The sequence below is a fragment of the Acetatifactor aquisgranensis genome, from assembly GCF_943193215.1.
Lineage (GTDB): Bacteria > Bacillota > Clostridia > Lachnospirales > Lachnospiraceae > Acetatifactor > Acetatifactor aquisgranensis.
The window spans coordinates 115,344-173,014 of sequence record NZ_CALPDH010000002.1; the positions used below are offsets into that span (position 1 = coordinate 115,344).

Here is a 57,671-nt window from a genome sequence, read left to right on the forward strand (position 1 = left end):
GCCGGGGGCCTTCGGGTTGGAAAGGTTTGTGTAATGAGAAAAAACAGTGTGAAGAATACCCGTATCAACGGGGAAGTGCAGCGGGTGCTGGCGGAGACGATTCGGGGGGAAATCAAGGATCCCCGGATCAGTCCGTGGACAAGCGTTGTTTCCGTGGAAGTGGCTCCGGATTTAAAGAGCTGCAAGGCATGGATCAGCGTGCTCGGTGACGAAGAGGTAAGGAAGGCTACCCTGGAGGGCTTGAGGAGCGCGGAGGGTTTCATGCGGGGCAGACTGGCCCGGGAGATTAATCTGCGCAATACGCCGGAGATTACCTTTATCATGGATCAGTCGATTGAATATGGGGTCAATATGTCGCGCAGGATTGACGAGGTCATCGCACAGGATGACGAAAGTGCAAAGAACCGCGCGGATGAGGAAATAGAGTCTGAGAGTGGTTCGGATTTTGGCGCTGACGCAGACCCGGATGAAAAGGAATGAGGGTATGAATTTGGATTTATTGGCAGAATGCAGGGAAGCGAAGCGGATCGGCATCGCCGGGCATATAAGACCGGACGGTGACTGTCTGGGCGCATGCCTGGGCTTATGGCAGTATCTGGTGAAATGTCTTCCTGCGGCTGAGGTATGGGTGTTCCTGGAGAAGCCCGCGGATATTTTTAAGGATATCAAGGGATTTGGGGAAATCAGATCGGATTTCCCTGAGGAATCCCCTTTTGACGTGTTTTTTGTACTTGACACCTCTACGGACAGGCTTGGGGGCGCAGAGAAATATTTTAAGGCAGCATCAAAGACAATCAATATAGACCACCACGTCAGCAATCAGGGCGGGGGACAGATAAACGTAATCAGGCCCAAGGCCGGGTCTACCTGTGAGATAATCTACGATTTGATAGACTTGGAACAGCTGGACAGGGAGATGGCGCAGGCCCTGTATGTGGGCATCATCCATGACACCGGCGTGTTCCAGTATTCCAATACCACTCCGGAGACGCTTGAGAAAGGGGCTAAGCTGATCGGATATGGCTTTGACTTCCCGAAGCTGATATTGGAGACCTTTTATCAGAAGTCTTATGTGCAGGCGCAGGTCATGGGCAGGGCGCTGATGGAGAGCATCCGCTTTCTGGGAGGCAGCTGCATTGTGAGCGCCATTGAGAAGAAGACCATGGACTTCTACAATGTTGGGCCGAAAGACCTGGATGGTATCGTGAACCAGCTGCGCAATATCGAGGGGATAGACTGCGCCATCTTTATGTACGAGACAGGTGTGCTGGAATACAAAGTGAGCATGCGCTCCAGCGAGAAAGTGGATGTGGCTGAGGTAGCGGCCTATTTCGGCGGCGGAGGCCATGCAAGGGCCGCGGGCTGCAATATGACAGGCACTTTCCACGACTGTGTGAACAATCTCTCCTTACATATTGAAAAAGCGCTGAAGAAGTGGGAAGCGGAACATGATGAACGGAATAATAATCATTGATAAGGAAACCGGGTTCACCTCCCATGATGTCGTCGCGAAAATGCGGGGCATCTGCGGGCAGAGGAAAATCGGTCATACGGGCACACTCGATCCACTGGCTACGGGTGTGCTCCCTGTCTGTCTGGGGAGCGCCACGAAGCTGTGCGACATGCTGGCAGACAAGGACAAGGAGTATGTGGCGGAGCTGCTGCTGGGCGTGGAGACGGATACCCAGGATGTGACGGGACAGGTTCTGGCCAGGCGTCCGGTGGAAGTTCCGGAGGATCGGATCCGGAGCGTTGCCGCTTCTTTCGTGGGGGAATATCTGCAGGTGCCGCCCATGTATTCGGCGCTGAAAGTGGACGGCAAGAAGCTGTATGAGCTGGCCCGGGCGGGAAAAGAAGTGGAGCGGAAAGCCCGCCCTGTGAACATATATGAACTGGAACTGCTGGAATGCAGCTTTCCGATAGTACGTATGCGCGTGGTCTGCTCCAAGGGGACTTACATCAGGACGCTCTGCGCGGATATGGGAGAGCGGCTTGGGTGCGGCGGCACCATGCAGAGCCTGCGGCGGACCAGGGCGGGGCGGTTTTCCCTGGAAGATGCCTGTACTTTAGGCAGGCTGCAGCAGTGGAAGGACCAGGGCAGGCTGAGTCAGGCGCTGAGCCCTGTGGACAGCGTGTTCCAGGATTGCCCCGCGCTGCATGTGCAGGGAGAAGGCTGCAGGCTGCTGGACAATGGCAACGGGATTCTGCCGGAACAGACCGCGGAGGGGGAAAGATATGCCGCGGGCAGCTGGGTGCGGATGTACAGACCCGATGACAGCTTTGCGGGCATCTATGCCTATGAACCGGCCAGGAAATGGTATAAGCCGGTAAAAATGTTTTTAGAGAAAGAGTGATTCTATTGGAAATCATTGCCGATACGACAGAGATTCAGCTGGCGCAGGAGACAGCGGCGGCCATCGGAAAATTTGACGGGATACACATCGGGCACAGACGGCTTCTGGAAGAGATACTGGCCCGGAAAAAAAGGGGGTTGACAGCCTGTGTCTTTACGTTCGACCCGCCCCCGGCGGTTCTTTTTGGCTGTTCTGACGGAAAAGAACTGACTTCAAAAAAGGAAAAGCGCCTGCTGTTTAGCAGGATGGGAGTGGATATTCTGGTAGAATTTCCCATGAACCGGGAGACAGCGGCGATGGCGCCGGAGGCCTTTGCCAGGGATGTGCTTGCCGGGCAGCTGCAGGTCCGTTTCCTGGCCGCGGGGACGGATCTGTCCTTTGGAGCGAAAGGGGCGGGGAATGCCGCGCTTTTGCAGGAAATGGGGCAGGAGCTGGGCTTTGAGGTGAAGACTATAGACAAGGTATGCGTGGAGGGAGAGGAAGTAAGCTCTACGCTGGTGCGGGCGAAAGTGGAGAAGGGAGACATGGAGGCGGCGGAGCGCCTGCTTGGCATGCCCTATATGATCGCGGGCGAGGTGGTCAGGGGCAATCAGGTGGGGCGTACTCTTGGCTTTCCCACGGTGAACGTGCTCCCCGGGGAGGATAAGCTCCTTCCGCCCAACGGAGTCTATTTCTCGCAGGTGCGCTGCGGTGACAGAATGTACCGTGCCATCAGCAATGTGGGATATAAACCTACGGTCACGGACCGGAAAGTCATGGGGGTGGAATCCTATCTGTACGACTTTGCCGGGGATATGTACGGAAAGCGTGTGGAGGTGTATCTCCGCAAATTCAGGCGGCCTGAGAGGCGCTTTGACAGCCTGGAAGCCCTGCGGGAACAGCTCCGGGAGGATATAGCCGCAGGCAGATGAAAGGCAGCCCGAAAAAATAGTTTATAAAAAATTAAAAAATGTATTGTAACTTCTTGTTTTTTCCCGTAGAATTATGTAATGTGTGTAATAGTGCAACTTATAAAACCATTCGGGAGAAAATCAGATGAACGCGAGTATTATTTTGTCAATGGCAGGCGGCCTGGGGCTTTTTTTGTTCGGCATGCGCGTGATGAGCGATTCCATAGAAAAAGTCGCCGGTGCAAAGCTGCGGCGTATTCTTGAAATCTTTACCACCAACCGGTTCTCGGGCATGGTGGTGGGTGTGGTATTCACGGCTATCATCCAGTCCTCTTCGGCCTGTACGGCCATGGTGGTCAGCTTCGTCAATGCCGGGCTGATGAACCTGTATCAGGCGGCTGGGGTCATCTTCGGTGCCAACATCGGTACCACGGTCACTTCACAGCTGGTATCTTTCAATCTGTCGGCGTATGCCCCCGTCTTTCTGCTGGCGGGCGTGCTGGCGGCCATGTTCTGCAAGCATGAGAAAGTGAAGAAATTCGCGGATATCATCATAGGTTTCGGCATATTGTTTTTAGGGCTCAGCACCATGTCCGGTTCCATGGCCGGCATGAAAGAGGTGCCGGAAGTGGTGGACATGATAGGCTCGCTGAAAAATCCCGTCATGGCTACGCTGATGGGCCTTGTTCTTACAACTGTCATTCAAAGTTCTTCAGTCACAGTCAGTATCGTACTGCTTTTGGCAAATCAAGACCTCCTGTCCCTCTCCATAGCGCTCTATATCATTTTGGGCTGCAATATCGGGGCGTGTACCACGGCGCTGCTGGCATCGCTTTCCGGTAAAAAGGACGCAAAGCGCGCCGCGCTGATTCACTTTTGGTTCAACGTAATCGGCACGTTCATCCTGTATGTCATCCTGTTCCTGGCGGAGGGGCCCGTGATGCGGCTGATCTGGGCTGTGTCCTCTGACAACGGCCGTTTCGTGGCAAATGCCCACACCATGATCAAGATTTTCCAGGTCATCATACTGTTCCCTTTTTCCAAATGGATTGTGAAGCTGTCCTGTCTGTGCGTGCCCGGCGAGGACAGAAAGGTCAATTACAGAGAGAGCTATCAGCTGAAGTACATAGGCGACAAGGTTGTCTTCAACCCGGCCACGGCCGTGGTGGAGGTGGTCAAGGAACTGGACCGCATGGCCTCCCTTGCCAGCGAGAATCTGACCCGCGCTATGAATGCTTTGATTACACTGGATGATGAAGACATCAATGAGGTCTATGAGGTGGAGAAGAATATCAATTTCCTGAACCACGCCATCACGGACTATCTGGTGAAAATCAACCAGACCACTTTGCCGATCGAGGACTTGAAGAGTCTTGGCGCGCTCTTCCATGTGGCGAACGATATCGAGAGGATAGGGGACCACGCGGAGAATGTGGCGGATGCCGCCAGACAGCGCAAAGAGACAGGTGTATCCATCAGCAGGGAGGCCCAGAAAGAGCTGGGAGAGCTGCTGGACATGGTAATAGAACTGATTCAGTATTCCATCGAAATATTCGCCAGAAGCGATGAGAGCCATATCCAGGAGGTCATTGCCCTGGAGGACAGTGTGGACAACAAGGAGAAGGAGATGCAGAGGGCCCATGTGCAGCGCCTGACCAAAGGGGAATGTACGCCGGAGGCCGGTATGATGTTCTCGGATATCGCCTCGGGGCTTGAGCGCGTGGCGGATCATGCGACGAACATCGCTTTTGCTGTCATCGCGGCGGAGCGTGATGCGGAGGAAGCGTAAGAAGTCTTAGAATATTTAAAAAAAATGTAAGGAAACGGTTGACAGATAAGGATGCTGCCTGTATAATCTTTTTAGATGTAACAAATTCGTAATAATTTTGTCAAATATTTAATATGGGAGTGATATACATGAGATATTTTAGAAACAGAAAGATTGCAGCAGCTTCCGCAGGACTGATGTTATGTATGGCATTGCAGCCCATTACGGCTTACGCCACGGAGAATAGCGGCAATGTGCTGCAGTCGGCCGGCGTGACCTCCGTCCTGGAGACCAGCCTGTCCACAGAGGAATATATAGAACTTGCCCAGCAGGCCCAGGGAGCATCATGGGGCTATACCAACATCGGTATCTCCAATATCTCGGATGAACTTCTGAACGTCCGTGCAGTGCCTTCCATGGATGGGAAGCTGGTGGGGAAGATGCCAAAGGGTGCTGCATGTGAAGTTCTCGACACAGCGGACGGCTGGGCCCATATCCAGTCCGGCGAGGTGGAGGGGTATGTGAGCCTGGATTACCTGCTCACCGGCCCGGACGCGAAGCTCATGGCAAACGACCTTGTGCGCACGGTGGCCGTGGCGAACACGGACGGCCTGAACGTCCGGGAGAACCCGGATACGAACAGCCCCGTGGTGATGCAGATCAGGCAGGGCGAAGAGCTGGATTACCTGGAGACCATAGACGGCTGGGTGAAGGTGGCCGTGGACAGCGATGAGGTGTATGTCTCCGCGGAATACGCGGACGTGGTGACGAAGCTCGACACTGCCATCACCATGACAGAGCTGCTCTACGGCGCGGGCGTTTCGGACGTGCGGGTGGATTTGACAGAGTACGCCAAGCAGTTCCTGGGGAACCCCTACGTATGGGGAGGCACCAGCCTGACCAACGGCGCGGACTGCTCCGGCTTCGTGCTGAGCATATTCGCGAAGTACGGCATTTCCATGCCCCGTGTGGCAGCTGCCCAGGCCACTGTGGGGACATCGATCACCGCCGACCAGTTGCTGCCCGGCGACCTGATTTTCTACGGGAAGGGCGGCTACATCAACCATGTGGCAATCTACATCGGAGGCGGCCAGGTGATACATGCCAGCACAGAGCGGACAGGTATCAAGATAAGCAATTACAATTACCGCACCCCGGTGAAATATGTGAGGGTCCTGCAGGATTAAAGCGTGAACGGAATGAAAATTGATTGAACCAAATTCCCAATTATTGCTTTACAATCCTTCGTGGATATGCTATGATAACGGATGTGAAAGACGAGACAGGAAATGTCCGTCTCAGCCGATGCTCGGATTAGGGACGCTCCGGCCCGGTCTTAGTGTCAGGCGGTTATATAACAGGAGGAGAGAAAAATGATTTCCAAGGAAAAAAAGACAAAAATCATGAATGAGTACGCGAGGACACCCGGTGATACCGGCTCGCCCGAGGTACAGGTAGCAGTTCTGACCGCGAGGATTCAGGAGCTTACAGAGCATCTGAAAGTGAACCCCAAGGATCATCATTCCCGCCGCGGCATGCTGAAGATGGTAGGCCAGAGACGCGGCCTGCTGGAATATCTGAAGAGGAAGGATATCGAGAGATATCGTGCTCTGATTGAGAGACTTGGCTTAAGAAAATAAGGCAATTGCAAAGAAAGCAGGCTTGAGGCGTTGGTGTCTCAGGTCTGCTTATTCTTGGAATGGAATCTTTGAAAACAAGGAACAGAAGAAAGTCCCGAGACCGCTGAAAAGGGTATGGGGTTCATATTTTTTTCAGTAGTTTCGGTATCTTCTGTTCCTTAATCATGCGGCAGGGAAAATCTCTGTTGCGTCAAACAGCCGCGACAGCGGCGGAATGGAGGAAAATTTATGTACAAGACCTATGAAATGGAATTAGGCGGCCGCACATTAAAGGTTGACATCGACCGTGTGGGCAAGCAGGCCAACGGATGCGCGTTCATGCATTATGGGGATACGGTGGTGCTGTCCACCGCTACCGCATCGGAGAAGCCCAGGGAGGGAATCGATTTCTTTCCCCTGAGCGTGGAGTTCGAGGAGAAGATGTACGCTGTGGGGAAGATTCCCGGCGGTTTCAACAAGAGAGAGGGAAAAGCCAGTGAGAACGCCGTTCTGACCAGCCGTGTCATCGACAGGCCCATGCGTCCCCTGTTCCCCAAGGATTACCGCAATGACGTGACCCTGAACAACATGGTCATGAGCGTGGATCCCGCGTGCCGCCCTGAAATCGTGGCCATGCTGGGGGCGGCCATCGCTACATGTATTTCGGATATCCCATTTGACGGCCCTTGCGCCATGACCCAGATGGGACTGGTGGACGGTGAATTCGTAGTCAATCCCTCCCAGGAGCAGTGGAAGAATGGCGATTTGAACCTGACCGTGGCATCTACCAGGGAGAAGGTCATCATGATTGAGGCTGGCGCAAATGAAGTGCCAGAGGACAGGATGATTGAGGCCATCTACAAGGCCCATGAAATCAACCAGACCATCATCGCGTTCATCGACAAGATTGTGGCCGAGTGCGGCAAACCGAAGCATGAATACACCAGCTGCGCCATCCCCCAGGAGATGTTCGAGGAAATCAAGAAGATTGTGCCTCCCCAGGAGATGGAGGTAGCGGTGTTCACCGATGACAAGCAGACCAGGGAGGGAAATATCAGGGACATCACCGGGAAGCTGGAGGAGGCTTTCGCGGAGAATGAGGAATGGCTGGCCATTTTGGACGAGGCGGTATACCAGTACGAGAAGAAGACCGTGCGCAAGATGATCCTGAAAGACCATAAACGGCCTGACGGACGCGAGATTACGCAGATTCGTCCTCTTGCCGCGGAAGTGGACATCATCCCCCGGGTGCATGGCTCCGCCATGTTCACCAGAGGCCAGACCCAGATTTGCAACGTATGTACCCTGGCTCCCCTGTCCGAGGCCCAGAGAATCGACGGCCTGGATGAGAACGAAGTGAGCAAGAGATATATGCATCATTATAACTTCCCTTCCTATTCCGTAGGTGAGACAAAGCCCTCCCGCGGACCCGGAAGGCGTGAAATAGGCCATGGCGCGCTGGCAGAGAGGGCCCTGATTCCTGTGCTTCCCAGCGAGGAGGAGTTTCCCTATGCCATCCGTACCGTATCCGAGACTTTTGAGTCCAACGGATCTACTTCTATGGCATCCACCTGTGCCTCCTGTATGTCTCTGATGGCTGCAGGAGTGCCCATCAAGAAGATGGTGGCAGGTATTTCCTGTGGCCTGGTGACAGGAGAGACAGATGACGATTTCGTGCTGCTGACTGATATTCAGGGGCTGGAGGACTTCTTCGGCGATATGGACTTCAAGGTGACCGGCACCACAGAGGGCATCACGGCCATTCAGATGGATATCAAGATTCATGGTCTGACCAGACCTATCGTGGAGGGCGCTATTGCAAGATGCCGTGAGGCAAGGCTCTTCATCATGGAGAATTGCATGAAGCCTGCCATCGCTGTTCCCAGAGCGGAGGTCGGCCCCTATGCGCCCAAGATTATTTCTATCCAGATCGATCCTGAGAAGATTGGGGATGTGGTGGGCCAGAGAGGAAAGACCATCAACGAGATTATCGCCCGCACAGGCGTGAAAATCGACATCACCGATGACGGCAATGTATCCGTATGCGGCACTGACAAGGAAATGATGGACAAGGCCGTGGAGATGGTCAAGATTATCGTGACCGATTTTGAGGAAGGCCAGATATTCAAGGGCAAAGTAGTCAGCATCAAGGAGTTCGGCGCGTTTATCGAGTTCGCACCCGGCAAGGAGGGGATGGTCCATATCTCCAAGATCGCCAGGGAGAGAATCAACCGTGTCGAGGATGTGCTCACGCTGGGCGATGTAGTCACGGTTGTCTGCCTTGGCAAGGATAAGATGGGCAGAATCAGCTTCTCCATGAAGGATGTTGCGCAGAAATAGAAATTGCAGATCCCCTGGCCGTTCCGATATGTCCGGCGGGGGATTTTTGTTTCTTCAGGCTTGGGGGACGGGATGAAGAGGAGCATAAAATACGACTTGCTGCGTATTACCGCCTGTTTTGCAATCGTATTGCTGCATGTCTCCAACAGCTACTGGTATGTTGTGGACGTGGACAGTCAGGAATTTGCGGTAATGACTGTGTACAACAGCTTTACCAGATTTGGGGTACCTGTTTTTGTCATGCTGAGCGGACTTTTTGTGTTAGATCCGGAGAAAGAATTTTATCGATTCCGATTAGGACAATAGGAATTTTTGCTGTTGCCGGCTTTTTGGGGTGGCTGGCAGGCAAGATTCCGGTAATCGGAAAAGCAGTTACGTTTTAAAATCGGAAAAGCGTATGCCGGCGATTGCTGTCATGCGCTTTTTTTAAATTTTCTTTATAGTTATTTAATTGTATTTCTCACAAAAGAGTTTAAAATGTAACATAGCGAGTGGAGGAGTATTTTGATTTGCCTATGAGGAGGAATCGAGAATGAGAGAAAAAATGCAGCGGTTTATGTGGGGGCGCTACGGTACGGATCGTTTCAATCAGTTTTTGATGTTCTGCGCCATTGTATGTCTCTTAATTTCTTTTTTCGGAGGAGGGGTGTTCTACCTGCTGGCCACGGCAGTGATGATATACGCGTATTTCAGGATGTTCTCCAGGAACGTGAGCAGGCGCTCCCTGGAGAATCAATGGTATCTAAAGAAAGAGATGAAAGTCAGGAGCTGTTTCCTGAAGTGGAAGAAAGGATTTCCCACAAAAAAAGAGCTGGAACAGCGAAAAAATTATCATATCTATAAATGTCCCAACTGCAGGCAGAAAATCCGGGTGCCCAGAGGAAAGGGCAGGATTGCCATCACCTGCAGAAAGTGCGGAAAAGAATTCATCAAAAAAAGCTGAGAATAGATTCCGGGATGTCCATGGAGGTTTGCGATGTTCGGATATATTAGTGTAAACAAAGCGGAAATGAAGTTCAGGGAATTTGATATATACCAGTCTTATTACTGCGGCATCTGCCGGGATCTGAAGAGAAAATACGGCGTCTGCGGACAGATTTCCCTGAGCTATGATATGACTTTTCTGGCCATCCTGCTGACAGGGCTTTATGAACCCGCAACGGTACAGGGCAGCTGCAAATGCATCGCGCATCCTTTTGAGAGGCATGCCACAAGAAACAATATCTTTACGGAATACGCGGCGGATATGAACGTGCTGTTCGCGTACTACAAATGCCAGGACGATTGGGAGGATGAGAAAAAGCTTCTGAAGTATGCCTACGGCAGGCTGCTGGAGGGCAAGGCCGGTAAGCTGAAAGCGATTTACGCGGATAAGATTCGGACGATAAATCTGCTGATGCAGGATTTCTCGGACGCGGAGAAAGAAAGCAATGCGGATATCGATGCTCTGGCGGGCCTGTTCGGCAGAGTCATGGCGGAGATGATAGTGGCGAAAGAGGATGAGTGGGCGGAGAATCTGAGGAGGCTGGGATTTTTCCTGGGGAAATTCATCTATCTCTGCGATGCCTATGAGGATGTGGAGGAGGATATCAGAAAGGGGACGCCGAATCCGCTGAAGCTCAGGTACGCAAGCCTTGATTTCGAGGAAGAGTGCAGGACTATTCTGATGATGATGATATCGGAATGCTGCAAGGAATTTGAGAAGCTCCCTATTTTGGAGAATGTGGAAATCCTCCGCAATATACTATATTCAGGTGTCTGGGGAAGATACGAGGCTGTCCGGGAGAAGAGACGGCAGAATCAGGCGCAGGCGACGTCCATGGGTTCTGAGGCGTGAGGACGCTGTGGCTCTGCAGGATTTTCGGGCGGCGGTATCTGTCCGGGAAACGAGGAAAATATGTACGATCCTTACGGTGTGTTAGGTGTAAGCAGAAATGCTTCTGAGGAAGAAATCAAAAAAGCATATAAGGCATTGAGCCGCAAATATCATCCCGATGCTAATGTGAACAATCCCAACAAGGCTCAGGCGGAGGAGAAGTTCAAGGAAATCCAGGCCGCTTATCAGCAGATTATGAAAGAGCGCACTTCCGGCTACGGAGGAAGCTATGGCGGGTCAGGCTATGGAGGAAACGGCGGCTACGGCAGGAGCGCTTCCGGCGGAACCGGCGGAGCAAATGGCTATGGCGGTCAGGGCGGCGCTTTCTGGGGATTTGGCGGGCCTTTCGGCGGCTTCGGCGGTTTCGGCCAGGGGATGGATACCGGCTATGAGGAGAATAATTATATCCGTTCTGCGGGCAATTATATCCGCAATGGCTATTACAGGGAGGCCAGGACTACTCTGGACGGCATGAACGAGAGGGACAAGAGCGCCAGATGGTATTACTATAGCGCCATCGCCCATTCGGGGCTGGGGAACAATGTTGCGGCGCTGGAGCACGCGAAGCGGGCATCGGCCATGGAGCCGGACAATGCGGACTACCGCAATCTGGTGCAGCAGTTCGAGAACGGCGGCAGCTGGTATGAGCAGAGACAGGCACAGTACGGCTATCCCACTGTGGGGGTAGGAAATCTCTGTGCCAGATGGGTCTGCACTTTTATGATGTGCAATATGTGCTGCTTTGGGGGAGGCTGCTGCGGAGGCCATGGTATGTATTATTACTGATGGTAGATTTTAAGAGAGTTTTATTGTACTTATAATTTTATATAATTTGCCTGTTTGAAGCTGTTGACGGATGAGGACAAGAGCGTATGTTCCAAAAGGAGGAGATTGCGATGAGGAGACGGACAGGCGGGGACAACCACAGGGCTGTGGCAGAAGAGCTTAAATCGTCTGCCGCAGTTTTTGTGCTGTGACGAGTTTGAGAGGCGTGCCCACGGGTGATGAAGTCTGCCGCTGAATCCACAGGATTCAGCGCTCGTGAGCCAGGTAGCAATGAAGAAGAGCATTCATATGAAGAAGGGCATTCATATGGCGGGCTTTATGAATTTTCAGTATAAATGACAGGAATCGCATGACATTTGGAAGAAATAGGGGTATACTTTCTATAGGGATAGGAACAGAATTCATATCCGGAAAGGAGCTTCCGAAATGTCATTTATTCCAAGACCACAGGAAATCTACAAGCATTTTAAAGGAAATCTGTATCAGGTGACGGCTGTAGCGGAGCATACCGAGACCCGCGAGCAGCTGGTAATATATCAGGCGCTTTATGGGGATTTCAAGATTTATGCCAGACCGTTGGACATGTTCGTGAGTAGAGTGGACAGAGAGAAATATCCCGATGTGGAGCAGGAATTCCGCTTTGAGCTCCAGGGGCCGGGGGCGGAGAGGCGGAAGCCTGAGTCTGAGCCGGAGGCAGGAACAGCGGCGGAGACGGCGGCAGGAATCAGAGGACGCTCCGCGGAAGCGGTTCAGGGGACGGCTCAGGAGACAGCCCAAATGATGGCTCAGGAGAGGATGCCTGAGGACGGGGCAGACGGGACAAAGGTGCAGCCGGCCGATGAGGAAGAGAAGCTGGATCCGTTCGTGCTGGAGTTCCTGGACGCCGACAGCTATGAGCAGCGTCTGAATATCCTGGCAGGGCTTCATCACAGGATTACGGACGAGATGATTACCACCATGGCGATTGCCTGTGATATAGAAATAGACGATGGGGACATCGAGGAGCGGTACGAGGCCTTGAAGACCTGCCTGCTTACATTGGAGAGATACGAGTGCAACCGGCTGCGGTGAGCCTGCGGCCCTCTTTTATATGCATGAGCGATGAAATCTGCCGCTATGTCCACAGAATCTTTGTGCCCATGAGCCAGGGTGTGTGGTATTTTTGTGACCACGGGTATAAAATGCGGAAACAGGATGAATCAGCACATGAAAGGAGCGGCATATGGCATATCAGCTTGATGGGAAAATGGTGATAGGGGTCTCTTCCAGGGCCCTGTTCGACTTGACGATAGAAAATGAAATCTTTGAAAAAGAGGGACTGGAGGCATACTGCAGTTATCAGGTGGAGCATGAGCAGGATATCCTGAAGCCGGGACCGGGATTTGGGCTGATTGAATCCCTGCTGAAGCTGAATGAGTACAACAGAGAAAAAGACCTGGTGGAGGTCATCATCATGTCCCGGAACAGCCCGGACACTTCCCTGAGGGTCTTTAACGCGATTGCCCACTACGGTCTGAACATAACGCGCTCCGTGCTGGTGAGCGGCGCGTCGCTGGCGCCCTATCTGGCTGCTTTCCATACGGATCTCTTCCTGTCCGCCTATGAGGATGATGTGCAGAGCGCCATAGACAGCGGCATAGCGGCGGGAATCATCTGCACGGAACAGGCGGATGTCATTTCCGGGCGGGCATGGGGACGGGCGGACGGCGTCAGCCGGAGTCAGATACGCATTGCCTTTGACGGGGACGCGGTGCTATTTACGGATGAATCGGAAATGATTTTTAAGGAGAAGGGGTTAAGCGCCTTTGAGGAGAATGAGAGGACCCACGCCAGGGAGCCTCTTGCCGAGGGGCCTTTCGCCCAGTTTTTGAAAAAGCTTTCCAATCTCCAGCGGGAACTGGGGACCGGGGACTGCCCTATCAGGACGGCGCTGGTGACCTCCCGGAGCGTCCCGGCCCACGAGCGGGTCATACGTACCATGCGGGCCTGGAATGTGAGGGTGGACGAGGCTTTTTTTCTGGGAGGCATTGAGAAAAGGGATGTTCTGAAAGCCTTTGGAGCACAGATATTTTTCGACGATCAGTCCGTACATACGGCCAGCGCGGCACAGGCCGTGCCGGCGGCGAGGGTGCCCTACTGCAGAAAGAACGGCGGATGCGGTGTGAAGACAGCAGCTGCGGCAGCGAAATAAGGAGAAGCATTTTAAATGGAATATGAACATATTGTCAAGGGACGTTTTCTGGAACGTCCCAACAGATTTATCGCCCGGGTGGAGGTAGAAGACGGGGAGGCCGGGCACAGAGTGGAGACCGTCCATGTGAAGAATACCGGCAGATGCCGTGAACTGCTGCAAAAGGGCGCTGTCGTCTATCTGGAGAAAAGCGGCAATCCCTCGCGGTCTACGGCTTATGACCTGGTGGCGGTGGAAAAGGGGGAACGCCTGGTGAACATGGACTCCCAGGCGCCCAACCGGGCGGTGGAGGAGTGGCTGCGGGGCGGCGGCTTTTCACCGGATGTGACGCTTGTGAAGCCGGAGGCCCGGTACGGAAATTCCCGCTTCGACTTTTACCTGGAGGCAGGCGGGGAGCGGATGTTTATGGAAGTCAAGGGCGTCACATTGGAAGAAGAGGGCGTGGTCCGTTTTCCGGACGCTCCCTCCGAGAGAGCGGTAAAGCATGTGGAGGAGCTGATTGCTGCGAAGCAGGAGGGTTACCGCGTTTTTGTGCTGTTTGTCATCCAGATGGAAAATGTCCTGCATTTTACCCCGAACCGGGATACCCATCCCGAATTCGCGGATGCCCTGTGCAGGGCGGCCCGGGCGGGAGTGGAAATCCTGGCCTATGACTGTCTGGTAAAGCCGGATTCCATGACGGTGAACCGTCCTGTTCCAATCGCGATTTCACATGCGGATACCAGGGCCTCTAAGGAGGCCCTGGGCAGTGAGACGGCCCGGGGCATTAATGAAACCTTAAGAAAAAACTTAGGAAAGTATAAGCTTGAAAATATATGCATTCCTTTATTAAAATGGTATGATAAGAACAGACGTATTCTGCCCTGGAGGGAGATGCCCACGCCTTACCGCGTGTGGGTATCGGAAATCATGCTGCAGCAGACCAGGGTGGAGGCCGTGAAGCCTTATTTTGAGCGATTCATGAAGGCGCTGCCGGATGTCAAAGCCCTTGCGGAAGCGGAGGAGGAGACTCTTTTAAAGCTGTGGGAGGGCCTGGGCTATTACAACAGGGTCCGAAACCTGCAAAAGGCCGCTATCCAGATACAGAAGCTCTATGGCGGACATATGCCGGATACCGTAGAGGCGCTGCTCACTTTAAGCGGAATCGGCAGCTACACGGCGGGAGCCATTGCATCCATCGCGTTCCAGCGCCCGGTACCGGCGGTGGACGGCAATGTGCTGCGGGTGGTGGCGAGGCTTGGACAGGACGGCCGGTATATTGACGATTCAAAGGTGAAGGCTTCGGTGGAGCAGGATTTAAAGGAAATCATGCCAAAAGACCGCCCCGGCGACTTCAATCAGGCTATGATGGAAATCGGTGCCTGCGTCTGCATTCCAAATGGCGCGCCTCTGTGCGGAGATTGTCCCCTGGCAGGGATGTGCGAAAGCCACAAAGCCGGCACGGAGCAGGAGTATCCCAGGAAACAGGCCAAAAAGGCAAGAAAGATAGAAGAAAAGACTATCCTGATAGTCCAAAAGGAAGATAAGACAGCCATCCGGAAAAGGCCGGGCAGAGGATTGCTGGCCGGCATGTATGAATTTCCTTCTATGGAGGGATTCTGTACCGCGGAGGAAGTGGCGGCTTATCTGGCGGACAACGGACTGGAGGCTCTGAGCATACAGTCCCTGGAGGACGCGAAGCACATTTTCACTCACAAAGAATGGCATATGAAAGGCTACATGGTCAGTGTAGACGGGCCGGAACCGGGAAAGCTCAAGAACTCTTTCAGAGACTGGATTTATATCGAGCCCTGGCAGACCGAAGACAGGTTTCCGATTCCCTCAGCTTTTGGCGCGTATACGAAATATTTAAGCGTCAAACTGGGCAAGAATAGGTACTAATGAATGGGCTTTCATAATGACGAAAGGCATTCGTAACGAAGAGGAGCATTCATAAGGAGGATTAAGAACTGTGAAACTATTATCCGTAGCAATTCCCTGCTATAATTCTGAAAACTATATGAGGAAATGCGTGGATTCTCTGTTGGTGGGCGGGGAGGACGTGGAGATCATCATTGTGGATGACGGTTCGCTGAAAGACAGGACTGCGGAAATCGCGGACGAGTACCAGAGCAGATTTCCGAATATTGTGAAAGCAGTCCATCAGGAGAACGGCGGGCACGGCGCTGCTGTAAATACGGGAATCCGAAATGCCACAGGCCTGTATTTCAAGGTGGTGGACAGCGACGACTGGGTGAAAAAGGAGGCCTATCTGCAAGTGCTGGATACCTTGCGGGAGATGGCAGGGGGGGCTTCTTCCCTGGATATGCTGGTATGCAATTTCGTTTATGAGAAAGAGGGGGAGAAGCGCAAGAAAGTAATGCGCTACCGCCACATTCTCCCGGAGGGACAGATGGTGTCCTGGGAGGACTGCCACCATTTCAAAAAAGGCCATTATATCCTGATGCACTCAGTGATTTTCCGCACTAAGCTTTTGAGAGAATGCTGCCTGCAGCTGCCGGAGCACACTTTTTATGTGGACAATCTCTATGTGTTCGAGCCCTTGCCCTATGTGAAGAACATCTATTATCTGGACGTGAACCTGTATCGGTACTATATCGGCCGGGAGGATCAGTCCGTGAATGAGGAAATCATGATATCCCGGATAGACCAGCAGCTGAAAGTGAATAAAATCATGATTGACTATTTTGTGGACAACAAACAGGAAATCATGAAGAACAAGCGCCTCTGTCAGTATATGTTCAATTATCTGGAGATTATTACGACTGTGTCTTCGGTCCTTTTGATTCGCTCCGGCACGGAGGAGGGGCTGGAGAAGAAGAAAGAACTCTGGAGATATATGAAGTCAAAGGATCGGAAACTGTTCTTTCGGATGCGCAACGGCCTGTTGGGCTACGCCATGAACCTGCCGGGCAGGGGAGGGCGGAAGATTTCCGTGGGCGGGTATAAGATTTGCCAGAAAATCTTTAAGTTCAACTGATATTCGACAGATATGGAAAACTCCTGAAGCCGTCATGGCCGCAGGAGTTTTTGCTTATTGTCGGATTGTTACGGATAATCGGTTTTGCACCTACATGGACATCCGCTTCTTCATCTTGCGCTCTGCCCTTGCCGCGAATACTGCATCTCTTCTGTATACCAGCATATACATGACGGCGCCCAGCCCAAGGCCGGTAGCCACGTCAAAGCAAGAATGCTGTTTGAGGAACACAGTGGACAAGATGATGGAAAAGGCCAGGATGCCGGAGGCAATCCGAATTCCCTTTTTCCCTTTCAGCTCAGCGCTGCGCATGACGGCAAAATGTGCGCCCATGGAATTGTACACATGGATGCTGGGCCATATGTTCGTAGGAGTGTCTATCTTCCACAATGCGGAAACTGCCTGAGTGAAGATATTGTCCCGAGGCATTTCGGCAAGCCTCAGATGATGGCCGTTGGGCCACAGCGTGGATATAATCAGGAAGAGCGTCATGCCTGTGAACAAAAAGGCGCATGAATGGTAGTAATCCTGCTTATTCTTGAAGAAAAGAAAAACCACCACGGCTGCCACATAGCCGAACCATAAAAGATATGGGACGATGAACACTTCACAGAACGGGATGTAGTCGTCCAGGCCCACATGAATGACTTCATAGTTTCTTTTGTTGCGGTCCTCCAGCCATGCGAACCATGTGAGATAGACAATCATGTAGAGCGCAAGCGGGATACCGTGCCTGTATTTCAGGTACAGGCTCTTTATTCTTTCCATTTTTACAAGACCAAACCTTTCTTTCCATATTCTCAGTGTCATACAATTCTCTTCACACTAGTATAGCTTGGAAAAATTAAAAATCAATGGTCTTTTTTGGTTTTTAAGTATTATTTAGAAATCCTTAAGGATTCTGTGAACATATAATCCGTATGGCCTCTTTCTCACAGGAAACGCTGATATGATTGCTCTTGCGGGTGACCTCGCCGTCTGTATGCACCCAGAGCGGCAGGGAAGTCTCAATCGTAAGATTGCCGGACTGATAGGGAATGATGCCCCTGAACATATAATGCTTTCCGTAAAAGGCAGTAGGCAGCGCGAACAGAATCAAAAGCTTTGGCAGATTGCCCACCGCGCACAGATTCAATAGTCCGTCACTGTCCGACGCATCCGGGGCGAACATGAAGCCGCCTCCCTCGAACCGATGGAGCATACAGGCGATAAAAAGCATATTTCCGATATCCACGGGATTTCCGTCCTCTAAAGTAAGCTTTCCCGAGACGGCTTTGGAGGCGAAAAGCTGCCGCAGCGCCACGCCCAGATAGGTGAGCTTACCCAGCCCCAGCTTATTCATGGTGTCCTTTATCCTGGAATGCATGGCCTCCTCACAGACGGCGGCGTCAAAGCCGATCCCGCAGCTGACGGCAAAGAGGCGTTTTTCCCCGTCACCATAGGAGAGGACGCCCAGATCCATGGGGCGTATCCTCTCAAAGCGCAGGATTAAATCCAGGGCCTCCAGGGGGTCTTTTGGTATCTTCAGATCCCTGGCCAGATCGTTGCTGGAGCCGGTGGGAATATAGCCGAGAATTACCCGCCTGGGATCGTCCATCCCCTGCAGGGCTTCGTTTACGGTTCCGTCGCCGCCCAGGATTATCAAAGAGACATCCCCCTGTTCCCGACGGAGCAGATCTGCCGTAATGGAGACAGTGTCCCCGGCTTTTTCAGAGAAATGAGGACAGTAGGAAACATGCTTTTCCCGCAGTGCCGGTTCTATCTGTTCCTTCCATATCCGAAGCCCTTTCCCGGAGCGGGACGCGGGATTTATGATGACATGATACATGCTGAATCCTCATCTTTCGCAATGCTTTTGTAAGTCTCCAAGTTCCATTTTATCAGTAAGGGGCTTTTTCGTAAACCCGTTTTGTAAATTTTTGTTTGCAAACCATATATTCTATGATATAATCGGGCTGTATGTCAATGTGAGGAAGAGGAGGATTGAGAATGTATTCATTAGATGAAGTGAGAGCTGTAGATTCTGAAATCGCTCAGGCCATAGTAGATGAGCAGGCCAGACAGAACAGCCATATTGAACTGATTGCTTCTGAGAACTGGGTGAGCAAGGCTGTCATGGCGGCCATGGGAAGCCCTTTGACCAATAAATATGCGGAAGGATACCCCGGAAAGAGATACTACGGCGGGTGTGAGTGCGTGGATGTGGTGGAGAGGCTTGCCATCGAGCGCGCAAAGGAACTGTTCGGCTGCGAGTACGCCAATGTGCAGCCCCATTCCGGCGCACAGGCCAATATGGCAGTGCAGTTCGCGGTCTGCAGGCCCGGAGATACCATCATGGGCATGAACTTAGATCACGGCGGGCATCTGACCCATGGAAGTCCGGTGAATATGTCAGGGAAATATTTCAACATTGTCCCTTATGGTGTGGACGACAATGGTTTCATTGATTATGATAGATTGCGCGAGATTGCGGTGGAGGCGAAACCCAAGATGATCATCGCCGGGGCGTCCGCTTATGCGCGCACCATCGATTTCCGGAAATTCCGTGAGGTTGCGGACGAGGTGGGAGCGTTCCTCATGGTGGATATGGCGCATATCGCGGGCCTTGTGGCGGCAGGGCTTCATCCCAGCCCCATCCCCTATGCCGATGTGACTACCACCACTACCCATAAGACTCTGCGCGGTCCCAGAGGCGGTATGATTCTGTCCAGCAATGCCGTGAATGAGAAATATAATTTCAACAAGGCCATCTTCCCCGGTATCCAGGGAGGGCCGTTGATGCATGTCATCGCTGCAAAGGCGGTCTGCTTCAAAGAGGCGCTCAGCGATGAATTCAAGACTTATCAGAAGAATATCATCGACAATGCCCAGGCTCTCTGCAAGGGTCTGACAGAGAGAGGGATTAAAATCGTATCCGGCGGTACGGATAATCATCTGATGCTGGTGGATCTGACGAACTTCGGCCTCACCGGCAAGGCAGTGGAGAAGCTTCTGGACAGGGCCCATATTACCTGCAACAAGAATACCATCCCGGGCGATCCCCAGTCTCCTTTCGTGACCAGCGGCGTGCGTCTGGGCACACCGGCTGTCACCTCCAGAGGAATGAACGGTTCGGACATGGACAGGATAGCGGAGGCCATCGCACTGGTGGTAAAGGGCGGCGAGGAGCAGATTCCGGCTGCACGGGAAATCGTGCAGACTTTGACGGATAAATATCCTTTGGATTAAGCTTTCGGGCGAAGGCTTTCTTCTGAGGGAGAGGGCTGGAAGAGGAGAAGAACGATGATAAAAATAGCAGTGCTGGGATACGGAACCGTAGGCAGCGGCGTCGTGGAGGTCATTGAGCGCCACAACAGTCTGCTCAGTGAGCGGCTCAGAGAGAAAATCGCCGTCAAGTATATTTTGGATCTCAGGGATTTCCCGGGAGATACCTATGAGGACAAGATAGTACATGATTACAGCACGATTTTGAATGACCCGGAGATAAGCATCCTGTGCGAGGTCATGGGAGGCGTCGGAGCCGCTTATCAGTTCACGAAGCAGGCGCTGGAGGCGGGAAAGAGCGTGTGCACCTCCAACAAGGAACTGGTTGCGAAGCATGGGGCCGAGCTTTTTGCAATTGCGGAGAGGATGCATTGCAACTATATGTTCGAGGCGAGCGTGGCGGGAGGCATTCCCATCATCCGCGCCATAGGCAGCGCGCTGTCCGCGGACAGAGTGGAGGCTGTCACAGGCATCCTGAACGGCACTACCAACTATATCCTGACCAAGATGGAAAAAGAGGGAGCGGATTACGCGGACGTCTTGAAGCAGGCCCAGGAGCTGGGTTATGCGGAGCGCAATCCCGAGGCTGACGTGGAGGGGCTTGACGCGGGCAGAAAGATTGCGATATTGGCGGATATGCTGACCGGAAAGAATGTAAATCCTGATAAAGTCACTACAGAGGGCATCACAAAAATCACCAGTGCCGATTTCGCCTATGCGAAATCGGCGGGCATGACGATTAAGCTGCTGGCCAGATGCAGCGTCTCTGAGGACGGAAGCGTACAGGCGCTGGTGGCTCCTTTCATGCTGCCTGCGGACCATGCTTTGGGAAGAGTGGACGATGTGTTCAACGGTGTACTGGTCACCTGCACTATGCTGGGCGATGCCATGTTCGGCGGACAGGGGGCAGGCAAGCTTCCCACGGCCAGTGCGGTGGCGGCGGATGTGATGGACTGTGCGATGCATCCGGGCAGGACCGTGATGCGGGGCTGGTCTGAGGAGGAAGCAGAGCTTGCCGATGTGACAGAGACAGAAAGACGGTTTTTCGTGAGGATAAAGGCTTCGGCACTGGCAGACGTGCAGGCGGCTTTTGCGGGGAGCAGTCTTGTGGAGGCAGGGGGCGGAGAGGACTCAGGCCTTTTTGTCCCGGCGATGAAAGAGAAAGAATTCGACGCAAAGTGCGCGGCGCTTGGAGATGCAATCCTGAACAGGATACGTGTCGCGTAAGACAGAATCCATACAATAATAGGGGCAGTGAGGAGTGGGAAGAATGTCTAAGGTAGTGAAATTTGGCGGGAGCTCTCTGGCAAGCGCCGAGCAGTTTCGGAAAGTGGGGGACATTATCCGCAGCGATGGGGACAGGAGATATGTGGTGCCCTCCGCGCCGGGGAAGCGTTTCGACAAGGACAGCAAAGTGACGGATATGCTGTACGCCTGCTATGATACGGCGGAGGCCGGCAGAGATTTCAGGGAGGAGCTGTCGGCCATCAGGGCGAGGTACCAGGAGATTATCGACGGACTGGGGCTTTCCCTTAGTCTGGACGGAGAGTTTGAGACCATTGAGAAGAATTTCAAGGCAAAGGCGGGCCGGGATTATGCGGCATCCCGCGGCGAGTATCTGAACAGCATCATCATGGCGGCCTATCTGGAGTTTGAGTTCGTGGACGCGGCTGAGGTCATCCGGTTCGACGAGGACGGCGTTTTCAATGCGGAGAAGACCAACGGCACGCTGGCGGAGAGGCTCGCGGTCAGCAAATATGCGGTCATCCCCGGTTTCTATGGCGCGAAGCCGAGCGGGGAGATCAAGACTTTCTCCAGGGGGGGATCGGATATCACCGGCTCTATCGTGGCCAAGGCTGTCCAGGCGGATGTGTACGAGAACTGGACGGACGTATCGGGTTTCCTTGTGGCGGATCCGAGAATCATCGAAAATCCCAAGGGAATCGATGTGATTACATACAGGGAGCTGAGGGAGCTTTCCTATATGGGAGCCGGCGTCCTGCATGAGGAATCCATCTTCCCCGTGCGGCAGGAGAATATCCCCATCAATATCCGCAACACCAATTCCCCTGACGACAACGGCACATGGATCGTGGGGAGCACCTGTCAGAAGTCGAAATATGTCATCACCGGCATCGCCGGGAAAAAGGGCTTCTGCTGCATCAATATTGAGAAAGACAAGATGAATTCCGAGGTGGGCTTTGGCAGAAAGGTGCTGCAGGCTTTTGAGGAGAGCGACATTTCCTTTGAGCATGTGCCATCCGGCATCGATACTATGACGGTCTTTGTGCATCAGGATGAGTTCATGCACAAGGAGCAGAAAGTGGTGGCCAGCCTTTACCGTCTGGCGAAACCGGATTCCATCGAGATAGAGTCGGATCTGGCGCTGATTGCGGTAGTAGGCCGGGGCATGAAAGCCACAAGGGGAACCGCAGGGCGGATTTTCTCCGCGCTTTCCCATGTCAATGTCAATGTGAAGATGATTGACCAGGGTTCTTCCGAATTGAATATCATCATCGGCGTGACCAATGATGATTTCGAGGCGGCAATCAAGGCAATTTATGATATTTTCGTGTTGACCAATTTGTGAGTTTTATAAGTTTTGTAGAAAAATTTGGAAAATTCGTACAATGTGTTGACAGATGGAGACGGAAACAATATAATGAATATGTTATCCTTCCATTGATGTACAGAAGAATTAAAATGCGGAAAGCTTTTTATGTGCGAAAGAAACGAAATACAGAGGATGAAGTGGGAGAAAGCGAAGGAAATGGACGAAAGTTCATTTCCTTTCCTAATATATACGCACAGTCGCTAAAATATGTTATTTTGCATGAGGATACAAATTTGTGGTAGGGCGCACAAATCGTGGTAGGGCGCACAAATCGTGAGAGGACGCACAAATGGATAATAAAGATCAGCAGGAGAGACGGGAAGCAAGGAGAAAAAGGAGGCTCAGGAACCAGATTATGGTATATGCCGTGTTCCTGATATTGATTCTGGCGCTGGGCACAGGAATCGGGTACGGCGTTTTTGCCCTGATGAAGAACAGGAAAGCTGCTGAAGAAAAGGAACAGAGCAACCAGGCATTGATTGATGAGATGCTGGCCACAGAGGATAGTATCCCCGCCATAGAGCCGATTCCGGAATCCACACCGGAGCCGACGCCGGAGGTGGTGGAGCCCACCTGGGAAGAAAGGCTCGATACATATGTGGATGAACGGATTTCGGAGATGACGCTGGAAGATAAGGTGGCGGGTCTGTTCGTAGTGAAGCCGGAGGCGATTACCGGGGTCGGCACTGTGATACAGGCCGGGGACGGCACCAGACAGGCGCTGGAGGAACATGCTGTAGGAGGGCTTGTCTATTTCAGTGAGAATATACAATCGGAAGAACAGCTCAGGGAGATGCTGTCCAATACGGCACAGTATGCCAGATATCCTCTTTTTATAGCCGTGGATGAAGAGGGAGGAGTTGTTTCCCGGATAGGCTCTTCCATCGGGCCCCAAATAGACAGCGCAGAGAATATCGGAGCTACCGGGGATCCGGAAAATGCCTATCAGACGGGAGTGACTATCGGGACTTCTCTGTCGGGTCTGGGCTTTAATGTGGATTTCGCGCCGGTGGCAGATCTGGCGAATGTGGAGGGCAGTATCATGGAGGGGCGCTGCTATGGCTCGGATGTGTCCGTGGTGTCCAGTTTCGTGACATCCATGGTGCGCGGGCTGCAGGAGCAGAATGTGTCCGCCTGTCTGAAGCATTTCCCGGGAATGGGCAGTGCCATCCAGGACCCCCACGATGGAATGGCATCTACGGACAGGACAGAGGAGCAGTTCTGGGCGGAAGAACTGGCGGTGTTCCAGGCAGGGATTGACGCAGGGGCGGATATGGTGATGGTGGGCCATATGGCGGCACCGGCGCTGACAGGCGACAACAGCCCCGGCATCTTTTCCAAGGTTCTCGTGACGGATATCCTGAGGGAGCAGATGGGCTTTCAGGGAGTCGTCATTACGGATGCGCTGGACATGTCTGCCATCTCAGAGTATTACGCTGCGGACGAGGCATCTATCATGGCGGTTCTGGCAGGCTGCGACATGCTTCTGATGCCGGAGGATTACGATAAAGCGTATCAGGGTGTACTGGAAGCCGTTCGGAATGGGAATATCGATGAGGAACGCATCAATGATTCCCTGAGACGGATTTACCGCATCAAATATGCGGATATGGTACCGTGACCTTATTCAGGGCATGAAACGGCCGGATGGCCATAAATGCCATGTGCGCCCTGTGCACATGGTATCATGACCTTATTCAGGGCATGAAGCGGCCGGATGGCCATAAATGCCATGTGCGCCCTGCGCACATGGTATCATGACCTTATTCAGGGCATGAAGCGGCCGGATGGCCATAAATGCCATGTGCGTCCTGTGCACATGGTGGAGCAGGACGAAACCGGAGAGCTGTTTGCTGTACAAGGCTGGAGGTAAGGAACTTGGACGAAAAGGAAATTTCACAGGCTGTCATCGGACGTCTGCCCAGATATTTCCGTTATCTGGGAGAACTGAAGGATGAGGGCGTGGAGAGGATATCATCTCAGGATTTAAGCGCGCTGATGAAGGTGACCGCTTCCCAGATCCGGCAGGATTTCAATAATTTCGGAGGGTTTGGCCAGCAGGGCTATGGCTACAATGTGGAGTATCTCTACGATGAAATCGGCAAAATCCTGGGGCTGGACAGACGGCATAAGTTCGTCATAATCGGTGCGGGAAATCTGGGACGGGCGTTGGGAAATTATACCAATTTCGAGAGGCGGGGATTCATTTTCCGCGGCATGTTCGATTCGAATCCTGAACTGGTGGGCAGCCAGGTCCGTGGCATCGGGGTCATGCCTATGGAGGAGCTGGAGCGGTTCATCCAGGAGAATGACATCGATATCGCGGTGCTGGCCATTCCGAAAGCCAGCGCAGTGCCTGTGGCGGAGAGGCTGGTGAAGACCGGAATCCGGGCTATCTGGAATTTCGCCCATGTGGATCTGAATGTGCCGGAGGGGATTCAGGTGGAGAATGTCCATCTGTCCGACAGCCTTATGAAATTGTCATATAATATCAGCAGGTACCAAATGGAAGATAGGCATTTGGGAGAACAAAAGAGGGATTAGAACCCAGGAGGTGCATGGAAGAATATGAAGCATGAGGAGGATGAGCACAGAAGGGAGCTTTTTGAACAGGCATTGAAAGGGAAGCATATACCCGTTCTGACTCTGGACAATAAGTGGTATCAGCTTTTGAATGGGGAGGCCAGGGAAGGTGTAGCCCGGCTGGAGGGAGAGCTGAATGCCCTTTTGAAGCAGCAGGGCAAGCTGAATAACGAGGTAAAGGAAATCAAACGGCTGAAGAAACGCCTGATGGGAGAGATCGTTTCCATGATGGGGGATGATGAGCAGCGCGATGACTCGGAGAATGCCCAGAAGACGGAGCAGAACAAGCGCCTTGTGGAGGAATGCAATGAAAAGCTGGAGAACTGTCAGGATGAACTTTTGGAGCTGCCCAGGGAAATCGAAAGGGTGAATTTCCAGCTGATGCTTGCTACCATGGATTGGTGCTATGATATCATGGCGGTGAATACCGAAAGTATCCAACAGACCGAAGAATGGATATCGGAAATCCGCGTAGAACTGAAGAAGAGACTGGTCAGGAAACAGGAGATGGAGCGGCATAATCATGCTATCTACAGTTATATGCATGATGTGTTCGGGGCTGAGGTAGTGGATATCTTTGACATGCACCATGATTTGGACGGACAGGATATGTGAGCACAGAAGAGAAAAGGGATTTTGGGATTGAAACGGACTGATTGCGGGACTGTGGCGGCAACAGTCTGTTTTGTTGTACAAACGGGATTTTGAGGCGGAACAGGAGGTGCTGTATGAAATATCTGGTGTCGGCGTCTGAGATGAGAGAATACGACAGTAATACGATAGAGAAGACAGGGATACCTGCATGCGTCCTGATGGAGCGGGCGGCCCTGGCGGCAGCGGAGATGATAGAGGAGCGCTGCGCGGGGCGGAGCGGCAGGCGGCATGTGCTGGTCATGGCCGGAATGGGCAATAACGGCGGCGACGGACTGGCCGTGGCGAGGCTTTTGAGCGAAAAGGACTATCAGGTGGAGGTCTGGCTGGTGGGAGATGAGGCAAAAGCTTCCGCCCGGTGGATACAGCAGAGAGAGATTCTGAGGAATTATCCTGTGGAATGTACAGACAGGCCGAAGCGGCAGGAATACGCGGTGCTGGTGGACGCCCTGTTCGGCGTAGGGCTGTCCAGAGCGGTGGAGGGCATATATGGGGAGGCTGTGGATGTCTTCCGGAATCTTGAGGGCTGGAGGCTCGCGCTCGACATGCCCAGCGGCATAGATACGGACACGGGCAGGATTCTGGGCCGTGCCGTGGAGGCGGACGCCACGGTGACGTTTGGCTTCTGCAAGCGGGGACTGGTGCTGTATCCGGGGTGCGGATATGCCGGGGAAGTGAGGATTGCCGACATCGGTATTTCGTCCAGGAGCTTTTATGGCGGGAAGCCCGGGATGTTCGCCTATGACGAGGACATTTCCGCACTTTTGCCAGAGCGGGACGGCGGCGGGAATAAGGGCACTTTCGGAAAGGTTCTGCTGGTTGCGGGAAGCGTGAACATGGCAGGCGCCGCAGTGCTGGCGGCAAAGGCTGCCTACCGGACAGGAGCGGGGATGGTAAAGGTCATCACGCCGCCGGAGAACAGGATTATCTTGCAGCAGGCTGTGCCCGAGGCGCTTCTGGGAACCTGTGGGGATCTGGAGGCGGGTATGGCGTGGGCGGATGTGATAGCCATCGGCCCGGGGCTTGGTAAGAACAGGGAGGCGCTTGCCTGTCTGGAACAGGTTATCCGGGAGGGCGGGAAACCTCTGCTGGTGGACGCGGACGGCCTGAACCTGCTCTCGGAACAGCCGGAATTATTTGAACGACTGGCAAGCCAGGGCAAAGCGGGCCGCACCATTCTGCTGACGCCCCATGTGGGGGAGATGGCAAGGCTCCTGGGATGTTCTGTCGCCGACTGCAAGGCAGACCTGCCTGCCGCAGGCGGCGCGTTGGCGGCAGGCCTGGGCGCCGTGGTGGCGGCAAAGGACGCGCGGACTTTCATCTGCGGGCAGGAACGGGAAACTTGCGTGAACCTGAGCGGAAACGACGGCATGGCCACGGCGGGGAGCGGCGATGTGCTGACCGGAATCGTGGCGGCTCTTCTGGCGCAGGGAATGGAGGGGTTTGAGGCGGCAGCCGTGGGAGCCTATGTCCACGGCAGGGCAGGGGATTATGTGGCGGCGAAGATTGGCCCCTATGCCTGCACCGCGGGAGACATTGCGGAGGCTGCGGCAGTCGTCTGCGGGCGTCCGTCTGTTCGACCGAACCCTCCCGGGGAAGATATCGTCAGAGATACGGAAATGAGCGCCTGTCGGATATGGGGGGTTCAGAATGGATTATGAGAGAACGCCTGCCTGCTGCCAGAGGGTGTGGGCAGAGGTGAATCTGGATGTAATAGAGGCGAATCTTTGGGGCGTGAAAGAGCGACTGGCCCCGGAGACGAAAGTGCTGGCTGTGGTCAAGGCTGACGCATATGGGCATGGCAGCGTACCTGTGGCAAAAAAGCTGGAGCCGCTGTCTTTCCTGACCGGATTCGCGGTGGCCACGGCTGAAGAGGCGCTGGCTTTGCGGCAGGGCGGGATACGAAAACCTATTCTTGTACTGGGTTATACTTTCCCTTATTCTTATGAGATGCTGGTAAAGGAGGAAATCCGTCCGGCGGTATTCCGCGCGGATACTGTAGAGGAGCTGGGGAGGACTGCCCGAAAGCTTGGAAAAACAGTAAAAGTCCATGTCAAGGTAGAGACGGGCATGAATCGGATAGGCATCCGTCCGGATGCGGATGGAATCTCCTTTATAAGGAGGCTCATGGACGAGGAGGGAATCGAAATAGAAGGGATTTTCACCCATTTTGCAAAGGCGGACGAAGCGGACAAGACAAATGCGGTAAGGCAGCTGGAAACTTTTCAGGAGTTTCTCCATATGATAAAGGGGGAGCTTTCTTTTGATATCCCGGTGAAGCACTGCGCCAACAGTGCGGCCGCCCTGGAGATGCCTCAGGCCCGGATGGACATGGTGCGGGCCGGAATCGCCATGTACGGGCTGTACCCTTCGGACGAGATGAGGCGGGACACGGTGAGGCTGCGCCCGGCTCTTTCCCTTTACAGCCATATCGTCTATGTGAAGACAGTGGAAGAGGGGGAGAGCGTCGGCTATGGGGGCACCTTTAACGCAACAAGGCGGATGCGTGTGGCCACGATTCCGGTGGGCTATGGGGACGGATACCCCAGGGGCCTGTCCGGCAGGGGATTCTGTCTGATACGGGGGAAAGAGGCGCCGATTTTGGGTAGAATCTGTATGGATCAGTTCATGGTGGACGTATCGGATATCCCGGAGGCGGCGGAGGGGGACAGAGTGGTTCTCCTGGGCCGTGACGGCGACAGGCAGATCGATGCATGGCAGATGGGAGAGCTGTCCGGACGGTTCCACTATGAGATCCTCTGCAATCTGGGAAAGCGGATTCCCAGGATTTATACTGACGATCGCCAAAGCTTGTCATGAATGCTCCTCTTCATTGGAATCCGTATCATGAGCGAAGGATTCCGGAGACATCGGGGAAATTTTCATTGCTTGTGAGTAGATATGAAAAATGGCAGAATCGTCTGAATAGTCCGCCAGAATATGGCAATACTATCCTACAAATACAAAAAGCGCTGATTTCTGCCAGGGCAGATTCTGCAGAGGCAGAAGTGGATTTGGAGGAAGAATGAGACGAGGAGATGTATATTACGCGGATCTCAGGCCGGTAATCGGTTCGGAGCAGGGAGGCATCAGGCCTGTGCTGATTGTCCAGAATGATGTGGGCAACAGACACAGCCCCACGGTCATCTGCGCCGCAATCACCTCTAAGATGAACAAGGCGAAGTTGCCTACGCATATCGAGCTGAACGCCTCGCTCTACGACATGGATAAGGATTCCGTGGTTCTGCTGGAGCAGCTCCGCACAATCGACAAGAAACGCCTGAAAGATAAGGTATGCCATCTTGACGGAGAAATCATGAGGAGAGTGGACAGGGCCCTGATGGTCAGCCTGGAACTGGATACATAAAGACGGGCTTTTCCAGGCGAATGAAAGCAGTTCTTGACGAACTGGCTGAGAGATGGTATATTGGAATATCAGAGAAAGCAAAGACGGCTTTCCGTGATCGAAAGGCCATTGCTGGAGACTCACAGCAACAAAACTTGTTTGGAGGAAAGGATTAAAATGGACGATGGTGGACCTACTGCCAGTATTATCTTTTACGTAGCATTGCTTTTGATTGATATGTTTTTCTACGGCTTCGGAGCGGCAGTGAATTCTTTGAATGAAAAGGAAATCGAAAGGAGGGCCGAGGAAGAGAACGATAAGAAATCAATCAGATTGCGGGCTATCATCGGCAATCCTAACGAGTATGTCAATACCGTACAGCTGATTACCACGCTGATTAATATCGTCGTCGGCGCGATTCATTTAAGGCTGTTGCTGGGCATTCTCTCCACAGGGCTGCATTTCCTGGCAGAAAGGCAGCTGCAGCTGGAGGGTATCCCGGCAGGTATCATTCTGGCGGTGTCGGCAGTGCTTTCTGCATTTCTGCTTCTGTACATAACGCTTACGCTGGGCGTGCTGCTTCCGAAGAAGATGGGGGCCAGAGCTCCGGAGAGATGGGCCTATGTCTGTATCACGCCGGTATTTTTCGTGACAAAACTGCTGTCTCCCTTTACCGGGCTGGTCAATGTGACCACTACCGGCATTCTGCGCCTGTTTGGTATAAACGGGAATGCGGATGGGGCGGATGTCACGGAAGAAGAAATCATCAGCATGGTCAATGAGGGTCATGAACAGGGACTGATTCAGGCCAGCGAGGCTGAGATGATTTCCAATATCTTTGAGTTCGGCGACAAGGAAGCACAGGACATCATGACCCACAGGAAAAATATAGTCGCCATCAGCTCGGACACGCTGCTGGAGGAGGCCATCACTTTCATGATGGAGGGAAAGAACAGCCGTTACCCGGTCTATGAGGAAAATATCGACCATATCATCGGAATCCTGCATCTGAAAGATGCCATGCGCTTCCACAAGGGAGCAGGGGGGCAGCCTCTGAAAGAACTGGAGGATTTGATGCGCGATCCCGTCTTCGTCCCCCGGACTAAGAATATAGACGAGCTTTTCAGGCAGATGCAGGCAGGAAAGCAGCAGATGGTCATCGTGGTAGATGAATACGGCCAGACGGACGGTCTGGTGGCCATGGAGGACATCCTGGAAGAAATCGTGGGCAATATCCTGGACGAGTACGATGAAATCAGCGAGCATATCGAGGAAAAGGGTGAGGACCGGTATGTCATCGAGGGAAAGACACCGCTTCGGGAACTGGAAGAGCGATTCGGCATTTCCTTTGAGGACGAGGAGTTCGAGACGCTGAACGGTTTCCTGATTTCCAGGCTGGATAAGATACCGGAGCCTGACGAGGAGTTCGACGTGGACTTTTGCGGCTTTAACTTCAAGATTCTCAAGGTAGAGAAAAAGATGATTCAGAGCGTCCTTGTGACGAAGCTGGCGGAAGATGATTCGGAACTTGTAGAAAAAGATGAAAAATGATATGATAAGAACGGCAGGCAATGGCCGGAAAGGAAGATAAAAGGAGAGGAAACATGTCAGGACATTCAAAATTCGCGAACATAAAGCACAAAAAGGAAAAGAATGATGCCGCAAAAGGCAAGATTTTCACTATCATCGGAAGAGAAATCGCTGTGGCGGTAAAAGAAGGCGGCCCGGATCCCAATAACAATTTCAAGCTTGCCACGGTAGTGGCCAAGGCAAAGGCCAACAACATGCCCAACGACACCATCGAGAGAGGCATCAAGAAAGCTGCCGGAGACGTGGGCAATGTCAACTATGAGTATGTCACCTATGAGGGATACGGACCTAACGGAATAGCGATTATCGTTGATGCGTTGACCGATAACAAGAACCGCACGGCGGCCAATGTGCGCAGCGCGTTCACCAAGGGACAGGGAAATATCGGCACTCCCGGCTGCGTCTCTTTCATGTTCGACAAGAAAGGCCAGATTATCATCGACAAGGAAGAGTGCGAGATGGAGGCAGATGACCTGATGATGATGGCTCTGGATGCCGGGGCGGAGGACTTTGGTGAGGAAGAGGACAGCTTCGAGGTGCTGACGGATCCGGATGGGTTCGAGGGTGTAAGGGGGGCTCTGGAGAAAGAGGGAATCCCCATGATGAGCGCCGAAGTCACCATGATTCCGCAGAACTATGTGTCTTTGACGGATGAGAATGCGGTCAAGAGTCTCCAGAAGATACTGGATCTGCTGGACGATGATGACGATGTACAGGCAGTGTACCACAACTGGGATGAGTGATTGAATCCTGGAAGAAAGGGATTTGTATGGACAGACTGGCGATTGTAGTTCCCTGTTATAATGAGGAGGAGGTCCTGAAGCTTGCCTCCAAGGCGCTGCGGGATGTTCTGGACGATTTGGTCGGGAAAGGAAAAATCGCGGATGACAGCTTCATTCTGTTTGTGAATGACGGCAGCAGGGACCGCACATGGGAACTGATTGAGGAGGAGCATGCCGCGTATCCTGCCAGAGTAAGAGGAGTGAAGCTTGCCGGCAATGTGGGCCATCAGTTCGCGCTGACCGCAGGACTGGTTACCGCAAAGGATATGAGCGATGTGACCATATCCATTGATGCCGACCTGCAGGACGACGTGGATGTCATCGAAGAGATGGTGGATAAGTTCCATGGGGGCTGCGATATTGTGTATGGCGTCAGGAGGGAGCGCAAGACAGATACTTTCTTTAAGCGCACCTCGGCACAGGCTTTTTACAAGCTGATGCATCTCATGGGCGTCAAGACTGTATATAACCATGCGGATTTCCGGCTGATGTCCAGGCGTGCGGTGGAGGAGTTCTCAAAGTACAAGGAGACAAATCTCTTCCTGAGGGGGATGATGCCCTTGATCGGCTATCAGACAGACAATGTCTATTATGACCGCAAGGAGCGCGCGGCAGGGGAATCCAAATATCCGCTGAAGAAAATGGTAGCGCTGGCGTTCAACGGTATCTCTTCTTTCAGCGTAAAGCCGATCAGTCTGATACTGGGGCTTGGCATGTTCATCATTCTCATTTCAGGCCTGATGCTGATTTACGCGCTGTTTTCCTACTTTTCCGGACATGTGGTGGCCGGATGGACTTCTCTTATCGTGTCTGTCTGGTTCCTGGGAGGGCTGCAGCTGCTGGCCATCGGCATGGTGGGGCTGTACATCGGAAAGATATACATGGAGGTAAAGCAGCGGCCCCGCTATAATATTGAAAAGATACTATCCGACTCGGATCCAGTGCAGGAGGCTGCAGGAACCATGGGAGAGGGGCATCCCACGGGAGAGGGGCATCCCACGGGAGAGGGGCATCCCACGGGAGAGGGGCATCCCGAGGAAGAAGACCGGTAGAATCGGGAAGGGAATGATGAACTGGAAAAAGACAGCTTTTAGTTATTTGATATGGTTCCTGTATACAATCCTGACCGGCGTGGGGCTGTTTATAGTCACAGAGGGAATCTGCGCGGCAGCTGGACTTGGAGACTATATGGGGATTGTGTCTGCCGTGGGGTACGTGGCTGTGGCGGGAGGGATGGCATTTGGACTGCACCGGTTCACGGTGAGCTGTGCCTCCTATACAGAGGAGAAAAGGGTACATTTCACAGTGTTGGGAGCGCTGCTGGCGGTGGCGCTTTTTGCAGTGGGATTTTTCCTCCGGCTGCAGGGAATCAGTGGCGCGGAGCATTCTTCTTCGGTGTATTATGAGGCGGCAAAGGTGACGGAGGGGCAGAGCATTCCCCAGACTGTGCATGGTGCCGTCTACTTTTATGTCCGGCTGCTGCATGTAGTATTTCGCCTGCTGGGCAATTACGCGTCTGCCGGAATCTGGGTGCAGATTGTGCTTCAGATGGCGGCTTCGCTGTTGCTGTTCCTGGTGGTAAAGCGTTCTGCGGGATTGGCGGCTTCGCTGGTGGTGCTGGGTTTTTGCATGTGCGCGCCCTTTATGGTGCAGAGTTCCCTGGCTCTGTCGCCTCAGATGCTGTACTTTTTCCTGCTGACAGTGGCTGTGTCCTTTATGGAAGCGGGGTACAGGGACAGGAAAGTGAAAGATGGGGAAGAAGAAAAGACATCTGGATTGAGCCTTAATGTGTGTTTTTTTACAGGTGTCCTGGCAGCGTTGTGCTGCTATGTGGACATTCTGGGGATATCATTGCTGTTAGCGGCCGTCGGCGGTGTTTTCTGTCATAGGGAGAATGCTGTCAGCGCCGGACGTAAGGCGGCAGGGGCTCTGCTGTGCGTGGCGGGAGCTGCCGCGGCGTTCGCCGTCTGTATTTTCCTGGATGCGGGCATGAGCGGGAAGACGGTTCAGGGAGTGGCCTTTGCCTGGCTTTCCCTGTATCAGCCTGATGGTTTTCAGCTGCCTGCCAGTGCAGGTGTTTCCGGTTCTGTAATAGAGAACTGCCTGCTGTTTGGAATCATGGCTTTTGGAATCTTCAGCTTCTGGTTCGAAAAAGGGAAAGAAAGGATTTCGGCAGGCGTGCTTGCGGTCTGCGGTATCATGGCGGCAGGCTGTTTCGGAATCTTTACGGAGGAGATGCCTGGCTTTTTCTTTCTGTATCTGGCATTTGTAGTATTGGCAGGCATCGGCTTCGGACAATGTTTCCATGCAAAGCCTGTAAAGCAGAGAGAAACACCTGTGGCGGAGGAAAAGCCGGACTGGGAGATTCTGATAGAGAGCAAAGAGGAAGAGCAGCGGAAAAAGGAGCAGCCGGAAGGAACGGAGAAAAAACAGGTGCAATTCTTAGAAAATCCTCTGCCGTTGCCGAAAAAGCATGTGAAACGCATTATGGACTATTCTTTGCCGCCTGAACAGAAGGAGAATGACGATTTTGATATTCCTGTGGCGGAGGATGATGATTTTGATATTTAGAGACCTGGTATCAGGCCGGGCCATAAAGCGTAATTGATTGTTTGCACTTCCGGCAGCGTTTGCCATAATGAAAACAGCAAATGCCACGCTGATGAAGCATATGAAAGGCAGATGGATATATGCCGTCAAACGCAGAAGTGATTGAAGGACTGGCACGAAAATCGGAAAGCGTCCACAATACGCGGAAGACAATATCAGACTCCGGTTTCAGGGTCTGGTATTTTTTTGCGCCAAAAGGGAATGCTATGGACATGTCGGTAATGAATACGAAGTGGAAAAGGAGAGAGACATGTCTGAGCAGAGAGATGATAAGAAAATAGAGAAAGAGGAGCACAGGGACGAGAGGATAGAGCAGACTGGCCAGGCTACGCTGGACGAGAGCGGCAAGCTGGGAGATATCCATCTGATATCCATCATCGGAGAGATTGAGGGACATGAGAATCTGTCCAACAATTCCAAGACCACGAAATATGAACATATCCTGCCCAGCCTTGCGGCCATTGAGGACAGCAAGGACATTCAGGGCGTGCTGGTGCTCTTGAACACTATGGGCGGGGATGTGGAGGCAGGGCTGGCCATCGCGGAGATGATTGCCTCCTTGAGCAAGCCCACGGTATCCCTGGTGCTGGGCGGAAGCCATTCCATCGGGGTGCCGATTGCGGTGAGCACGGATTATTCCTTTATTGTGCCCACCGGAACCATGGTGATACATCCCGTGCGCATGAACGGCATGATCATCGGGGTGCCGCAGACATTCGACTACTTCAAGCTGATACAGGACCGGATTACCGGGTTCGTCTGCAGCCACTGCCGGATTAATAAGAAGACCCTGGAGGAGCTGATGACGGAGACAGGAATCCTCACAAAGGATGTGGGGACGATTCTCGTGGGGGAAGAGGCTGTAAATCATGGCATTATCGACGAGGTGGGCGGCATCGACAAAGCCGTGGGGAAACTGCGGGCTATGATTGAGAGCGATACTTAAGCGGCGGTATCCCCATCTTTTTCCGGAAGATACGGCTGAAATAGTACTGGTCAGGATAACCCACATCGGCAGCAATGGCGCTTACGCTTTTGTCAGTCTGGGACAGCAGCTGGCAGGCCGCGCTTATCCGCTGGGCGATGACATACTCATTGGGCGAGACGCCGGTATGCTGTCTGAAAGCCGTGCGGAAAGCGGTACAGCTCATGTTCTCCATCTGGGCGAGGGAATCGATATCGATGGGATTCTGGAAAGAGCGGTGGATATATTCGATTGCCAGCAGAGGCGGATTGCCTTTGGCACCGCTGTCCAAATGTCTGCTGGTATAGAGGAGGATTTCCCGCAGGATGCAGACGCATAGTTGCTCCGCGTCGTCATCGTTTATGATGAATTCCCGGAAAAGCTGCCGGAAACAGGAGATGATTTCTTTATGGACGCCGATGTGCTGCCTTTGGTTCAGCTTAAGTCCCGCTGCTTTGGTGAGGGAACGCGCTTCGAAGCCGGTGTAATGTACCCAGAGGTAGGCGGTCTCTCCCTGGCTGATATACTGATAGTCATGTCCCGGCTCATAGACGATGATGTCCCCCTGGAACAGAGTACAGTCCGCCATGATCATCTTTCCTTTTAAGACATAAATGTAATAATAATCCCTCCTGACTGATTTTGAGGAAAAGGAACATGTCTCTGACACGGTGCCCACACAGTTGACCTGTAATGGAACTTTGTCATTTCTCCGATCGGCTTCGCCCTCCAGCCTGGTATGGAAATAAGTCTGTGTGTGCATGGCTTCACCCTCCCGTATTTGTTGAAAAGTCCATTTTTTAGGTTTGTTTATCCATTGCGGCGCCGTATAGTCTATTATAAACTATATTTCAGAAATAGCAACGAAATTGAATGGATTTGAGTTGAAAATCAGGAGGGATGAACATGAAATTTGAAATCGTGCAGCTGTCGTCCTTAGAGAAGGTAAGGGCAGAGGAGAGCCTGAAGCGTGACGAAATACACAAAAAGACCGTTCTGGCGGGCGAGCGCCTTTCCTATCAGATATGCATGAAATCCGATTTGCGGATGGATGTGGCAGTCTCTGTAGAGTCCGGGCTTGGGGAAGCGGTGCGGCTGTATCTGGTGAAAGATGCCTGTATCGATGTCCCCACAAGGGAAAACGATATGGAGGGAGAGGATTATATTACGCTGGAGCCGGGCTTCATGCCGGATATCCTTGTGCCCCTGGAGGAGCAGCATTTTCTGATGAAAGTTTCCCCGCAGACAGGCACCGTCTGGGTAAAAGTGGATATTCCGGAGGACACCCCGGCGGGGGATTATCAGGTCAAGGTGAAAATCATGCCGGTAGAGGGACAATTTCCGGAGGGGAATACGTTCTCTTTCTCAAAGACCATGGATATCCGCGTCATTCCTGCGGCTCTGCGGGAACAGCGGCTCATCTATACCAGATGGTTCTACGCGGACTGCATCGCGGTGCAGCACGGCGTGGAAATCTATTCCGAGAAGCATTGGGAGCTGATTGACAAATACATCGCCGCTGCAGCAGACGTAGGGGTAAATATGATTCTGGTGCCCATACATACACCGCCCCTGGATACCGCGGTGGGAACGGCGAGGCCCTGTGTGCAGCTTGTGGACATTGAGAAGAAAGGGGAGAAATACCTGTTCTCCTTTGAGAAATTCAGGCGTTTCATCGACATCTGCAAGAAGAACGGAATCCGTTATTATGAGATGGCCCATATGTTCTCCCAGTGGGGGGCGAAATGCGCGCCCAACATCATGGTGACGGAGAACGGCAGGACGGACTATATGTTCGGCTGGCATGTGGCGGCGGACTCGGAGAAATATGTATCATTCCTGAAACAGTATATCGAGGCCATTTCAAAGGAACTGGCGGCAGAGGGAATCAGCGAGCAGACCTACTTCCATATCTCCGATGAGCCTTCGCTGGAATCCATGGAGACCTACAAAATCGCTTCCGATATCATGAGGCCGCTGATTGGGGACAGCAAGACCTTTGACGCTCTGTCCAACTATGATTTTTATGAAAAGGGCCTCATCGCCTGCCCGGTCACAAGCGTGGGGCATATTCATGACTTCCTGGAGCATGAGATTCAGAATCAGTGGGCCTATTATTGCTGCAGCCCTGAGAAAGTGTTCACCAACAGCTTTCTGGCCATGCCCTCGCACAGGACCCGTATTTTGGGTTTTCTGCTGTATAAGTACAATATCAAGGGATTTCTGCACTGGGGCCTGAATTTCTATAATTCCTGCGTGTCCCGGTATCCCGTCAACCCCTATATCACCACATCCGGCGACAGGACATTTCCCTCCGGGGATCCCTTCATCCTCTACCCGGGCAGGAATTGCGTCTATTCCTCCATCAGAGGAGAGGTCACGTATGAGGCTGTCCAGGATATGGACATCTGCTTTGTGCTGGAAGAATATATCGGCCGGGATGCGGTGGTGGCCATGATTGACGGAGCGGCGGGACGAAATATCCGGTTTGACGATTACCCGAAAAATAAGGAATTCCTGGAAAATTTAAGGGAAGAAATGGTGGCAAAGATAATGGAATTTTCCGCTCAGGGGAATTGACGGAAGCTTTATTACGGAAGAGAAAAGCCCGCGTTTGTGGTCAGCCCACATAGCGCGGGCTTTTCCGCGCGGATTTTTCTCATGAAATAGCTAATGACAATTGGAAATAAAGATGATATAATGGAAAAATCGCTGATGTACTATTCTGAGTGTCAGTTTATGAAAGCAAGTGAGGTTGATTAAGATGGCAGCTTCCAACGGAAGAAAAACAGCGTCTTCAAATAAAAGAGCTACCCAGAGTAAGAAAAGGGCCCCGGCCCAGAAGAAAAAGACAAAGGCCCAGGCCGCCCAGGACAGCGCCCTGTTCCATGAGATAGGGCTGATAGTCCTGTTCGCTGCCATGGTGTTCTTATTTTGCTGCAATTTTGGCATCATCGGTCCTATAGGCGATAAAATCAGCGGCGTATTGTTCGGCTTGTTCGGACTGACCGCGTATGCGGTGCCGGTACTGTTGTTTTTGGCGGTGGCGTTCTATTTCGCGAATGAGGGAAATGTGAATGCGGCGCGGAAGCTGATAGCGGGTCTGGTGCTGTTCATGATGCTGGGAATCGTCTGCGACCTGTTCGCGAAGCAGGCAGGGGGCATGGAGAAGTATGATATCAAGCTGCTGTATGAGAGCTGCCGGGACGGGAAGTCCGGCGGTGGCATTGTGGCGGGGAGTTTGAGTTTCCTGCTGCAGCAGTATCTGGAAATTATCGGCACTGTTCTGGTGGTGCTGCTCTGTAGTGTCGTGAGCCTGATACTTTTGACGGAAAAGTCTCTCCTGAGCAGTGTGAAAAGAGGCGGCAGCCGGGTGCGGGAGCTGTCCAGGGAGGATGCGGCCTGGCGCAGGGAGCAGGCCGAGCTCCGCAGACAGGAGCAGGAAGAGAACGCTCAGAGACGCAGAGAGCAGGCCGAACTCCGCAGGCAGGAGCAGGAGGAGAATGCCCGGAGACGTAAAACACGGACTGAACTCCGCAGGCAGGAACAGGAGGAAGCAAAAGCCAGGAAAGCGAAGGAGCGCAGGCTGAAAGCGGAGGAGAAAGAGAACGAGAAGATTCTGCGGATGGAGCGGAAAGTATCCGGCGTCATATTGGATACGGCGCTGCCCAAGCCGGAGGAAAATATCTCCCGCCGGGATGATATTCATGAAATCATCCTCCCGGAGGAGGAGGCAGCCGTGGAGGCGCCTCTGCAGGAGACCTATAAGGCAGAGCCCGTGGAGACGGCTGAAAAGGAGCCGGAATTCGATTTTGAGAAGATACCCATCCGGGGCATCCACCAGGTGATTGTGAATGAGGAGCCGGAGGCGGAAGAGGAGTACATACAGAAAAGCCGGACAGATAGGAACTCCTGGGAGCAGAATATTGCAAAAGAGGAGAGTTCAGGGGATCAAGGCGCGGCCGTGGAGGAAGAACCCCGGGAGGCTATGGCGGAGACACAGCTTTCCGATGACTGGAACAGAGCGGAAATAGAAGATTCAGTGAATATGGAATCAGAAGAGGAAACACAGACATCCATGGAGCAGGAAGCCGGCAGCAGGGCATCTTCACCGGCAGAAGAGAGCTCTGCTGCCGAATCGGTCCGGGAGGCAGAGCCGTCGGCGGTTTCGCCTGCTGGTTCTGGAACCGGACAGACTCCGGCGGCAAGACCGACAGCGGTTCTGGCTTCCGGCGCCGAAAACGGTCAGAATGGTCAGACGATGCCGGCACAGCCCAATGCCCCTGCCGCTCCGAAAGCGGCACCGAAGAAGTATATGCTCCCGCCTTTGTCTTTATTGCAGAAAGGCGCGGCAGCCACAGGAGATTCCGCCAGGGAACTCCGTGAGACGGCCATGCTTCTGCAGCAGACCCTTGGCACTTTTGGCGTAAAGGTGACCATTACGGATATCAGCCAGGGACCCAGCGTGACCCGCTACGAGCTGCAGCCGGAGCAGGGCGTGAAAGTCTCTAAAATCGTAGGCCTGTCGGATGATATCAAGATGCATCTGGCGGCGACGGATATCAGAATCGAGGCGCCCATCCCCGGCAAAGCCGCAATCGGAATCGAGGTGCCTAACAAGGAGACTATGGCGGTTGCACTGCGCGATCTCCTGGAAAGCAAGGAATTCAAGGACTTTCCCTCTAAAATCGCTTTTGCCGTGGGAAAAGATATCGCAGGACAGACAGTGGTGTCCGACATTGCCAAGATGCCCCATATGCTCATAGCAGGCGCCACCGGCTCCGGCAAGTCGGTGTGCATCAATACCCTGATCATCAGTATTCTGTACAAAGCGCGCCCGGATGAGGTGAAGCTGATCATGGTGGATCCCAAGGTGGTGGAGCTGAGCATCTACAACGGCATTCCCCATCTGCTGGTTCCCGTGGTGACGGATCCGAAGAAAGCGTCCGCAGCTCTCAGATGGGGCGTGGCGGAGATGGAGGACAGATACCGGAAATTCGCGGAATATAATGTAAGGGATCTGAAAGGATATAACAAAAAGGTGGAGGCCATGCGGGAAAAGGGTGCTGACGGTGCCCCGGGTGATGTAAGCGCGCCTGCCGTATTGCCGCAGATTGTCATCATCGTGGACGAGCTGGCGGATCTGATGATGGTGTGCCCGGGGGAGGTGGAAGAGTCCATATGCCGCCTGGCACAGCTTGCCCGGGCCTGCGGCATCCATCTTATCATCGCCACCCAGCGTCCCAGCGTGGATGTCATCACGGGACTGATTAAGGCGAATATGCCCAGCCGTGCGGCTTTTTCCGTGTCCAGCGGCGTAGATTCCCGCACTATCTTAGATATGGTGGGAGCCGAGAAACTTCTGGGAAAGGGCGACATGTTGTTCTATCCTCAGGGCTATGCAAAGCCTGCCAGAGTACAGGGGGCTTTCGTGTCGGATCAGGAAGTCTCCGATGTAGTAGATTTCTGGAAGAACCAGGTATTGGGCAATACCTACGCGGAGGATATCGAGGAGAGAATCGCCAATATGGGAAGTTCTGCCGGAGGCGATAAGGGCTCAGGCGGAAGCGATGTGGACGAATTGTTCGAGCGGGCAGGGCGGCTGATTATAGATAAGGACAAGGCATCCATAGGCATGCTCCAGAGGGCGCTGCAGATTGGTTTCAACAGGGCGGCCAGAATCATGGATCAGCTGTGCCAGTACGGCGTGGTAGGAGAGGAAGAGGGCACGAAGCCCAGAAAGATATTGATGAGTCCCGAGCAGTTCGATCAGATGCTGGAAGAGATAGCGTAGCCCAAGACGGGGAGAGGAAAAGGAGAGAATGATGAAGACGGATTTGCAGATCGCACAGGAAGCAGTAATGGAACCGATTGGCAAGGTGGCGGAAAAACTGGGTATCCGGGAGGATGATTTGGAACTCTATGGAAAATATAAGGCAAAGCTTTCGGACGGATATCTGAAGAGTCTGCGGGATAAGCCGGACGGAAAGCTGATTCTGGTGACGGCCATCAATCCCACTCCGGCCGGAGAGGGCAAGACCACTACCAGCGTAGGTCTGGGGCAGGCTTTTGGAAAGCTTGGGAAAAAGGCGGTGGTGGCGCTTCGGGAGCCCTCTCTTGGACCGTGCTTCGGAATCAAGGGCGGCGCCGCGGGGGGCGGATATGCGCAGGTAGTGCCCATGGAGGAGCTGAATCTTCATTTTACGGGAGATTTTCACGCAATCACTTCCGCCAACAACCTGCTGGCGGCCCTTTTGGACAACCATATCCAGCAGGGAAATGAGCTTCAGATCGACAGCAGACAGATTATCTGGAAACGCTGTATGGATATGAATGACCGGGTGCTGCGGAATATCGTGGTGGGCCTTGGCAGCAAAGCGGACGGTTTCGTGCGCGAAGACCATTTCGTCATCACTGTGGCCAGCGAAATCATGGCGATTCTGTGCCTGGCCGAGGATATGAAGGATTTGAAAGAGAGGCTGTCAAGAATCATCGTGGCCTATAACTACGCGGGACAGCCTGTGACGGCGGGAGACCTGCAGGCGGTGGGATCCATGGCGGCGCTTCTGAAAGATGCCATGAAACCGAATCTGATTCAGACGCTGGAGCATACGCCGGTGCTGGTCCACGGCGGGCCTTTTGCCAATATCGCCCATGGCTGTAATTCCGTCAGGGCCACCAAGGCGGCCATGAAGATGGCGGATTACTGTATCACGGAAGCGGGATTCGGAGCGGACTTGGGGGCGGAGAAATTTTTTGATATCAAATGCCGCATCGGGGATTTGAAGCCGGATGCTGTAGTGCTTGTTGCAACCATCCGCGCTTTGAAGTATAATGGTGGTAGGAAAAAGGATGATTTGGGTGCGGAGGATTTGGAGGCGCTGGCAAAGGGTATCGAAAATCTGGAGAAACACATCGAGAATCTTCAGAAATATGGCGTGCCGGTGGTGGTGACGCTGAATTCCTTTGTGACCGACACAGAAGCGGAAATCGGGTTCGTGAGAGCTTTCTGTGAGGAACGTCGATGTGAGTTCGCCCTGTCCGAGGTGTGGGCAAAGGGCGGCGAGGGCGGTATCAGGCTGGCGGAGAAAGTACTGAAGACGCTGGAGGCGGGGCAAAACGCTTTCCGCCTGCTCTACGAGGATAATCTGTCTCTGGAGGACAAGATTCGGACCGTGGCGAAAGAAATCTATGGCGCAGGCAGCGTCAGCTTTTCCGCGGCGGCAGCGAGGCAGCTGCAGAAGCTGACAGAGCTTGGATTCGGACAGCTGCCTGTGTGCATGGCAAAGAATCAGTATTCCCTTTCGGATAATCCGAAGCTCCTGGGCCGTCCCAGAGATTTTGAGATGACTGTGAGGGAAGTGTATGTATCAGCGGGAGCGGGATTTGTAGTGGCATTGACAGGAGATGTGATGACCATGCCCGGATTATCCAAAAGACCCTCTGCCTTTGGAATCGATGTCAATGAAGACGGCGTAATCACCGGGTTGTTCTGAATCGAGGTAGGTCGGATATGAAATGTCCTAATTGTGGAGAGGAAATGGCTGAGGGAAAGCTATACTGCGAGCATTGCGGTGAAGACATCCACATCGTACCTGATTTTGAACCGGAGCTGGAGCAGACTATCCAGGATATCCTGGAGGAGATGCATGAGGATATGACAGGGGAGGTAAAGAAAAAGCCGGAGGAGCCTGGGCATCCGGAGGAAGAGGAGAGCCAGCAGGAGCCGGTGCGGAAGAAAAAAATCTGGCCCAGGGTGCTGCTGGTACTGCTGTTTCTGTTTTTCCTGGCTGCCGGAGGCGCCGCCTGGTATGTGTACAGCTCTTATTCCGGGGAGTATCAGCTGAGCAGAGCTCAGCAATACGTGGAGCTGGGAAAGTACGATGAGGCCATTGCCTGTTATAATCGTGCGGTGGAACTGGACGGCACGAATGTGGAACTGCTTTTCGAACTGGCAGACATTTATCTGCTGAAAAACAATAAAGTTGAGTATGAATATCTTTTGAGGGAAATCATCAGAAATAAGAATGCCTCATCGGAGCAGCTGGAAGGGGCATACGGAAAACTGATTGCCATATATCGGGAAAGGGAGGACTATCAGACCATCAATGAGCTGCTTCTGGCCAGTGATAACGCGAACCTGATTGCCGCTTATCCGAACTATATCGTGGATGTGCCGGAATTCAGCATAAACGGAGGATATTATACCAGTATCCAGCCGTTGAAGCTGACGGCTTCAGGCTCCGGCATAATCTATTATACCACGGATGGGAGTGAGCCTACGGAGGAAAGCACGCCTTATACCGCGCCCATCATACTGGAGAATGGCAATCATGTAGTGAAAGCGTGTTTCGTGAATGACAACGGGATTGTCAGCGATGTGGTCACGATGGAATATCATATCGAGTATAATGATATCATGCCTCCTGAAATCAGCGTGGTCAGCGGAGAGTATTCTTCACCGATAATGATAGAGGTTCTGGACGATGATGAGGATGTGTATTACACGACGGACGGCAGCGAGCCTTCCTATTCGTCTGCCTCTTATACAGGGCCGATTCCGATGCCTCTTGGCAGATCGACTTTTAAATTCGCGCGGATTGTGGACGGCGTCACAGGGACCATCGCGGAGCGCGACTACAATCTTGTCATGAATACGGACTACAGGCCGGAGAATGCGGTTGTTGCAATCGCGGAATACGCCATCGCCACAGGAAAGATTTTGGATATGAACGGACGCTTTGATGAGAGCGGGGATTCCTACAGATATGTATATCTGTATGTGGCGAACATCAATAAAGTGAGCGATTTCTATGTGATAGGGGAATATTACCAGACAGCTGACGGCAGTGCTACCAGAACAGGGAACAATTTCGCCGTGAATGCTTATACAGGGGAACTCTTTAAGCTTCAGCGGGATGATCGGGGCAGACTTGACCTGGTCAGACTTGATGTATTTGAATAAAAAGGATTCCTGAGGAAAGGAATGAAGAGGTGGATTATGTACAGGATTTTAATGAAGCGTGAACTGACCACGAACATTTATCTCATGGATGTGGAGGCGAAGCGGGTGGCGAAAGCTTGTCAGCCCGGGCAGTTCGTCATCGTCAGAATGGATGAGGAGGGAGAGAGGATTCCTCTTACTATCTGCGATTATGACAGAGAGAAAGGAACCGTGACCATTGTATTCCAGTGCGTGGGCGCTGAGACCCATAGGATGGTACAGTTGGAGGAAGGGGATGCTTTCCATGATTTCGTGGGTCCTTTGGGATGCCCTTCCGAACTGGTGGAGGAGACTCCGGAGGCGCTGAAGCAGAAGAAAATCCTTTTCGTGGCTGGCGGCGTGGGCGCGGCGCCGGTGTATCCCCAGGTGAAATGGCTTCATGAGAACGGAGTGGATGCCGATGTCATCGTGGGCAGCAAGACAAAGGATCTGCTGATTCTGGAGAAGGAGATGGAGGCTGTGGCCGGAAATCTCTACATAACCACGGATGACGGCTCCTACGGCAGAAGCGGCATGGTGACCCAGACCATCAAGGATTTGGTGGCGGAGGGAAAGCGGTATGACGTGTGCATCGCCATCGGGCCTATGATCATGATGAAGTTCGTGTGCCTGCTGACCAAGGAGCTGAACATTCCTACGGTGGTCAGCCTGAACCCTATCATGGTGGACGGCACAGGTATGTGCGGCGCCTGCCGTGTGACTGTGGGCGGGAAGGTAAAGTTCGCCTGTGTGGACGGGCCGGAATTTGACGGACACGCCGTGAACTTCGACGAGGCCATGAGGCGGCAGACGCTTTATAAGACGGAAGAGGGCAGGGCCATGCTGCGGCTGCAGGAGGGAGATACCCACCACGGCGGCTGCGGGAACTGTGGGGCATAGGGGTTGAAAAACCATCTAAAGCGGACAGGCAGCAAAAACAGCGGTACAGAGTGTGAGAGTATGGAGGATTGATAATAAATGGACGTTTTGACGAAGATTCCCGTGAGGGAGCAGGACGCGAAGGAGCGCGCTGCAAATTTTGAGGAAGTATGTCTGGGATATGACAAAGAGGAGGCCCGAGCCGAGGCCGCCAGATGCATCAACTGCAAGAACGCACAGTGCGTCAAAGGGTGCCCTGTGGCAATCGATATCCCTGCCTTTATCGAGAAAGTGAAGGATGGGGACATTGAGGAGGCGTACCAGGTCATCAGCAAGTCCAGCGCCCTTCCGGCGGTCTGCGGACGCGTGTGCCCCCAGGAGACCCAGTGCGAGGGAAAGTGCATCCGCGGCATCAAGGGAGACCCCATTTCCATCGGCAAGCTGGAACGCTTCGTGGCGGACTGGGCCAGGGAGAATGGGATCAAGCCCAATGTGAACGCTGAGAAAAAGGGGAAGAAAGTGGCAGTCATCGGTTCCGGCCCCGCAGGCCTGACCTGTGCGGGAGATTTGGCGAAGATGGGCTATGACGTGACTATCTTCGAGGCTCTCCACGAGCCGGGGGGAGTGCTTGTATATGGTATCCCTGAGTTCCGTCTGCCTAAAAAAGCGGTGGTGGCCGAGGAAATCGAGAATGTAAAGGCTCTGGGCGTAAAGATTGAGACCAATGTGGTGGTGGGCAAGTCCGTCACCATCGATGAGCTGATTCAGGAGGAGGGCTTTGCGGCTGTGTTCATCGGCTCCGGCGCGGGGCTGCCCAAGTTCATGGGGATTCCCGGGGAGAATTCCAACGGCGTGTTCTCCGCCAATGAGTATCTGACCAGAAGCAATCTGATGAAAGCTTTTGACGAGAATTCCAACACTCCCATCATGCACAGTAAGAAAGTGGCTGTGGTAGGCGGAGGCAATGTGGCTATGGATGCCGCCAGGACGGCTCTGCGCCTGGGTGCGGAGGTACATATCGTATACCGCCGCAGCGAGGAGGAGCTCCCCGCCAGGGTGGAAGAAGTGCACCATGCCAAGGAAGAGGGCATTATCTTCGATCTGCTGACCAATCCCACGGAAATCCTTGCGGACGAGAAAGGCTGGGTCACGGGCATGAAATGCATCAGGATGGAGCTGGGCGAGCCGGATGCCTCCGGGCGCAGGCGTCCTGTGGAGATTCCGGATTCCGAGTTCACCATGGAGCTGGATACGGTAATCATGTCCCTTGGCACTTCGCCGAATCCGTTGATTTCTTCTACTACGGAAGGGCTTGAGGTCAATAAGTGGAAGTGTATCGTGGCCGAGGAATCCAATGGCCAGACCACCAAAGAGGGCGTATACGCAGGCGGAGATGCCGTCACAGGCGCCGCTACCGTAATCCTGGCTATGGGTGCCGGTAAGGCGGCAGCGAAAGGAATAGACGAATATTTGAGCGGCAAGTAACTCCGGCACCCATAGCCTGCTATGGGGCAGCCCTCGGAACGAGGGCTTGGTAAGGCGGCGGCGAAAGGAATAGACGAATATTTGAGCGGCAAATAATCTTGTAAGCATATAATTCCGCTTCTGCGCAGGCCGACAGATGGTTTGGCGGAAAGCGTGGCAGCGAAAATCACAGTGCAGCGGAGGAAAGGAGCTATATGGTAAAACACATCGTACTATGGAATTTTGCAGAAGGATTTTCTGATGAGGAGAAAGCGGAGGCAGCCGCAAAAATGAAAGCGCTGCTGGAGCCGATCAAGGAGCTTGTGCCGGGTGCCGTAGAGATTCAGGTAGTCCGAAACCAGCTGGCTTCCAGCAACCGCGACATCGCGCTGATTTCTACCTTTGAGACGGTGGAGGCGCTCTCTGCCTATCAGAACCATCCCGCCCATGTGGAGGCAGGAAAATACGTGGGAAGCGTGACCTGCAACAGAACCTGCATGGACTATGAACTTTAGAGGATAAACATTATTACGTTCAACCGAATATATCACGCCACATTGATTCAGGCTAAATGCCCTGCTTCTTACGACAGGGCAAAGTTACCAGCGAGGCATGGGAGGAAATCTGATACATTGCCCGCGGGATGAAGAAAGCAGGTATGAGATATGCCATGGTGTCCGAAATGCAAAAGCGAGTATAGGGAAGGCTTCACAGTCTGTGCCGACTGCGGCAGCGAACTTGTGGATGAGGAGCGATTTGCGCAGATAGAGATGGAAGAGCGGCTGGCGGCAGAGCATGCCAGGATGCTTTCCTTTGAAGAGATGGCTTTTTCTGAGCCGGAGGAAGATAACGCCGAAGAGGAGATCCGGGAAGCGCCTGGCCTTTCGGAGCCGGAGGCGGCCCCGGAGGAAGCGGCATTCACAGAGCCCGAAGAACTGCAAGAGTCGGCCGCAGCAGCCCCGAAAACTCCTGCGGCGCAGAAGAGCTATGGCAGCGCCTTTTATCAGGACAGCACGGAGAGAGCCAGCGAGAACCGTTCATCGGGCTGGATATTGCTGGCCATGGGAACTGCGGGCATTGTGGGCACAGTGCTTGGAGTCGCGGGCGTGATTCCTCTGCGGATCAGCAATCCATACCTGTTCTATGGCGTGATGGCGGCAGTATTCCTTTTGTTCATCGTGGCGGGCGTGGTTTCCATGAAGAATGCGAAGATTTTTGACAAAAAGGCAGAGTCCGAGAATTCCCTGCGCAACGCCATGCTTACGTGGAGCCGGGAGAATCTGCGCGCGCAGGAGCTGGACGGCGAAATCGGCATGGCCGGGGACGAGTCGGAGGAGGCCCTGTATTTCAAGCGCTTCGAGTGCATCAAGGCAAAGCTGAACTATCAGTTCGTGAATCTGGATCAGAGCTTTCTGGAGAAATTCATCGATGATTCCGTATATGACATGGTTTATGAAAGGAAAGAAGAATCGGTTTGAAAATAAGCATTGCATGTGTGGGCAAGGTAAAGGAGAAGTTTTACAGAGATGCTGTGTCGGAGTATGAGAAACGGCTGAGCAGATACTGTAAGGTGGAATTCCTGGAAGTGGCCGACGAGAAGACTCCTGATGGGGCCAGCGCGGCCTTAGAGGAGCAAATCATGGAAAAAGAGGCAGGGCGCCTCCTGGAGAAAATCCGGGAGGGCGCCTTTGTCTGTACTTTGGAGATTGGAGGGAAGCGCCTGACCTCCGAGGGCTTTGCCCGGTGGATGGAGGGGCTTACGGTAAAGGGAAAAAGCCATATCGTGTTCATCATCGGGGGTTCCCTGGGGCTGCATGAGTCCGTGCGCAGGCGCGCGGATCTGGCGCTGAGCTTTTCGGACATGACATTCCCCCACCAGCTTATGCGGGTAGTCCTTGTGGAGCAGATTTACCGGGCGTTCCGCATCATACATGGGGAACCATATCATAAGTAAGTGCAAAATTTTACGGAAGTCCGTGAAATATGTGAAATGTAAGGTTTAAACAGAAAATGGAAAGTGGATAAAACTTTGGAGGAGAATATGGATATATTGGCCAGAAACCGGAGTGGGTGGTCTCTGTTAGAGGTAAAAAATATTGAAGAATGGGAAATGGATAACTATAACAGAGTGACAGGAGCTTATGCAATCGTTTGTATAAAAGGACGTTATCTTATTGGTTTTAATAATTGGAGAAAGCAGTGGGAATTTCCGGCAGGCGGGATAGAAGAAGGGGAGGCACCAAAAGCTGCGGCTGAAAGGGAATTGTGGGAAGAAACACATCAACAGGTTTCTTCCTTTGAATTTAAAGGGTTGGCTAAAGTGATGGCGCCAGATGGTGAAATACGATACCAAGCGGTTTATTTGGGGTACAAGGATGAACTGCAAAGTTTTATAAAACAAGATAATGATGAGATGGATAAAATTATGCTGTGGGATTTGAAAGAAGATATAGGATATTTTGATGAGTGTGATTTAGAGATATTAAAATTATCGTGTTTGTAAATTGCTGTATATATTCCATAGATAAGTGCCAGATATTGGAGAAAGATTTTCGTATTTAAATGACTCAAGAATAAGAGAGTGAGGTGTCGCTATGTGTAATATAAGTAAGGGGGTGGAGGAGAAAGGTATTCAGAAAGGGATAGTAGCTATGGTATCTGTATTAAAAGAGTTACAGATAGCAGATGATATTATTTTGAGTAAGATTTGGGAGAAATTTCGCTTGACAGAAGAAACTGCAGAAACGTATTTGAAAGAAATAACCTTAGGGGATTTGAAAGAAAATATATAGTCTTTTGATGAGGGTGAGGGTTGGATATATGAGCATTATTAGATCACATGATATAACATTATGTGGCGGGAATGATGAGTACAAGGTTATACTGTGTCCTCTTTCGGATGAACATTTGCCGTATTTGTATAAATGGAATTCCGACTCGGAGGTGCTGTACTGGACAGAAGGAGAAGATATTGAAAGTTATCCGCCAGAGGTGGTCCATCAGATTTATGGAGGAATATCTCAAAACAATCTTTGTTTTGCGCTTAAAGTGAACAACGAGATTATAGGCGAATGTTGGTTACAAAAAATGAATTTGCCCAATGTCAAAAAAATGTATGCTGCCGATGCTGACGTTAGAAGAATAGATATGTCAATTGGGGAAAAATCTTATTGGGGTCATGGAATCGGAACTCTGTTCATTGGCATGCTGGTAAAATATGCCTTTGAATGTGAGCATGTTGACGTTTTACATTGTTTTTCTGAAGATTACAATATCCGTTCCAGGCGTGTATGGGAAAAGAATGGGTTCCAGCTGGTCTTTACAGAAGAAATTCCGCAACCACATAAGGGTAAAGTGCAGTATCATTGGCGGCTGACAAAGGATGAGTATCAGGAAAGAAAGATTGAATCATTCTGAGTACAAATCTATGGTCTGCACTCAGACATATCTGTTCGGAGTGCAATGAAAGGATGAGCATGGCAGCTTGGAGGAAATTGGCTGTAAAGTTTGGAGCGCTATCAAAATAAGTTTGTTATTTTGATAGATTAAGAGAGAAAAATTTATAAGAGATAAATTCGAGAAGACAGAGCTTATTGTAATTATCCTAAAGGCTGTGTATAATAGAAATAGATAACAGAGTTTTTGGGACATAAAGAGTTTTCCGGCGATAACTTTTGAAGAAAGCAGATAGATAAATGGGAAATATGGAAACAAAGCAGACAAACTGGGAAGATTTAAGCATATCCAATGACTTCTTGTTTGGAAAGGTTATGCAGAATCCAGAGCTGTGCAAAGAATTACTACAGAGGATTCTCCCGGACTTGAAGATTGACCGCATAGAGTATCCGGAATTGCAGAAAAGTATCAATGTAGATATGGATGCCCATAGTGTCAGACTGGATGTGTATGTAAAGGACGACAGGGAGACTGTTTACGATATAGAAATGCAGGTCAGTGATACAAAGGAACTGCCTAAGAGAAGCAGATATTATCAGGGAATGATAGACATTCAGCTTGTTGATGCAGGACAGCATTATAAAAAGCTGAACAAAAGTTACATCATTTTTATCTGTCCGTTTGATTTATATGGGAAAGGGCGGCATATCTATACCTTTGAAAATATCTGTAAGGAAGACAACAGTATTTCAATGGGAGACGAAGCAGTAAAGATATTTCTGAATGCAGACGGAACAATGGATGATGTCAGCAAGGAATTAAAGGCATTTCTGGACTATGTGGCAGGCCAGAAGCCGGAGGATTCCTATGTGGAAAAATTGGAAGAAGCTGTGCAGGAAGCAAAGAAAAACAGGGAATGGAGGCATGAGTATATGACGTTATTGATGAGAGACCAGGAGAACGTGGAAAAGGGCAAGGAGTATGGCGAAGAGCTGATGCTTTCTTTAATACAAAAACTGCTGGCAGATAAACGTTTTACTGAAATAGAAAGAATGAAAGATGATAAAGATTATCGCCTGATATTATACAGAGAATATCACATTATTTGAAAGCAGGAACATGACAAGGCAGAGCATTTACAAGTGTTCTGCCTTGTTTGACAGAATAATATAAGGCTATTTTTCGCACTTAGAGATATTATGGAGAACCATATCATAAGTAAATGCGGAATTTTGCAGAGATTCAGGAAATATATGAAAGGTAAAAAGCCTTGAAACACAAGAAAAACGGCTTTAAACTTGTAGCAGCTATTTGTAGACAATTCCTTAAGATGGGATGGATAGAATTATGGTAACAACATTTCTATCCTCCAGACCGAATAAGTCAGGTTTTTTCTTTGCGGAGTTTTTTGATTGTCCTATGGTGTTTGTCATTTCTTTCTTCCTCCTCCATAAGTGGCTGTTCGGTATGATTATGACCTTATCCATGCCGGGGAGCGGCAGAAGGGCCATCTATACCATGCTGTACTTTCATCATGGTATTATGATATCACCAAGCCGGTCATATGAAAAGCGATGTAAAAGCAAGCGAAACTCAACGGAGCGTTGGCTTCTTTATCGTAATTTGCCGGAAGGCTGTGCATAATGGAACCAAAGAAGCCTGGATACAGGCTGTTTACATTGCCGATTCTTTTGATTAGTAATTCCAGTTTGCCATATCTACAATTAATATCCCATTCCGTTCTATATACTCATAAGTGAGAACCGGCTCTTTTTTAAACGAGGAAGAATGGATAATGCAAAACGGTTCCACCTGTGGTTTCATGCCCTTTGCGATTTCGGCTGCTGATGGTGGAAGATTGGAGTCTTCCCATCCTGTCTGCACTGCTAAAATGTCAGTGCCCACCCACATCTTTTTTGAAACGGATATTAATTGTCTCATTCTTTCGGTTTTGCGCACTACGGAATATGTTCCGTCATTTTCTTCTATGTAATCCAATAAATCACGTTCAGGAACAATTAGCTCAAAAGTAAATGTAGGCTCTTTTTTACTATTCATGACAAATAATCTGACTTCCGAAAAATTGAAATAATCAAACAGCATTTGCTTATAATCATGCGAATGGTGCTCAGTGTATCCGAGCTGAAAGTTTTTATCTAATTTGTCTTGATTCCATTTGATAATATCATCAAAAGAATCGTTTTCGAATCCCCAATAACCACTCTTAAACACAAGCCCGGAATGGATTAGGGCTTTACAAAAGGAGCCAATAGCGCCCTGGTCTTTATTCAGTTCAAACGTTAATGAAAAATATGTCGGCATTCTGATCTCTCGCGATATACATTATGTTTATGATTTAGTGATGTATTTCCATTACAGTATATTACAAAACCGGCCGGAGTTCAACCCTGGTTGCAGGGAAGATTCCAAACCTTATTAGCTTCCGCAAGGCAAGGGGATTGCGGATGGTATTAAGATATTCAACGTAACGTTGGCTTTATATTGTAATTTGCCGGAATGCTGTATATAATAGGAATAAATAAGCAGGTCAGCCGTCTGATTTGGAAATTGCTGGAAGGTATATTGGCTGGACTGTTATATCGATTATGGCATTGGTAATCTTTATTATGGGGCTTCAATAGTATAATACTCGGGAGTGGTAGGAGGTATATTATGGCATTGGAAAAAGTTTATGATTATTTCCATAATTATGATAAGCAGACTTATCAGGTTGTAGCTTGTATGGGAAATGAGCCATCGGAACAGGATATAAAGAATTTTGAAAATCAGTATGGGATAAATCTTCCTGCTGATTTTAGAGAGTTTACTATGTCCCCGTTAGGTGGGCTTTATATGGAGGTTCAGGAAGAAATATGGCCACGAGCGAAACAGTATGACATAGGCCCATTTTGGTCGTTCTGTCGTGGAATTATAGTTTATGGAATTGCCGAAGGAATACCTGATTTTTTGGATATCCGGGAAAAAACAAAAGAACTGCACGATGATGGGTTTACTGATTTTATTCCATTCTTGTCCATTATAGGGAATGGTGATGAAATATTTTGTTATGACAAGGATAATAACATAGTCCTTCTTGACTGCTATACAACAGGAGAAGCTACACCGATTGAAGGGACTTTTTCAGATTGTTTGATGAACCAAATTGCGGAGTTGGAAGAACGGAAGAACAGGAAAATCCGGGGAGAGGATAAATGTGGCGGATATGCTGAAACATGAATATTTAGAGAATCCATGCCGCGCGGCATCCATCCCCTATTGGAAAACAGCCTGTATAGCCATACCGGATAACACGAAAATCGTACATGACAGCGAGTTCGATACAGAGTTGCTGAAGCGATATCAGGATGAACCATACTTTCGTCTGCGGCATCCTATGCTGGAAGTGGAGCCTGTGTCATTGCCAGAAGGCTATTCCCTTCAGGAAGCTTCTGTACCTGATTTTGTGGAGCATATCAACAGTTGTTATGACGACATTGGTATTACGGTGCCTGAAATGCAGCGCAATATGCTCAGGGAACAGTATAGCTCAGAACTGTGGTTGGCTGTCAAAGAAGACTGTAGAGGAAAAATTGTAGCAACTGGTATTGCTGAACTGGATCGTGAAATCGGCGAGGGTGTGCTGGAATGGATTCAGGTATCGAAGGATTATCGCAGATGCGGCCTGGGGAGCTATCTTGTATCAGAACTGTTGTGGAGAATGAGGAAAGCAGCGAAATTTGTCACGGTATCAGGAAAGTGTAATAATCCTGATTACCCGGAAGGGCTATATCGTAAATGTGGTTTTTGCGGTAATGATGTATGGCACATTTTGAGAGAGCGCGAGCAAACTGCTTTTGCGGAGTGAAAAGAGTCTCAGGAAAAAGCGTAGGGACAGGAACTTCGTCATTGATACACTTGGGATATCTTACCTGGAATGGGGAAGAGCGGACGGCACGTATCCCGAATGAGGAAGTGAGGGCTGAGTTCAGGAAAATCAGAAGAGAGGAGGATAAGCAATATGAATCGTTTTCGATGGATGTTGACGGCAGTTATAATTGTCTGTGCGTTCGGCATGACCGGCTGTGGTGTGGCTGAGGAGCGGGACATAAGAGAAGTCCGCGATTATCTGGAGTCACGGTATGGTTCCCGGGATTTTGAGATTACGAAAGGGGAGACGGATGGCAATATTTCCTACAAGGTAACGCCTGCAGAGTTCCCGGAGGTTGTATTTACAGTGGAAGAGGGCAAAATAGAGGAGAGCATGGATTGGGCATATCATGACGATTTTGCGGCCCAGATGCTTTATGGGGGAGCGGAACGAATGGGGCTTTCCTACGAAAAGGGAGAAGAAGGCTATAATATGTTTATCTATTACCAGGATTACAGCGGCCTGGATTCTATGGCTGAGAAGATAGCAAAACTGGTGTCGGACTGTATGGAAAGCAGGGCCTTCGAGAAGCTGCGGAGTACATGTTTGATAGTGATTAAACCGGAAGGGGAGACGGAGGAGGACTTTCCGGGATATCATATCCGGCTTGAAACGCGTTACACAGCCCGGGTGAAAAAGGAATTTGGCGTCATGGCTTCCAAACTGGATCCTGAGCAGTTTAAAGAGGATCTGAGGCTGTGCCATATCTATAATTCATACAGCTGTATGCTTCCAAAGGACGAAGCTATGTTCTCGGAGGCGGATATGGAGCGGTACAGGGCGATTTGTACCGGCGCCATGGGAGAAGGGAAGGACGGGGATATAACCATATATAACTTGGTGAACGAGGGATATTTTGGATTGAATATAAGCGGGGTTTACCAGATCCTATCGGCGCAGGGACTTGTGACAGAGGTGGATGGGAACAGCTTTACCGCTTCCGGAAACGGAATGACTATTCGATTTTTTCCGGAATTCCGTAATAGAGAATCATCGGTATCCTATGAAGTTTTAAGCGGTGATGAGGAACTGGTGGAGAATGAAAGGCCGGGGAGCGCTTACTATGCGGTGCGGGCCATGACTGGTCAAAGCATTTCCTTTTCCACACCGGAAAAAATACAGGCGGCCGAGGAGGCAGAGCGTCTGGAGCGACTTCCGGAGATATTGGAGGCCTTTGAAAACGCGGTAGCCCAGGATCAGACGGGAGAAGCGGGAGGAATTGAGGTCACCCTGATGGAAATGGAGCTTTACGAACGGCTGCAGGGGAGCAATTCTTTTTATGTGGAATCAAATGAGGAGATGGTATGGACCCGAATCCGGCTTCGGCTGAAAAATACAGGAAGCATGGATGTATGGGTATTTCCTTCCACGTTCATTCCCGGATCGGAGGACCGGTACTATGGAATTGTTGCAGACAGAGAGGCAAATATTTACCGTCCTTCGGATGTCATCAACCTGGGTTTGGAAGATATGTACGGAGAGACTCTCGAGGCTGGCGAGACCATGGAGGGGAATGTGTATTTTAAGCTGCCGAGAGATTTGGCAGTCCGGGAGGACTCAATGGTATTGTACTATTTCTGCGGAGCCGAGACGGCGTCCGTCCTGCTTCCGGCACAAAACTGACTGCGGATTGATGTAAGGAATAGCTTCGACGCCCTAAAAGAATTTTTCCAAAAGGCGGCGGAAGAAAGGCAGAGTGTTTTGACCTTCATCGCTTAGAGAGATTACATATCTTATCAGAGCAAAATACTTGCAATAGTGTAATACGTTATTGATAAGTCAGGAACGTAAGGTTGAAACGCTCTAATGCTTTAGGCATGTTATGGATAAGTGTAAACAAAGTTTGAGAAATATAGAAGATATATCAAGAAGACAACTATATGAGGAAAATATATGATGTATATCAGGAAAGCAAAACGAACAGACGCAATTGATTTGAAGGTATTGTATTTTAGATACTTAACCCAGTATCCACCTAAGGAAGAACAGGATATGGGTTTATGGCAATATCTTCTTGATAAGTTTGAGAAAGATGAAAGTATGTATTTACTGGTGGCAGAAGAAGACGGAAAAGTTGTTTCTTCCGTACAAATGGCGATTATTGAGAACTTAACACATAATGTCAGACCTTTCGCAGTTATTGAAAATGTTGTGACGCATGCCGATTACAGGAATAAGGGATATGCATCGGCATTGCTGGGTAAAGCATCAGAAATAGCCAGGGAACGCAGATGCTATAAAGTTTTTCTGGAAACCGGTTCAAATAAAGAAAGTACATTAAATTTTTACAAAAAGAACGGGTTTGAAATAGATAAAAAGCATTCCTGTTTAAAAAGACTGTAGGCTTGCAAGTTTCTGGTATCTTGGAGGGAGATATAATGATTAAACCAAGACATCTTGAAAAGATTTATTATCCGACCGATGATGAAGGAATTGAGGGTGAAATAGTCTGTGAGTGCGGGAGTAGAGCATTTAAAATCCGATGCTTCGGCGAGTTTTATGATAAAAATAAAATGGCAATCAATGAATATGAGAACAAATATGGGCAGGCAGTGAGGGCAGTTTGCGCGAATTGTGGAACAGACTATCTGTTGTATGATTTTGCATTGCATGGTTATGATGGGTTAATATGCGAAGAAGGAATTGCTGTTTCTGATGAAGTGCTTGAGGACTTTATAACAGAAACAGATAATTTATTTGAGATAAAAATATTTCTCGAATATGATGATGAAAATCAATTTCTTGAAGAAGTTGTGAATGATGAATATTTACAAAAAGACTTTAAGTTTACAATGGCTGATAGAGCAAGTATTTGGAGTTGGGTTGTTATTGAACTTAAAGGTATTCAATCGGGAATAGTTTACAAAGATTTTGTAAATCAAGAATTGGCGTAAAAATTGTAAGAGTTGAAAGGAAGACGACAGGATGAAGGCGATTATAACAGATTTAGACCGGACTTTGCTGCACACAGATAAATCTCTGTCGGAGTATACATGCGCAACGTTGAAAAAGTGCCGTGACAGGGGAATCCTTCTAATGGCAGCAACCGCAAGACCGGAACGGGCTATATTAGCCTATCAGGAACAGATTGGGTTTCAGGCAATAACAACATTAAACGGAGCGAGGATTATTTTACCGCATTGTGTGATCGAGAATGGAATTATCCCATCCAGTGCAGAAGCCATTTTGAGAAAGGTAGTTTCGATACCTGGTCTAATCCTGTCTTTGGAAACGGGAAACGGTGTTTTTTCAAATACTCCTATTCCGGAGTGGGATGCAATGGTTTTTCCGGGGTTTCCTGCTTTACCTACAGATGGTATTATATATAAGCTTTTGCTGAGTGGCAAAGAAAAAGATATACGAATGAAGGTGGAAAAGGCTTTAACGGCAGATACTTACATGACAGTGGCAGATGGTGAGCTAATACAGATTATGAGTACTGCATCTACAAAATGGAACGGAATCAAGGCTATGCTGGATTCGTTTGGGGTCGCTCAAAGTGATGCGATATATTTCGGAGATGATAATGATGATATTGAGTCCATAAAGAATTGCGGTGTGGGCGTCGCTGTCTCCAATGCCATCAGAGAGGTACTTGATGTGGCAGATTTTGTAACGGAAAGTAACGATATGGACGGTGTGGCTCATTACATAGAAACAAAATTATTATGATGAAGGCCTGTGCTTCCTCATCAAAAGTTGCCTTTTTTATATGTTCCGCCGAAAGGCATAGGGTACACAAATCTGGAATATATCATATTACCTAAGGGCAGGAACATTACCAGGCATAGAATTCCTCTGTTCTGCCTGATA

At 51.2% G+C, this 57,671-nt stretch carries 54 protein-coding genes; 50 read left to right on the top strand and 4 right to left on the bottom strand.

Going from position 1 to position 57,671, the window contains the following annotated elements; genetic code table 11:
- Positions 1-33: 33 nt before the first annotated feature.
- From rbfA to NFS35_RS02295, 16 genes are all read left to right on the top strand, one after another.
- Complete coding sequence (gene rbfA / locus NFS35_RS02220) at positions 34-480, top strand: 30S ribosome-binding factor RbfA (protein ID WP_251205512.1); 447 nt, start codon at positions 34-36, stop codon at positions 478-480.
- Positions 481-484: 4 nt separating this feature from the next.
- Positions 485-1,474, top strand: coding sequence for a DHH family phosphoesterase (locus NFS35_RS02225; protein WP_251205513.1), 990 nt, complete (start codon positions 485-487; stop codon positions 1,472-1,474).
- Complete coding sequence (gene truB / locus NFS35_RS02230) at positions 1,449-2,354, top strand: tRNA pseudouridine(55) synthase TruB (RefSeq protein WP_251205514.1); 906 nt, start codon at positions 1,449-1,451, stop codon at positions 2,352-2,354. Before NFS35_RS02225 ends, truB begins: the two co-directional genes overlap by 26 nt.
- A complete protein-coding gene (locus tag NFS35_RS02235; protein ID WP_251205515.1) occupies positions 2,351-3,265 on the top strand; it encodes a bifunctional riboflavin kinase/FAD synthetase in 915 nt (304 codons plus the stop codon). The genes truB and NFS35_RS02235 overlap by 4 nt, the downstream gene beginning before the upstream one ends.
- A gap of 124 nt (positions 3,266-3,389) precedes the next feature.
- Complete coding sequence (locus NFS35_RS02240; RefSeq protein WP_251205516.1) at positions 3,390-5,033, top strand: Na/Pi cotransporter family protein; 1,644 nt, start codon at positions 3,390-3,392, stop codon at positions 5,031-5,033.
- Between the two features lie 128 nt (positions 5,034-5,161).
- Positions 5,162-6,199 carry a C40 family peptidase gene (locus NFS35_RS02245; protein WP_251205517.1) on the top strand — a complete coding sequence of 346 codons (1,038 nt, stop codon included), beginning with the start codon at positions 5,162-5,164 and terminating at the stop codon, positions 6,197-6,199.
- A gap of 186 nt (positions 6,200-6,385) precedes the next feature.
- Positions 6,386-6,652, top strand: coding sequence for a 30S ribosomal protein S15 (gene rpsO / locus NFS35_RS02250; protein ID WP_251205518.1), 267 nt, complete (start codon positions 6,386-6,388; stop codon positions 6,650-6,652).
- 228 nt (positions 6,653-6,880) lie between these two features.
- On the top strand, positions 6,881-8,971 hold the full coding sequence (locus tag NFS35_RS02255) for a polyribonucleotide nucleotidyltransferase (RefSeq protein WP_251205519.1): 2,091 nt from the start codon (positions 6,881-6,883) through the stop codon (positions 8,969-8,971).
- A gap of 72 nt (positions 8,972-9,043) precedes the next feature.
- Entirely contained in the window at positions 9,044-9,277 is a 234-nt protein-coding gene (locus NFS35_RS02260; protein ID WP_251205520.1) for an acyltransferase family protein, read from the top strand.
- Positions 9,278-9,503: 226 nt separating this feature from the next.
- The gene (locus NFS35_RS02265) at positions 9,504-9,914 is read left to right on the top strand and encodes a hypothetical protein (RefSeq protein WP_251205521.1); all 411 of its coding nucleotides are present in this window, start codon (positions 9,504-9,506) and stop codon (positions 9,912-9,914) included.
- A 33-nt stretch (positions 9,915-9,947) separates the two neighbouring features.
- Positions 9,948-10,808: a DUF5685 family protein gene (locus tag NFS35_RS02270; protein WP_251205522.1), complete on the top strand. Its 861-nt coding sequence runs from the start codon at positions 9,948-9,950 to the stop codon at positions 10,806-10,808.
- A gap of 60 nt (positions 10,809-10,868) precedes the next feature.
- The gene (locus tag NFS35_RS02275) at positions 10,869-11,633 is read left to right on the top strand and encodes a DnaJ domain-containing protein (RefSeq protein WP_251205523.1); all 765 of its coding nucleotides are present in this window, start codon (positions 10,869-10,871) and stop codon (positions 11,631-11,633) included.
- Positions 11,634-12,059: 426 nt separating this feature from the next.
- On the top strand, positions 12,060-12,704 hold the full coding sequence (locus NFS35_RS02280; RefSeq protein WP_251205524.1) for a DUF1653 domain-containing protein: 645 nt from the start codon (positions 12,060-12,062) through the stop codon (positions 12,702-12,704).
- 151 nt (positions 12,705-12,855) lie between these two features.
- Positions 12,856-13,824: a 5'-nucleotidase gene (locus tag NFS35_RS02285; RefSeq protein ID WP_251205525.1), complete on the top strand. Its 969-nt coding sequence runs from the start codon at positions 12,856-12,858 to the stop codon at positions 13,822-13,824.
- 15 nt (positions 13,825-13,839) lie between these two features.
- On the top strand, positions 13,840-15,705 hold the full coding sequence (gene mutY / locus NFS35_RS02290; protein WP_251205526.1) for an A/G-specific adenine glycosylase: 1,866 nt from the start codon (positions 13,840-13,842) through the stop codon (positions 15,703-15,705).
- 70 nt (positions 15,706-15,775) lie between these two features.
- The gene (locus NFS35_RS02295; protein WP_251205527.1) at positions 15,776-16,804 is read left to right on the top strand and encodes a glycosyltransferase family 2 protein; all 1,029 of its coding nucleotides are present in this window, start codon (positions 15,776-15,778) and stop codon (positions 16,802-16,804) included.
- A 90-nt stretch (positions 16,805-16,894) separates the two neighbouring features.
- On the opposite strand, the gene NFS35_RS02300 is transcribed toward NFS35_RS02295, so the two are convergent.
- On the bottom strand, positions 16,895-17,614 hold the full coding sequence (locus NFS35_RS02300; RefSeq protein WP_251205528.1) for a phosphatase PAP2 family protein: 720 nt from the start codon (positions 17,612-17,614) through the stop codon (positions 16,895-16,897).
- Between the two features lie 82 nt (positions 17,615-17,696).
- On the bottom strand, positions 17,697-18,632 hold the full coding sequence (locus NFS35_RS02305; protein WP_251205529.1) for a diacylglycerol/lipid kinase family protein: 936 nt from the start codon (positions 18,630-18,632) through the stop codon (positions 17,697-17,699).
- Between the two features lie 161 nt (positions 18,633-18,793).
- Between NFS35_RS02305 and glyA the strand changes: the two genes are divergently transcribed.
- The 15 genes from glyA (at position 18,794) to NFS35_RS02380 (ending at position 35,190) form a co-directional block, all read left to right on the top strand.
- Entirely contained in the window at positions 18,794-20,032 is a 1,239-nt protein-coding gene (gene glyA / locus NFS35_RS02310) for a serine hydroxymethyltransferase (protein ID WP_251205530.1), read from the top strand.
- Positions 20,033-20,086: 54 nt separating this feature from the next.
- Positions 20,087-21,295: a homoserine dehydrogenase gene (locus NFS35_RS02315; RefSeq protein ID WP_251205531.1), complete on the top strand. Its 1,209-nt coding sequence runs from the start codon at positions 20,087-20,089 to the stop codon at positions 21,293-21,295.
- 43 nt (positions 21,296-21,338) lie between these two features.
- On the top strand, positions 21,339-22,658 hold the full coding sequence (locus tag NFS35_RS02320) for an aspartate kinase (protein ID WP_251205532.1): 1,320 nt from the start codon (positions 21,339-21,341) through the stop codon (positions 22,656-22,658).
- A 313-nt stretch (positions 22,659-22,971) separates the two neighbouring features.
- Positions 22,972-24,303, top strand: a complete 1,332-nt coding sequence (locus NFS35_RS02325; RefSeq protein WP_251205533.1) for a glycoside hydrolase family 3 protein — start codon at positions 22,972-22,974, stop codon at positions 24,301-24,303.
- Positions 24,304-24,399: 96 nt separating this feature from the next.
- Positions 24,400-24,555 carry a hypothetical protein gene (locus NFS35_RS02330; protein WP_251205534.1) on the top strand — a complete coding sequence of 52 codons (156 nt, stop codon included), beginning with the start codon at positions 24,400-24,402 and terminating at the stop codon, positions 24,553-24,555.
- A 5-nt stretch (positions 24,556-24,560) separates the two neighbouring features.
- On the top strand, positions 24,561-25,226 hold the full coding sequence (locus tag NFS35_RS02335; RefSeq protein WP_251205535.1) for a redox-sensing transcriptional repressor Rex: 666 nt from the start codon (positions 24,561-24,563) through the stop codon (positions 25,224-25,226).
- A 24-nt stretch (positions 25,227-25,250) separates the two neighbouring features.
- On the top strand, positions 25,251-25,880 hold the full coding sequence (locus tag NFS35_RS02340; RefSeq protein ID WP_251205536.1) for a hypothetical protein: 630 nt from the start codon (positions 25,251-25,253) through the stop codon (positions 25,878-25,880).
- Positions 25,881-25,993: 113 nt separating this feature from the next.
- Complete coding sequence (locus NFS35_RS02345) at positions 25,994-27,577, top strand: NAD(P)H-hydrate dehydratase (RefSeq protein WP_251205537.1); 1,584 nt, start codon at positions 25,994-25,996, stop codon at positions 27,575-27,577.
- Positions 27,567-28,736 (top strand): alanine racemase, encoded by a 1,170-nt coding sequence (gene alr / locus NFS35_RS02350; RefSeq protein WP_251205538.1) that lies wholly within the window; start codon positions 27,567-27,569, stop codon positions 28,734-28,736. Before NFS35_RS02345 ends, alr begins: the two co-directional genes overlap by 11 nt.
- Before the next feature lie 205 nt (positions 28,737-28,941).
- A complete protein-coding gene (locus tag NFS35_RS02355; RefSeq protein ID WP_251205539.1) occupies positions 28,942-29,283 on the top strand; it encodes a type II toxin-antitoxin system PemK/MazF family toxin in 342 nt (113 codons plus the stop codon).
- Positions 29,284-29,439: 156 nt separating this feature from the next.
- Positions 29,440-30,813 carry a hemolysin family protein gene (locus tag NFS35_RS02360; RefSeq protein ID WP_251205540.1) on the top strand — a complete coding sequence of 458 codons (1,374 nt, stop codon included), beginning with the start codon at positions 29,440-29,442 and terminating at the stop codon, positions 30,811-30,813.
- 53 nt (positions 30,814-30,866) lie between these two features.
- Complete coding sequence (locus tag NFS35_RS02365) at positions 30,867-31,595, top strand: YebC/PmpR family DNA-binding transcriptional regulator (protein WP_251205541.1); 729 nt, start codon at positions 30,867-30,869, stop codon at positions 31,593-31,595.
- Positions 31,596-31,621: 26 nt separating this feature from the next.
- Positions 31,622-32,686, top strand: a complete 1,065-nt coding sequence (locus NFS35_RS02370) for a glycosyltransferase family 2 protein (protein WP_251205542.1) — start codon at positions 31,622-31,624, stop codon at positions 32,684-32,686.
- A gap of 13 nt (positions 32,687-32,699) precedes the next feature.
- Positions 32,700-34,205 (top strand): hypothetical protein, encoded by a 1,506-nt coding sequence (locus tag NFS35_RS02375; protein WP_251205543.1) that lies wholly within the window; start codon positions 32,700-32,702, stop codon positions 34,203-34,205.
- A 289-nt stretch (positions 34,206-34,494) separates the two neighbouring features.
- The gene (locus NFS35_RS02380; RefSeq protein ID WP_251205544.1) at positions 34,495-35,190 is read left to right on the top strand and encodes a ClpP family protease; all 696 of its coding nucleotides are present in this window, start codon (positions 34,495-34,497) and stop codon (positions 35,188-35,190) included.
- Here NFS35_RS02380 and NFS35_RS02385 read toward each other — a convergent pair.
- Positions 35,168-35,971: a helix-turn-helix transcriptional regulator gene (locus NFS35_RS02385; protein WP_251205545.1), complete on the bottom strand. Its 804-nt coding sequence runs from the start codon at positions 35,969-35,971 to the stop codon at positions 35,168-35,170. The genes NFS35_RS02380 and NFS35_RS02385 overlap by 23 nt on opposite strands.
- Positions 35,972-36,114: 143 nt before the next feature.
- Between NFS35_RS02385 and NFS35_RS02390 the strand changes: the two genes are divergently transcribed.
- From NFS35_RS02390 to NFS35_RS02450, 13 genes are all read left to right on the top strand, one after another.
- Complete coding sequence (locus NFS35_RS02390; protein ID WP_251205546.1) at positions 36,115-37,788, top strand: DUF4091 domain-containing protein; 1,674 nt, start codon at positions 36,115-36,117, stop codon at positions 37,786-37,788.
- A gap of 184 nt (positions 37,789-37,972) precedes the next feature.
- The gene (locus NFS35_RS02395; protein WP_251205670.1) at positions 37,973-41,002 is read left to right on the top strand and encodes a DNA translocase FtsK 4TM domain-containing protein; all 3,030 of its coding nucleotides are present in this window, start codon (positions 37,973-37,975) and stop codon (positions 41,000-41,002) included.
- A gap of 31 nt (positions 41,003-41,033) precedes the next feature.
- On the top strand, positions 41,034-42,704 hold the full coding sequence (locus NFS35_RS02400) for a formate--tetrahydrofolate ligase (RefSeq protein WP_251205671.1): 1,671 nt from the start codon (positions 41,034-41,036) through the stop codon (positions 42,702-42,704).
- A gap of 44 nt (positions 42,705-42,748) precedes the next feature.
- Positions 42,749-44,173: a chitobiase/beta-hexosaminidase C-terminal domain-containing protein gene (locus NFS35_RS02405; RefSeq protein WP_251205547.1), complete on the top strand. Its 1,425-nt coding sequence runs from the start codon at positions 42,749-42,751 to the stop codon at positions 44,171-44,173.
- A 36-nt stretch (positions 44,174-44,209) separates the two neighbouring features.
- Positions 44,210-45,091, top strand: coding sequence for a sulfide/dihydroorotate dehydrogenase-like FAD/NAD-binding protein (locus NFS35_RS02410; protein ID WP_251205548.1), 882 nt, complete (start codon positions 44,210-44,212; stop codon positions 45,089-45,091).
- Between the two features lie 78 nt (positions 45,092-45,169).
- Positions 45,170-46,555 carry an NADPH-dependent glutamate synthase gene (gltA, locus tag NFS35_RS02415; protein WP_251205549.1) on the top strand — a complete coding sequence of 462 codons (1,386 nt, stop codon included), beginning with the start codon at positions 45,170-45,172 and terminating at the stop codon, positions 46,553-46,555.
- Between the two features lie 194 nt (positions 46,556-46,749).
- Positions 46,750-47,049, top strand: coding sequence for a Dabb family protein (locus tag NFS35_RS02420; RefSeq protein WP_251205550.1), 300 nt, complete (start codon positions 46,750-46,752; stop codon positions 47,047-47,049).
- Between the two features lie 150 nt (positions 47,050-47,199).
- Positions 47,200-48,012 (top strand): TFIIB-type zinc ribbon-containing protein, encoded by an 813-nt coding sequence (locus NFS35_RS02425; RefSeq protein ID WP_251205551.1) that lies wholly within the window; start codon positions 47,200-47,202, stop codon positions 48,010-48,012.
- Entirely contained in the window at positions 48,009-48,488 is a 480-nt protein-coding gene (rlmH, locus tag NFS35_RS02430) for a 23S rRNA (pseudouridine(1915)-N(3))-methyltransferase RlmH (RefSeq protein WP_251205552.1), read from the top strand. Before NFS35_RS02425 ends, rlmH begins: the two co-directional genes overlap by 4 nt.
- Before the next feature lie 87 nt (positions 48,489-48,575).
- A complete protein-coding gene (locus tag NFS35_RS02435) occupies positions 48,576-49,037 on the top strand; it encodes an NUDIX hydrolase (RefSeq protein ID WP_251205553.1) in 462 nt (153 codons plus the stop codon).
- A gap of 91 nt (positions 49,038-49,128) precedes the next feature.
- A complete protein-coding gene (locus NFS35_RS02440; RefSeq protein ID WP_251205554.1) occupies positions 49,129-49,326 on the top strand; it encodes a hypothetical protein in 198 nt (65 codons plus the stop codon).
- A 28-nt stretch (positions 49,327-49,354) separates the two neighbouring features.
- Entirely contained in the window at positions 49,355-49,951 is a 597-nt protein-coding gene (locus NFS35_RS02445) for a GNAT family N-acetyltransferase (RefSeq protein ID WP_251205555.1), read from the top strand.
- A gap of 278 nt (positions 49,952-50,229) precedes the next feature.
- Positions 50,230-51,039 (top strand): Rpn family recombination-promoting nuclease/putative transposase, encoded by an 810-nt coding sequence (locus tag NFS35_RS02450; RefSeq protein ID WP_251205556.1) that lies wholly within the window; start codon positions 50,230-50,232, stop codon positions 51,037-51,039.
- Between the two features lie 586 nt (positions 51,040-51,625).
- On the opposite strand, the gene NFS35_RS02455 is transcribed toward NFS35_RS02450, so the two are convergent.
- On the bottom strand, positions 51,626-52,252 hold the full coding sequence (locus tag NFS35_RS02455; RefSeq protein WP_251205557.1) for a hypothetical protein: 627 nt from the start codon (positions 52,250-52,252) through the stop codon (positions 51,626-51,628).
- A 351-nt stretch (positions 52,253-52,603) separates the two neighbouring features.
- Between NFS35_RS02455 and NFS35_RS02460 the strand changes: the two genes are divergently transcribed.
- The 6 genes from NFS35_RS02460 to NFS35_RS02485 all read left to right on the top strand — a co-directional run bounded on the left by NFS35_RS02460 (position 52,604) and on the right by NFS35_RS02485 (position 57,530).
- On the top strand, positions 52,604-53,167 hold the full coding sequence (locus tag NFS35_RS02460) for an SMI1/KNR4 family protein (protein WP_251205558.1): 564 nt from the start codon (positions 52,604-52,606) through the stop codon (positions 53,165-53,167).
- Complete coding sequence (locus tag NFS35_RS02465; RefSeq protein WP_251205672.1) at positions 53,154-53,795, top strand: GNAT family N-acetyltransferase; 642 nt, start codon at positions 53,154-53,156, stop codon at positions 53,793-53,795. The genes NFS35_RS02460 and NFS35_RS02465 overlap by 14 nt, the downstream gene beginning before the upstream one ends.
- Positions 53,796-53,948: 153 nt before the next feature.
- Positions 53,949-55,481: a DUF4352 domain-containing protein gene (locus NFS35_RS02470; RefSeq protein ID WP_251205559.1), complete on the top strand. Its 1,533-nt coding sequence runs from the start codon at positions 53,949-53,951 to the stop codon at positions 55,479-55,481.
- Between the two features lie 270 nt (positions 55,482-55,751).
- Positions 55,752-56,201 carry a GNAT family N-acetyltransferase gene (locus tag NFS35_RS02475; RefSeq protein WP_251205560.1) on the top strand — a complete coding sequence of 150 codons (450 nt, stop codon included), beginning with the start codon at positions 55,752-55,754 and terminating at the stop codon, positions 56,199-56,201.
- Between the two features lie 35 nt (positions 56,202-56,236).
- On the top strand, positions 56,237-56,752 hold the full coding sequence (locus tag NFS35_RS02480) for a hypothetical protein (protein ID WP_251205561.1): 516 nt from the start codon (positions 56,237-56,239) through the stop codon (positions 56,750-56,752).
- A gap of 31 nt (positions 56,753-56,783) precedes the next feature.
- A complete protein-coding gene (locus NFS35_RS02485; RefSeq protein ID WP_251205562.1) occupies positions 56,784-57,530 on the top strand; it encodes an HAD hydrolase family protein in 747 nt (248 codons plus the stop codon).
- Positions 57,531-57,671 lie beyond the last annotated feature (141 nt).

What these genes read in the sequence shown, in the direction of transcription:
- rbfA (WP_251205512.1), top strand. Translation starts at nt 34, where the DNA reads ATGAGAAAAAACAGTGTGAAGAATACCCGTATCAACGGGGAAGTGCAG.
- NFS35_RS02225 (WP_251205513.1), top strand. Translation starts at nt 485, where the DNA reads ATGAATTTGGATTTATTGGCAGAATGCAGGGAAGCGAAGCGGATCGGC.
- truB (WP_251205514.1), top strand. Translation starts at nt 1,449, where the DNA reads ATGATGAACGGAATAATAATCATTGATAAGGAAACCGGGTTCACCTCC.
- NFS35_RS02240 (WP_251205516.1), top strand. Translation starts at nt 3,390, where the DNA reads ATGAACGCGAGTATTATTTTGTCAATGGCAGGCGGCCTGGGGCTTTTT.
- NFS35_RS02245 (WP_251205517.1), top strand. Translation starts at nt 5,162, where the DNA reads ATGAGATATTTTAGAAACAGAAAGATTGCAGCAGCTTCCGCAGGACTG.
- rpsO (WP_251205518.1), top strand. Translation starts at nt 6,386, where the DNA reads ATGATTTCCAAGGAAAAAAAGACAAAAATCATGAATGAGTACGCGAGG.
- NFS35_RS02255 (WP_251205519.1), top strand. Translation starts at nt 6,881, where the DNA reads ATGTACAAGACCTATGAAATGGAATTAGGCGGCCGCACATTAAAGGTT.
- NFS35_RS02260 (WP_251205520.1), top strand. Translation starts at nt 9,044, where the DNA reads ATGAAGAGGAGCATAAAATACGACTTGCTGCGTATTACCGCCTGTTTT.
- NFS35_RS02265 (WP_251205521.1), top strand. Translation starts at nt 9,504, where the DNA reads ATGAGAGAAAAAATGCAGCGGTTTATGTGGGGGCGCTACGGTACGGAT.
- NFS35_RS02270 (WP_251205522.1), top strand. Translation starts at nt 9,948, where the DNA reads ATGTTCGGATATATTAGTGTAAACAAAGCGGAAATGAAGTTCAGGGAA.
- NFS35_RS02275 (WP_251205523.1), top strand. Translation starts at nt 10,869, where the DNA reads ATGTACGATCCTTACGGTGTGTTAGGTGTAAGCAGAAATGCTTCTGAG.
- NFS35_RS02280 (WP_251205524.1), top strand. Translation starts at nt 12,060, where the DNA reads ATGTCATTTATTCCAAGACCACAGGAAATCTACAAGCATTTTAAAGGA.
- NFS35_RS02285 (WP_251205525.1), top strand. Translation starts at nt 12,856, where the DNA reads ATGGCATATCAGCTTGATGGGAAAATGGTGATAGGGGTCTCTTCCAGG.
- mutY (WP_251205526.1), top strand. Translation starts at nt 13,840, where the DNA reads ATGGAATATGAACATATTGTCAAGGGACGTTTTCTGGAACGTCCCAAC.
- NFS35_RS02300 (WP_251205528.1), bottom strand. Translation starts at nt 17,614, where the DNA reads ATGACACTGAGAATATGGAAAGAAAGGTTTGGTCTTGTAAAAATGGAA.
- NFS35_RS02305 (WP_251205529.1), bottom strand. Translation starts at nt 18,632, where the DNA reads ATGTATCATGTCATCATAAATCCCGCGTCCCGCTCCGGGAAAGGGCTT.
- glyA (WP_251205530.1), top strand. Translation starts at nt 18,794, where the DNA reads ATGTATTCATTAGATGAAGTGAGAGCTGTAGATTCTGAAATCGCTCAG.
- NFS35_RS02315 (WP_251205531.1), top strand. Translation starts at nt 20,087, where the DNA reads ATGATAAAAATAGCAGTGCTGGGATACGGAACCGTAGGCAGCGGCGTC.
- NFS35_RS02320 (WP_251205532.1), top strand. Translation starts at nt 21,339, where the DNA reads ATGTCTAAGGTAGTGAAATTTGGCGGGAGCTCTCTGGCAAGCGCCGAG.
- NFS35_RS02325 (WP_251205533.1), top strand. Translation starts at nt 22,972, where the DNA reads ATGGATAATAAAGATCAGCAGGAGAGACGGGAAGCAAGGAGAAAAAGG.
- NFS35_RS02330 (WP_251205534.1), top strand. Translation starts at nt 24,400, where the DNA reads ATGGCCATAAATGCCATGTGCGCCCTGCGCACATGGTATCATGACCTT.
- NFS35_RS02340 (WP_251205536.1), top strand. Translation starts at nt 25,251, where the DNA reads ATGAAGCATGAGGAGGATGAGCACAGAAGGGAGCTTTTTGAACAGGCA.
- NFS35_RS02345 (WP_251205537.1), top strand. Translation starts at nt 25,994, where the DNA reads ATGAAATATCTGGTGTCGGCGTCTGAGATGAGAGAATACGACAGTAAT.
- alr (WP_251205538.1), top strand. Translation starts at nt 27,567, where the DNA reads ATGGATTATGAGAGAACGCCTGCCTGCTGCCAGAGGGTGTGGGCAGAG.
- NFS35_RS02355 (WP_251205539.1), top strand. Translation starts at nt 28,942, where the DNA reads ATGAGACGAGGAGATGTATATTACGCGGATCTCAGGCCGGTAATCGGT.
- NFS35_RS02360 (WP_251205540.1), top strand. Translation starts at nt 29,440, where the DNA reads ATGGACGATGGTGGACCTACTGCCAGTATTATCTTTTACGTAGCATTG.
- NFS35_RS02365 (WP_251205541.1), top strand. Translation starts at nt 30,867, where the DNA reads ATGTCAGGACATTCAAAATTCGCGAACATAAAGCACAAAAAGGAAAAG.
- NFS35_RS02370 (WP_251205542.1), top strand. Translation starts at nt 31,622, where the DNA reads ATGGACAGACTGGCGATTGTAGTTCCCTGTTATAATGAGGAGGAGGTC.
- NFS35_RS02375 (WP_251205543.1), top strand. Translation starts at nt 32,700, where the DNA reads ATGATGAACTGGAAAAAGACAGCTTTTAGTTATTTGATATGGTTCCTG.
- NFS35_RS02380 (WP_251205544.1), top strand. Translation starts at nt 34,495, where the DNA reads ATGTCTGAGCAGAGAGATGATAAGAAAATAGAGAAAGAGGAGCACAGG.
- NFS35_RS02385 (WP_251205545.1), bottom strand. Translation starts at nt 35,971, where the DNA reads ATGCACACACAGACTTATTTCCATACCAGGCTGGAGGGCGAAGCCGAT.
- NFS35_RS02390 (WP_251205546.1), top strand. Translation starts at nt 36,115, where the DNA reads ATGAAATTTGAAATCGTGCAGCTGTCGTCCTTAGAGAAGGTAAGGGCA.
- NFS35_RS02395 (WP_251205670.1), top strand. Translation starts at nt 37,973, where the DNA reads ATGGCAGCTTCCAACGGAAGAAAAACAGCGTCTTCAAATAAAAGAGCT.
- NFS35_RS02400 (WP_251205671.1), top strand. Translation starts at nt 41,034, where the DNA reads ATGAAGACGGATTTGCAGATCGCACAGGAAGCAGTAATGGAACCGATT.
- NFS35_RS02405 (WP_251205547.1), top strand. Translation starts at nt 42,749, where the DNA reads ATGGCTGAGGGAAAGCTATACTGCGAGCATTGCGGTGAAGACATCCAC.
- NFS35_RS02410 (WP_251205548.1), top strand. Translation starts at nt 44,210, where the DNA reads ATGTACAGGATTTTAATGAAGCGTGAACTGACCACGAACATTTATCTC.
- gltA (WP_251205549.1), top strand. Translation starts at nt 45,170, where the DNA reads ATGGACGTTTTGACGAAGATTCCCGTGAGGGAGCAGGACGCGAAGGAG.
- NFS35_RS02420 (WP_251205550.1), top strand. Translation starts at nt 46,750, where the DNA reads ATGGTAAAACACATCGTACTATGGAATTTTGCAGAAGGATTTTCTGAT.
- NFS35_RS02425 (WP_251205551.1), top strand. Translation starts at nt 47,200, where the DNA reads ATGCCATGGTGTCCGAAATGCAAAAGCGAGTATAGGGAAGGCTTCACA.
- NFS35_RS02435 (WP_251205553.1), top strand. Translation starts at nt 48,576, where the DNA reads ATGGATATATTGGCCAGAAACCGGAGTGGGTGGTCTCTGTTAGAGGTA.
- NFS35_RS02440 (WP_251205554.1), top strand. Translation starts at nt 49,129, where the DNA reads ATGTGTAATATAAGTAAGGGGGTGGAGGAGAAAGGTATTCAGAAAGGG.
- NFS35_RS02445 (WP_251205555.1), top strand. Translation starts at nt 49,355, where the DNA reads ATGAGCATTATTAGATCACATGATATAACATTATGTGGCGGGAATGAT.
- NFS35_RS02450 (WP_251205556.1), top strand. Translation starts at nt 50,230, where the DNA reads ATGGGAAATATGGAAACAAAGCAGACAAACTGGGAAGATTTAAGCATA.
- NFS35_RS02455 (WP_251205557.1), bottom strand. Translation starts at nt 52,252, where the DNA reads ATGCCGACATATTTTTCATTAACGTTTGAACTGAATAAAGACCAGGGC.
- NFS35_RS02460 (WP_251205558.1), top strand. Translation starts at nt 52,604, where the DNA reads ATGGCATTGGAAAAAGTTTATGATTATTTCCATAATTATGATAAGCAG.
- NFS35_RS02465 (WP_251205672.1), top strand. Translation starts at nt 53,154, where the DNA reads ATGCTGAAACATGAATATTTAGAGAATCCATGCCGCGCGGCATCCATC.
- NFS35_RS02470 (WP_251205559.1), top strand. Translation starts at nt 53,949, where the DNA reads ATGAATCGTTTTCGATGGATGTTGACGGCAGTTATAATTGTCTGTGCG.
- NFS35_RS02475 (WP_251205560.1), top strand. Translation starts at nt 55,752, where the DNA reads ATGATGTATATCAGGAAAGCAAAACGAACAGACGCAATTGATTTGAAG.
- NFS35_RS02480 (WP_251205561.1), top strand. Translation starts at nt 56,237, where the DNA reads ATGATTAAACCAAGACATCTTGAAAAGATTTATTATCCGACCGATGAT.
- NFS35_RS02485 (WP_251205562.1), top strand. Translation starts at nt 56,784, where the DNA reads ATGAAGGCGATTATAACAGATTTAGACCGGACTTTGCTGCACACAGAT.